The sequence below is a fragment of the Streptococcus sp. Z554 genome (assembly GCF_053010305.1).
Map to the genome: position 1 here is coordinate 1 of NZ_JBRKNV010000007.1, position 57,671 is coordinate 57,671.

Here is a 57,671-nt window from a genome sequence, read left to right on the forward strand (position 1 = left end):
CTCGGTAGCTCAGTTGGTAGAGCAATGGATTGAAGCTCCATGTGTCGGCGGTTCGATTCCGTCTCGCGCCATATTTTAAATCTTACGGAAGGGTAGCGAAGAGGCTAAACGCGGCGGACTGTAAATCCGCTCCTTCGGGTTCGGGGGTTCGAATCCCTCCCCTTCCATCCTATACGGGCATAGTTTAAAGGTAGAACTAAGGTCTCCAAAACCTTCAGTGTGGGTTCAATTCCTACTGCCCGTGTTAAATAGTATGGCGGGTGTGGTGAAGTGGTTAACACACCAGATTGTGGCTCTGGCATGCGTGGGTTCGATCCCCATCACTCGCCTATTTATATTTTTGGGGTATAGCCAAGCGGTAAGGCAAGGGACTTTGACTCCCTCATGCGTTGGTTCGAATCCAGCTACCCCAGTTACTATTTGCCGGCGTGGCGGAATTGGCAGACGCGCTGGACTCAAAATCCAGTGTCCGCAAGGACGTGCCGGTTCGACCCCGGCCGCCGGTATAGTAATAACGACAAGGTTTTCGAGCCTTGTCTTTTTATTTTTTCTTCCAATTTTTTCTTTCAGAGTTACTTAAAATTACTTTTTTTCATTTTATGAAGATTGATGTACAATTGTTTATGGTTTTACTTTATTTTTACGAAATATTGATTTATTTCTTGTTATTTTTAACTATAACAGGTCTATACCATTTACAAATTTCTAAGAAAGGTTTATAATGTAATTGACATAATAAATATTAGAAAAATTCATTTACGGAGGTTATCATTATGCCTAAATATATTAAAGCGGACCAATTTTTCTATCCTCATGGAGTTCGTCGTGGTGGTTACTTAGAAGTTGTCGATGGGAAGTTTGGTAAACATGTAGATCAAGTTTCTGATGGCGCTGAAGTTATTGACTATAGTGGGTATAGTATTGCACCTGGTCTTGTCGATACACACATCCATGGTTTCGGTGGAGTTGATGTCATGGACAACAATATTGAAGGAACTCTTCATACAATGAGTGAAGGTCTTCTTAGCACAGGTGTTACAAGCTTTTTACCGACTACTTTAACTTCTTCTTACGAACAATTACTCGCTGTTACTGAAAACATTGGAGCTCGTTACCAAGAAGCATCTGGAGCTAAGATTCGTGGTATCTATTTTGAAGGACCTTACTTTACTGAGGAATTTAAAGGTGCTCAAAATCCTGCTTACATGAAAGATCCTCGGATGGACGAATTTCGTGCTTGGCAGAAGGCTGCGAATGGCCTTCTTAATAAAATTGCATTGGCGCCTGAACGTGAAGGGGTTGAGGACTTTGTACGTACAATCACTGGCGAAGGTGTGACGGTGGCTCTTGGTCACTCAAATGCAACATTTGATCAGGCTAAAAAGGCTGTTGATGCTGGGGCTAGTGTATGGGTTCACGCTTATAATGGTATGCGTGGCTTGACGCATCGTGAGCTTGGTATGGTTGGTGCTATGTATGAGTTGCCACATACCTATGCTGAATTGATTTGTGATGGTCATCACGTTGATCCTAAGGCTTGTGATATCCTACTTAAACAAAAAGGAACTGAAAATATTGCCCTTATCACTGACTGTATGACAGCGGGAGGTTTGCAAGATGGAGACTACATGCTAGGTGAATTCCCGGTTGTGGTTGCAAATGGAACTGCTCGACTCAAATCTACTGGGAACTTGGCAGGTTCTATTCTCAAACTGAAAGACGGTTTAAAAAATGTTGTTGAATGGGGAATTGCAAATCCTCATGAAGCAGTCATGATGGCTAGTCTCAACCCAGCAAAATCTGTTCATATTGACGATGTCTGTGGACAAATCCGTGAAGGTTACGATGCTGACTTTATCGTTCTTGATAAAGATTTGGAATTGGTAGCAACATATCTTGACGGAGAAAAACGTTATCAAGCATAAAATCATAAAGCAGTGACTAATCTTAGTTGCTGCTTTTATTTTGATAATTTATAGATTGATTTAGTCGAAGAAAAATATTCTAAGGTTGTTGTTGAAAACGAGCAAATTTCTTTCATTGTTCTCAAAAATTCGCTATAATATACGGTACAAAGGAAATGAAGCTATGTATCGTGTTATAGAAATGTATGGGGATTTTGAACCTTGGTGGTTCATAGATGGATGGGAAGAAGACGTCATTAAGAGTAAGAAATTTGAGAATTACTATGACGCCTTGAAGTATTATAAATCTTGTTGGTTTGAGCTGGAAAAGAAAATTCCGCTTTACAAAAGTCGTGGGGACTTGATGACCATATTTTGGGATCCAGATGATAAACGTTGGTGCGAGGAATGTGATGAATTTCTGCAACAATATCATTCGCTGGCTTTACTAGAAGATGGCCAAGTCATCCCAGACGAAAAATTCAGACCGGGTTATGAAAAACAAACTGGTTTAGAAATCCATCGTACGTGTCGCATCAAAAAAGATAGAACAACTTTTTAATAAAGTTGTTCTTTTTTTGTATTTTCTTCGAATAATAAACTGAGGAGGGAATATGGTACAAGCACTTGCACAAGAATTGATTAGTCTCGCAAAAAGGAATGGAGCTCAGGATATTTATTTTGTTCCCAAGAATCAGATCTATGAGCTACATATGCGAATTGGAGATGAAAGACGTCTAATTGACACCTATGATTTTGAAAAGTTGGGCGCTGTCATTAGTCACTTTAAGTTTATTGCGGGGATGAACGTTGGCGAAAAGCGTCGTAGTCAGTTGGGTTCCTGTGATTATCAGCATGGAGGCAAGATTTCTTCACTACGTTTGTCAACTGTAGGAGATTATCGTGGTCATGAGAGTTTAGTTATTCGCCTGTTACACGATGAAGAACAAGAGCTACGTTTCTGGTTTCAAGATATTCATGAATTAGAAAAGGGTTTTAGACAAAGAGGTCTTTACCTTTTTGCAGGTCCTGTAGGAAGTGGTAAGACAACTCTGATGCATGAATTAGCTAAGTCATTGTTTAAGGGGCAACAGGTCATGTCCATTGAAGACCCGGTCGAGATAAAGCAAGAAGAGATGCTGCAATTACAACTCAATGAAGCTATTGGATTGAGTTATGAAAATCTGATAAAACTATCCCTTCGTCATCGACCAGATCTGTTGATTATTGGGGAAATTCGCGATAGTGAAACAGCCCGTGCAGTTGTACGAGCTAGCTTAACGGGCGCCACAGTATTCTCAACTATTCATGCCAAAAGTATACGTGGGGTTTATGAGCGTCTTTTAGAACTTGGTGTCAGCGAAGATGAACTGGCAGTTGTTTTACAAGGTGTTTGCTACCAGAGACTAATCGGGGGAGGAGGAATGATTGATTTTGCAAACCAAAATTATCAAGAACACCAAGCAAACAAGTGGAATGAGCAAATTGACCAACTTTTTAAAGATGGACATATCACTGCCCTTCAAGCTGAAACGGAGAAAATTAGCTACCAGTAAGCAGAAGAAAATTATCACTCTCTTTAACAATTTGTTCTCGAGTGGTTTTCACTTGGTAGAAATCATTTCCTTTCTAGATAGAAGCCTCTTGTTGGAAAAGGAATATGTATCGCAGATGCGCCTAGAGCTCTCGCAAGGGAAATCTTTTTCGGAAATGATGGGGAATTTAGGTTTTTCGAGTGCGATTGTCACACAACTTTCATTGGCTGAAGTTCATGGGAATCTCCATTTGAGTTTGGGGAAAATTGAAGAATATCTGGATAATCTAGCTAAAGTTAAGAAAAAGTTAATTGAAGTTGCAACCTATCCAGTCATTTTGTTAGCTTTCTTACTGCTTATTATGTTGGGCTTGCGGAATTATCTCTTGCCCCAACTGGATAGTAGTAACATAGCTACCTTAGTGATTAGTAACCTGCCACAGATTTTTCTTGGGTTTGCTCTAACATTAGGTCTCTTATCTTTAATAGGACTGATATTCTACAGGAAATCTAGGAAGATTCAAGTCTTTTCTTATCTGGCTAGGATCCCCTTTCTAGGTGTGTTCGTTCAGTATTATCTAACTGCCTATTATGCTCGGGAATGGGGCAATATGATTGGACAAGGTTTAGAGTTGTCACAGATTTTCCAGATGATGCAGGAACAAGGGAATCCTCTCTTTAAGGAAATTGGATATGATTTAGAACAAGCTTTGCAAAATGGGCATGAATTTTCTCAGGTTGTACAAAATTATCCTTTCTTTAGAAGAGAGTTAGGATTAATCATTGAATACGGAGAAGTCAAGTCCAAGTTGGGAAGCGAACTGGAAATCTATGCGGAAAAAACGTGGGAATCCTTCTTTACCCGAGTCAATCGTACCATGAATCTAGTACAACCCATGGTTTTTATTTTTGTAGCCCTACTAATCGTTTTATTGTACGCAGCTATGTTGCTGCCAATGTATCAAAATATGGAGGTAAATTTTTAGATGAAAAAAATGTTGATGAAATTAAAAGAAGTGAAGGCAAAAGCTTTCACACTGATTGAAATGTTAGTGGTCCTTCTGATCATTAGCGTCCTACTCTTGCTTTTTGTACCAAATCTGACTAAGCAAAAGGATGCAGTGAATGACAAGGGTAAAGCAGCTGTCGTCAAGGTGGTAGAAAGCCAAGCAGAACTCTATAGTCTGGATAAAAATGAAGATGCCAGTCTAAGCAAATTGCAGGCAGATGGACGTATCACTGCTGAGCAAGCAAAAGCCTACAAAGAATACCATGCAAAACAAAAGACAAGTCAAACAGTTGCGGATTAGGGCTTTTACCATGTTGGAAAGTTTATTGGTGTTAGGAATAGTTAGCCTGCTTGCCTTGGGTTTGTCAAGTTCAGTCCAGTCCACTTTTGCGGCGGTAGAGGAGCAGATTTTCTTTATGGAATTTGAAGAACTTTATCGGGAAACCCAGAAGCGAAGTCTGGCTAGTCAACAAAAGATGAACTTGATTTTAGAAGAGAGAAGCATTGGCAATGGCTATCAGAAATTAGCGATTCCTAAAGGAATTCAATTACAGTCTAATCAGTCAATCACCTTTGACAAGGCTGGTGGGAATTCATCTCTGGCGAGCGTGAGATTTCAAACAAGGAAAGAAGTGGTTCGCTACCAACTATATCTAGGAAATGGAAAGATTAAACGTATTCAAGAAGCAAAAAATTAAGGCGGTTATTCTACTGGAGGCAGTGATTTCACTAGCAATTTTTGCCAGTATTGCAACTCTCTTGCTGGGACAGATTCAAGAAAGTAGACGACAGGAAGCAAGACTCATAGAACAGGAGGAAGTTTTGCGAGTGGCTCGAATGGCATTGCAGACTGGGCAAAAGCAGTTGAGTGTCAACGGAGTTAGAGTTGATATCGTCTCAAGTGAGAAGGGGTTGGAGGTGTATCATGGAACTGAAAAAATACTGGCGATTCAAGACAAGTAGTGTCAGAGCTTTTACACTTTTAGAATCCCTGGTTGCCCTTCTTGTTATTAGTGGTAGCTTGCTCCTCTTTCAAGCTATGAGTCAACTCTTGGTTTCAGAGGTTCGCTATCAGCAGAAAAGTGAGCAGAAGGAGTGGCTCTTATTTGTGGATCAGCTGGAAGCGGAGTTGAATCGAGCGCAATTTGAAAAAGTGGAGAATGATAGACTTTACCTCAAACAGGAAGGTAAATCTATTTCCATGGGTAAATCAAGGACAAATGATTTCCGGAAAACAGATGCCAGTGGTCGAGGATACCAGCCTATGGTCTACGGTCTAAAATCTGCTCGTATTCAAGAAAAAGGGCAGGAGTTACATTTTTATTTTCAGTTTGAAAAAGGGCTAGAGAGGGAGTTTGTCTACCGTGTGGAAAAAGAAAAAAGTTAGAGCAGGAGTTCTCCTTTACGCCATTACTATTGCTGGAATTTTTAGTCTCTTGTTGCAGTTTTATCTAAATCGACAAGTGGCTCTTCATCAGAATTATGCCTTAAATAAAGAGAAGCTTGTGGCTTATGCGATGGCTAAGAGAACCTATGAAAAAGCTAGTTCTGATAGTGGTCAGCAGTCATTTGATCTAGGGAAGGCAAGTTATCGTAGTGACGAAAAGGGCTTTACAACGACTGTCGATACTGGAAAACATCAATTTGAATTTTACTTTCCATCTTTGAAGAAGATTGTCGAAAAGACGAAGAAGACAGAAAATAATTCCAAAGAAGGAAGTGAGGAGAAAAAAGAAGAACCGGTTAAAAAAGAGACGACGATGTCTTCCCAATTAGCCCCTGATAGGAATGATACAGAATAGTTTGGCCGAGGTTTTTACCTGAAATCATGCTATAATAGATACATATGGAGGACCAAAAATGGCAAGTGTAAAATTGTATCTAGTGCGTCATGGGAAAACAATGTTTAATACGATTGGGCGTGCTCAAGGTTGGAGTGATACTCCCTTAACAGCTGAAGGTGAACGAGGCATTCATGAATTGGGAATTGGTTTGCGTGAGTCTGGTTTAAAATTTGAGCGTGCTTATTCGAGTGACTCAGGACGTACCATCCAGACTATGGGCATTATTCTTGAGGAACTAGGCTTGACAGGACAAATTCCTTATCGTATGGATAAGCGAATCCGTGAGTGGTGCTTTGGTAGCTTTGATGGTGCTTATGATGGGGACCTATTTATGGGCATCATTCCTCGTATTTTTAATGTCGATCATGTGCATCGTTTGTCCTATGCGGAGCTAGCTGAAGGATTGGTAGAAGTGGATACAGCAGGCTGGGCTGAAGGCTGGGAAAAACTAAGTGGTCGTATTTGGGAAGGCTTTGAAGCCATTGCTAAGGAAATGGAAGCTAATGGGGGAGGGAATGCCCTGGTAGTCAGCCATGGAATGACTATTGGAACCATTGTTTATTTAATTAACGGAATGCATCCGCATGGTCTTGATAATGGAAGTGTGACGATCCTCGAGTATGAAGATGGTCAATTCTCGGTCCAGATTGTTGGGGATTGTAGTTACCGTGAAATTGGACGAGTTCAACTAGACGAGCAAGATGGTTCAGAGCAATAAAAATTCTGTACATAGTTAGAAAATTTTTTAATGGATTATTTAAAGGATTAATAGAATGCTAATGTCATGATTGCACAAGCTTCTGAGAGCTGAGTGTTTTGACAATGGCATTCTTTTTTGTTAGAATAGCATCAACATGAAAGCATAAGAAGGGACTGACAGAGCTGTCGTTCCCTTTTGTCTATCTTATAAGGGGGAAATATGCTGTTTCAGAAAATAAAAGCCTATAAATGGCAGGCGCTAGCGTCCTTGGTCATGACAGGTCTAATGGTGACAAGTTCACTTTTGCAACCACGTTATTTGCAGGAGGTTTTAGAGGCTCTGCTAACAGGTGATAATGAAGCTATTTATACTATCGGTTTTTGGTTGATTCTTGTTGCCTTAATTGGTTTGGTCGCAGGTGGGATCAATGTAGTGTTAGCAGCTTACATTGCTCAAGGAGTTTCGTCTGACTTACGGGAAGATGCCTTTCGTAAGATTCAAACTTTTTCATACGCCAATATTGAGAAGTTTAATGCAGGGAACCTCGTTGTGCGTATGACCAACGATATCAATCAAATTCAAAACGTCGTTATGATGACCTTCCAAATCCTCTTTCGACTACCGATTTTATTTATTGGTTCCTTTATATTAGCCGTTGTTACACTGCCTTCGCTGTGGTGGGTGCTGGTTCTTATGGTCGTTTTGATCGTCGCCATGACAGGTCTTATGATGGGAATGATGGGGCCTCGATTTGCAAAATTCCAGACCTTATTGGAGCGTATCAATGCCATTGCCAAAGAAAATTTACGTGGTGTGCGCGTGGTTAAGTCTTTTGTTCGAGAAAAAGACCAGTTTGCTAAGTTTACGCAGGTATCCGATGAATTACTGGGTGAAAACCTTTATATCGGCTACGCCTTTTCTATCGTTCAACCTGTAATGATGATGATTTCATACGGTGCTGTCTTTCTTTCAATCTGGCTTGTAGCAGGTATGGCAGAGTCAGATCCGTCAGTAGTTGGTTCCATTGCTTCCTTTGTAAACTACCTGAGTCAGATTATCTTTACCATCGTCATGGTTGGATTTTTGGGGAATTCAGTCACTCGTGCCATGATTTCCCTTCGTCGTATTCGTGAAATCCTTGATACAGAACCAGCTATGACTTTCAATGATGTGGAAGATGAAGAATTGGAAGGAAGTCTCAGTTTTGAAAATGTGACCTTTACCTATCCAAATGATGAAGAGCCTATCCTAAAAGATGTTTCCTTCGATATCGCAGCTGGTGAAATGGTTGGGGTTGTCGGAGCAACTGGTGCAGGGAAATCAACCTTGGCTCAGTTGATTCCACGATTATTTGATCCTCAGCAAGGTTCGATCAAGATTGGTGGAAAGGACATTCGGACAGTTAGTGAAGGGACGCTTCGTAAGACAGTTTCTATCGTCCTACAAAGAGCCATTCTCTTTAGTGGAACCATCGCAGATAATCTCAGACAAGGTAAGGGAGATGCGACAGTTTCAGAAATGGAACGCGCGGCTCGCATCGCCCAGGCCAGTGAATTTATTAGTCGTATGGACTTGGCCTTTGAAAGTCCGGTTGAGGAACGTGGGACTAACTTTTCTGGTGGACAAAAACAACGAATGTCTATTGCGCGTGGAATTGTTAGCAATCCTAAAATTTTGATTTTTGATGATTCGACTTCGGCACTTGATGCTAAGTCAGAACGCTTGGTACAAGAAGCTCTTAATAGGGACTTGAAGGGAACAACTACTATTATTATCGCTCAGAAAATTAGTTCTGTTGTTCATGCGGATAAAATCTTAGTGCTTGACCAAGGGCGTTTGATTGGTCAAGGCAAACACGCTGACTTGGTTGCAACAAACGCAGTTTATCGAGAAATTTACGAAACGCAAAAAGGAAAGGAGGAGTAGGATGAAGACATTTCGATTTTTTTGGAACTATTTTAAAGTTTATAAGATATCCTTTATCGTTGTCATTGCTATGATTATCATTGCAACGGTAACACAAGCCCTCTTTCCAGTATTTGCAGGTCAAACAGTAACAGAACTGGCTAATCTGGTTATAGCCTATCAAAATGGAAACCCAGATATGGTTTGGCAAAGTCTATTAGGACTCTTAATCAATCTTGCCTATGTTTTGATTGTGCTCGTGGTGTCGAGTCTTATCTATATGGTTTTGATGAGCCGTATTATTGCCGAATCAACAAATGAGATGCGTAAGGGACTTTTTGGCAAGCTTTCTCGCTTGACTGTTTCCTTCTTTGACCGCCATCAAGATGGTGATATCCTGTCACGTTTCACCAGTGATTTGGATAACATACTACAGGCTTTCAACGAAAGTCTGGTGTCTGTTATGACCAATATTGCACTTTATATTGGTTTGTTGATTGTCATGTTCGCAAAAAATGTGACCTTGGCTTTGATTACGATTGCTAGCACTCCGATAGCTGTCATCATGTTGATTGTCATTTTGAAATTGGCAAGAAAATATACCAATCTCCAACAGAAAGAAGTTGGGAAGCTCAATGCTTATATGGATGAGAGTATTTCGGGTCAGAAAGCCGTTATTGTTCAAGGCATTCAAGAAGATGTGATTGCAGGTTTTGTTGAGCAAAATGAACGGGTTCGAAAGGCCACTTTCAAGGGCAGAATGTTTTCAGGAATTCTCTTTCCTGTCATGAACGGAATGAGTTTGGTCAATACAGCTATTGTTATTTTTGTCGGTTCAGCTGTCTTACTGAATGATAAGAACATTGAGACAGCAACTGCTCTGGGTTTGATTGTCATGTTTACCCAGTTTTCTCAACAGTATTATCAACCCATAATCCAATTGGCAGCTAGTTGGGGAAGTTTGCAACTTGCTTTTACTGGTGCTGACCGCATTCAAGAAATGTTTGATGCCGAAGAAGAAGTTCGCCCTCAAAATGCTCCAGATTTCACAGAATTACGAGAGGGTGTGGAGATTCGAAACGTAGACTTCTCATACGTTTCAGGTAAACCAATTCTAAAAGATGTCAGCATTTCAGCTCCAAAAGGGAAGATGATTGCAGTGGTTGGGCCAACAGGATCAGGAAAAACGACCATCATGAACTTAATCAATCGTTTTTATGATGTGGATGCAGGAAGTATCAGTTTTGATGGTAGAGATATCCGAGAATTTGATTTGGATAGCTTGCGAAGCAAGGTGGGAATTGTCTTGCAGGATTCAGTTTTATTTAGCGGAACCATCCGAGACAATATTCGCTTTGGTGTCCCTGATGCTAGTCAAGAAATGGTAGAAGCGGCAGCTAAGGCTACACACATCCATGACTACATCGAAAGCCTGCCAGATAAGTATGATACTTTGATTAATGATGACCAGAGCGTCTTCTCAACTGGCCAAAAACAGTTGATTTCCATTGCTCGAACCCTGATGACAGATCCCCAGGTCTTGATTTTGGATGAGGCAACTTCTAACGTGGACACTGTAACCGAAAGTAAGATCCAGCATGCTATGGAGGCGATTGTAGCAGGAAGAACTAGTTTTGTGATTGCCCATCGCTTGAAAACCATTCTCAATGCCGATCAGATTATCGTTCTCAAAGATGGTCAAGTCATTGAGCAAGGAAATCACCACGAATTGCTGAAGCTTGGAGGCTTTTACTCCGAACTGTACCATAATCAATTTGTCTTTGAATAAGCAAAAAAGTTGTCCTAATTTTGGGCAACTTTTTCTGATAAAAAAAATTTATCACAGACTTAAAAAATACATATTAGACAGGTGAAGGGAAGGATGATAAGATAAGATTATCAATGGAAAAGGAAAGGAAATCAGTGATGGCAAGAACAGTTGTTGGAGTAGCGGCAAACCTATGTCCTGTGGACGCAGAAGGAAAAAATATTCATTCATCAGTCTCTTGTAAATTTGCTGAGAGTATTCGTCAGGTTGGCGGACTTCCTTTGGTCATTCCGGTTGGTGATGAGTCGGTGGTCCATGACTATGTAGAAATGATTGATAAGCTCATTTTGACTGGGGGACAAAATGTTCATCCTCAGTTTTATGGTGAGGAAAAAACAATTGATAGCGACGACTATAACCTAGCTCGTGATGAGTTTGAGCTTGCTCTCTTGAAAGAGGCTCTTCGTCAGAATAAGCCAATTTTAGCCATCTGCCGTGGCGTTCAGCTTGTCAACGTTGCTTTTGGTGGGACACTCAATCAGGATATTGAAGGTCATTGGCAAGGACTTCCTTTTGGAACGTCACATTCCATTGAGACAGTTGAAGGAAGCCTTGTGTCCAAATTATTTGGAAAAACTAGTCAGGTCAATTCAGTTCATCGTCAGAGTATCAAAGACTTGGCTCCAAATTTTCGCGTAACGGCAGTAGATCCTCGCGACCAAACGATTGAGGCCATCGAATCGATCGATGAACACCGTATTATTGGACTTCAGTGGCATCCAGAGTTTCTAGTCAATGAAGAAGATGGGAATTTAGAATTATTTGAGTATTTATTGAATGAATTATAACGACTAGAATCCTAGTCGTTTTTTTATTCGTAGGGTTTGATGCCTCAAGTTTTTTAATTTTGTAAGATTTTACGCAAACGTTTGAATTATGATAAAATTTGGGAAAATTCAGTATAAAAACTTGATAAAATCCCTGTAAAGCGATATCATAGAGAAGAAGAAATTTTGGAGGAATACTATGTCACATATTAAATTTGATTATTCAAAAGTTTTAGATAAATTTGTAGCTCCACACGAAGTGGAATACATGCAGGCACAAGTAACAGCTGCTGACGAATTGATCCGTAAAGGAACTGGTGCTGGTAGCGACTTCTTGGGATGGTTGGACCTTCCTGAAAACTACGACCGCGAAGAATTTGACCGCATCTTGAAAGCTGCTGAGCAAATCAAAGCAGACAGCGATGTCTTGGTGGTGATCGGTATCGGTGGATCATACCTTGGAGCGAAAGCTGCAATTGATTTCTTGAACCACCACTTTGCCAACTTGCAAACAAAAGAAGAGCGCAAAGCGCCACAAATCCTCTACGCAGGAAACTCAATCTCATCTACTTACCTTGCTGACTTGGTAGAGTACGTTTCAGATAAAGACTTCTCTGTAAACGTGATTTCTAAATCAGGTACAACAACTGAACCAGCCATCGCTTTCCGTGTCTTCAAAGAACTTTTGGTTAAGAAATACGGTCAAGAGGAAGCTAACAAACGTATCTACGCAACAACTGACCGCCAAAAAGGTGCTGTTAAGGTTGAAGCAGATGCTAACGGTTGGGAAACATTTGTGGTTCCAGATGATATCGGTGGACGCTTCTCAGTATTGACAGCAGTTGGATTGCTTCCAATCGCTGCGTCAGGTGCAGACATCAAAGCCCTTATGGAAGGTGCTAACGCAGCTCGTAAAGACTATACTTCAGATAAAATCTCTGAAAACGAAGCTTACCAATATGCAGCTGTTCGTAACATCCTTTACCGTAAAGGTTATGCAACTGAAATCTTGGTAAACTACGAGCCATCACTTCAATACTTCTCAGAATGGTGGAAACAATTGGCTGGTGAGTCAGAAGGGAAAGACCAAAAAGGAATCTACCCAACTTCAGCTAACTTCTCAACAGACTTGCACTCATTGGGTCAATTTATCCAAGAAGGAACTCGTATCATGTTTGAAACAGTTGTCCGTGTTGACAAACCTCGTAAGAATGTGATTATCCCTACTTTGGAAGAAAATCTTGACGGACTTGGATACCTTCAAGGAAAAGATGTTGACTTTGTAAACAAAAAAGCGACTGACGGTGTTCTTCTTGCCCACACTGACGGTGACGTACCAAACATGTACGTAACTCTTCCTGAGCAAGATGCCTTCACTCTTGGTTACACTATCTACTTCTTCGAATTGGCAATCGCCCTTTCAGGTTACTTGAATGCCATCAACCCATTTGACCAACCAGGTGTTGAAGCATACAAACGCAACATGTTTGCCCTTCTTGGTAAACCAGGATTTGAAGAATTGAGTAAAGAACTCAACGCTCGTCTATAATAGAATTAAAAAAGGGTGGTTTTACCACTCTTTTTGCTTTTTCTCGAAAAGAGAAATTGGACTCTGGCGAGACTTGTGATATAATATAGAGAGCAAAAAGGCAGAGGCCTAGAGACTTTATAGGAGAAGATATGTCAAAAGATATTCGTGTGCGTTATGCACCAAGTCCAACAGGACTACTACACATCGGTAATGCCCGTACAGCATTATTCAACTACTTGTATGCACGCCATCATGGTGGAACTTTTATTATCCGTATCGAAGATACTGACCGCAAACGTCATGTTGAAGATGGAGAGCGTTCACAGCTGGAAAATCTTCGTTGGTTGGGCATGGACTGGGATGAAAGCCCAGAGACTCATGAAAACTACCGCCAATCTGAGCGTTTGGAGCTCTATCAAAAATATATCGACCAACTCTTAGCTGAAGGAAAAGCCTACAAATCTTACGTTACAGAAGAAGAATTAGCAGCGGAACGTGAACGCCAAGAAGCTGCAGGTGAAACACCTCGTTACATCAACGAATACCTTGGTATGAGCGAGGGAGAAAAAGCAGCTTATATTGCAGAACGTGAAGCGGCAGGCATCATCCCGACGGTTCGTTTGGCAGTGAATGAGTCTGGTATCTACAAGTGGCATGATATGGTCAAAGGCGATATCGAGTTTGAAGGTGGCAATATCGGTGGAGATTGGGTTATCCAAAAGAAAGATGGCTACCCAACATACAACTTTGCCGTTGTCATCGATGACCACGATATGCAAATCTCTCACGTCATCCGTGGAGATGACCACATTGCCAACACTCCAAAACAACTCATGGTCTATGAAGCACTTGGATGGGAAGCACCAGAATTTGGTCACATGACCTTGATCATCAACTCTGAAACTGGTAAGAAGTTGTCTAAACGTGACACCAACACCCTTCAATTTATCGAAGATTACCGCAAGAAAGGTTACCTTCCAGAAGCAGTCTTTAACTTTATCGCCCTTCTTGGTTGGAACCCAGGTGGAGAAGACGAAATCTTTTCTCGCGAGGAACTCATTAAACTCTTTGATGAAAACCGTCTCAGCAAGTCTCCAGCGGCCTTCGATCAAAAGAAAATGGACTGGATGAGCAATGAGTACATTAAGAATGCGGATCTTGAGACTATCTTTGAAATGGCAAAACCATTCCTTGAAGAAGCAGGACGTTTGACAGACAAGGCTGAGAAATTGGTGGAGCTCTACAAACCACAAATGAAGTCAGTGGATGAAATCGTTCCATTGACAGACCTTTTCTTCTCAGACTTCCCAGAATTGACAGAAGCTGAGCGAGAAGTCATGGCTGGTGAAACGGTTCCGACTGTACTTGAAGCCTTCAAAGCCAAACTCGAAGCCATGTCAGACGATGAGTTTGTGGTAGAAAATATCTTCCCACAAATCAAAGCGGTCCAAAAGGAAACTGGTATCAAAGGGAAAAATCTCTTCATGCCAATCCGTATCGCCGTTTCAGGTGAAATGCATGGTCCTGAATTACCAGATACCATCTACTTGCTTGGACGTGAAAAATCAATCCAGCACATTGAGAAAATGTTGGCAGAAATTGCGAAATAGTAGATAAAAAGAACTCAAATATTGAGTTCTTTTTATATGTAGACTTGTTTGAAAATGCAAAGATTTTAGTGTATAATATGAATTGACAGGGCAAAGAAATAAGTTAGTGAGATGGTATTTTTACAACTAGACTCGGCTTAGTCTAACATTATTCCTAATGCTGGTCAGTCTACTTATTTTTTCTTTGCGTTTTGCTGAATAGAAGTAGAAATTCTTTTGTTCATGCAGTTACCATCCCTTACAATGACTTTGTTTTCGATCACCAGAGTTTCTCTACAAAGATTTTGGTCCAATTTGTCCAGCTTTTTAGAGAAGTATATCTACTCTTTCTTCTCCCAAAATAGAAAGAAATCGGATTTGTCCTGTTACCTTGCGTTAAGCAAGGTTTTTTGTGGAATAGTACTGGGAAATTTACGATTTCGTTTTGGAGTGGTATAATATTAACTATCCTGATGAATAGAGGAACTCAAATGAAAGAATTTAACAAATCAATAAAATTAGAGCATGTGGCTTATGATATCCGTGGTCCAGTTTTGGAAGAAGCCATGCGCATGCGAGCAAATGGTGAAAAGATTTTGCGTCTAAATACAGGAAACCCAGCTGAGTTTGGCTTTACAGCACCAGATGAGGTTATACACGACTTGATTATGAATGCCCGTGATAGTGAAGGTTATTCAGATTCAAAAGGGATTTTTTCGGCTCGTAAGGCGATTATGCAATATTGCCAACTGAAAAACTTCCCAAATGTAGGTATCGATGATATCTATCTTGGAAATGGGGTTAGTGAGTTGATTGTCATGTCCATGCAAGGTCTCTTGGATAACGGCGATGAAGTCTTGGTTCCTATGCCTGACTATCCACTTTGGACAGCGGCAGTCAGCTTGGCTGGGGGAAATGCCGTTCACTACGTCTGTGATGAAGAAGCGGAATGGTATCCAGACCTAGATGACATTAAGTCTAAGATTAGTTCAAATACTAAGGCCATTGTTTTGATCAATCCGAATAACCCAACGGGGGCTCTCTATCCTAAAGAACTCTTACTAGATATCATCGAGATTGCTCGTCAAAATGACTTGATTATCTTTGCGGATGAAATTTACGACCGTATGGTTATGGATGGGAATGTCCACACACCAGTCGCAAGTTTGGCTCCAGACCTTTTCTGTGTCAGCATGAATGGTCTGTCTAAATCTCACCGTATCGCTGGGTTCCGTGTTGGTTGGATGGTCTTGTCTGGACCTAAACATCATGTAAAGGGCTACATTGAAGGTCTCAACATGCTTTCAAACATGCGACTTTGTTCGAATGTGCTTGCTCAACAGGTTGTTCAAACTTCACTAGGTGGTCACCAGTCAGTGGATGAGTTGCTTCTTCCTGGTGGTCGTATCTATGAACAAAGAAACTTTATTTATAATGCCATTCAAGATATCCCTGGCTTATCAGCTGTTAAGCCAAAAGCGGGTCTTTATATCTTCCCTAAAATCGACCGCAATATGTATCGTATCGATGACGATGAACAATTTGTCCTCAATTTCTTGAAACAAGAAAAAGTGCTTTTGGTACATGGACGTGGCTTTAACTGGAAAGAACCAGATCACTTCCGAATCGTTTATCTACCACGTGTCGATGAGTTGGCCCAAATACAGGAAAAGATGACTCGCTTCTTGAAGCAGTATCGTAGATAAGGCTTTCATAGCAAAAAAGCTGGAAACATTTGTCAGAGCTATTGACAAATACGTAAGAATCAGATAGAATAGTAAAGTATGTTTAGTAACTGATCACTTTATAGCCGGCTAAACGAATACAAAATCTATGAGGAGGTATTCATCGTGAAACGTACTTATCAACCAAGTAAACTTCGTCGTGCGCGCAAACACGGATTCCGTAACCGTATGTCAACTAAAAACGGTCGTCGCGTATTGGCAGCTCGTCGTCGTAAAGGACGCAAAGTTTTGGCTGCATAATCCAAACAAATGAAACAAAGAAGTCAGTAGGAACTCGAGCCTACTGACTTTTCTGTTTATCTAAAAGAGAGAAACTTCTATGGCAATTGATGTAATCTGAAAACTGTAGAAGATGCATTGGAAAGATGATCAATAGAAAAAGCTCAAAATCAGGAGGGGATTTCTCTGATTTTGAGCTTTTCTTTATTCTTTCAAATGATAAGAGTAGCTAGCCACGATGACATCTTCGTGCCATCTGAGAGCATATTTTAATTTAAGGCTCATTTGATTGTGGAGGATATTTTGCCAAGGTTTGTTAGGGATAAATTGGGGTACTAGAACTGTAACCGTGTAGTTCTTTTTCTTGGCTTCTTGAGAAATCTTTCGAACATATCGAACTGTAGGTGTGATGATATCGCGATAGCTGGTATTAATGTTTTTTAGAGTGATATTTGGGAAGTAGTCGGCAAATTCTTGGAGGATTTCTTGGTCTTTTTCCTCAGTTTCCTTAGTGGAAATGTGCATGGCCAAAACTTCATCTCCGATGCTTTGAGCGTAATTAATCGCTCCGACGCTTACTCGAGTAACATTTCCTACTAAGACAAGAACGACATTGCCATCGTAGGTTTTCTTTTGAATTCCTTCATAAAGTCGAAGTTGTTTGGCCACTTTTTGGTAATGACTGTGGATGGACAGAAATAGGAAGGTCAATACCAGGATAATTGGGAAGAATGGCCAGATATCTCCAAGCCTGAAGAGGAGTAGAATAAGGACAATGGCGTAACAAATGATAGCGCCGAGGATGTTAGCAAAGGCAGATTTTAAGAAATGAGAGCCTTTTTCTTTTTTCCAGTGGCGAATCATCCCTGTTTGAGAAAGTGCAAAGGGGACGAAAACTCCGATAGTATAAAGAGGGATTAAGCGTTCTGTGTTTCCATTGAAAATAAGCAGAAGGATTATAGCACCAAAAGCTAAGGTTAAAATACCGTTTGAGTAACCAAGGCGGTCTCCCTTTTCCATAAAGAGATGGGGCATGTACTTGTTCTTAGCCATATTGTAAGCCAACATTGGAAAGGCAGAAAAACCAGTATTTGCAGCAACAGCTAGGATTAGGGCAGTTGAGAATTGGAAGAGATAATAAACAATCTGACCGAGAGCTGAATCCCCTAAAATCCCTTTAGCCATTTGTGAGAGGATTGTTTCTCCGTGTTGAGGTGTAATCCCCATCCAGTAGTTTAAGAAGGTAATCCCTGCAAATAGAAATCCAAGAATCAGAGACATGATGGTCAATGTTTGAGCTGCGTTTTTTTCTTTGGGGGTCTTGAAAAATGGAACGGCATTTGAGATAGCTTCAACTCCAGTTAGTGAGGCCGAACCGCTGGTAAAGGCTCTTAAAATTAGGACAATTGACAGACTTGGGACAGTTTGACCAATTGCAGAAGTTGCATGATAACTGAGAGAACCTGTCAATAGTTGGAAGAAACCAAACAATAAGAGGAAGACCGTACTAAAGATAAAGAGATAGACTGGGATCATCAGAGAGCTTGCGGATTCCTTTAGTCCTCGTAGATTTAAAAGCATGAGCAAACATACTAGAAAAATGGAGATGTGGAGGTTGTAAGGATGGAGGGCAGGAAGTGCAGCTGTGATAGCATCAGCTCCTGCTGCCACTGATACGGCTACTGTTAGCATATAGTCAACAAGCAGACTTCCCCCAGCAATCAAACCTAACTCAGGGGAGAGGTTTTCTCGAGTAACCATATAGGCACCTCCACCTTGAGGGTAGGCATGGATGATTTGTCTATAAGAAATGGTCAGGCTAGCTAATAGTAAGAGGACAAAAATGCCGATAGGCAGACTCCACCAGATAGCAAGCGGAGAAAGGCTGGCCAATACGAGAACGACCTGCTCAGGCCCGTACGCAATAGATGATAGAGCATCGCTTGATAGCATTGCGAGTGCCTGCGTTTTTCCAAGTAGTCCTCCCTCGCCTTCAGTTAAGGACTTAAGGGGACGACCAATAAAGGTATATTTTAGTTTTGTAAACATTTTCTTTCCTTTTCTGAAAATTTCAACAAGAGTTATTATACTGCTATGAAAAAAAGCCGTCAAGAAAAAATGAATGATTTCAAAACATTTTTTCCTATAAGGATGAGACTAGTTTTTTTGGTATAATAGAAGGTAGAAAAAACGAGGAAATATAAATGATTTTTGATACTCATACCCACTTGAATGTGGAAGAATTTTTGGGACGCGAAGAAGAAGAACTTGCCTTAGCGACTGAAATGGGCGTAACTCGGATGAATATTGTTGGCTTTGACAAACCGACCATTGAGCGTGCTCTTGAACTAGTGGACAAGTATGACCAACTCTATGCGACGATTGGCTGGCATCCAACGGAAGCAGGGACATATACAGAGGATGTTGAGTCTTACTTGCTAGAAAAACTAAAACATCCAAAAGTTGTTGCCTTGGGCGAGATTGGTTTGGACTACCACTGGATGACGGCATCTAAGGAAGTTCAAGAAAAGGTTTTTCGTCGTCAGATTCAGCTGTCTAAGGAACTGGACTTACCTTTTGTGGTTCACACCCGTGATGCGCTTGAAGATACTTATGAGATTATCAAGAGTGAAGGAGTTGGTCCTCGTGGCGGCATCATGCATTCCTTCTCAGGTTCTTTGGATTGGGCGGAGAAGTTTGTAGATCTTGGGATGACTATTTCCTTTTCTGGAGTGGTGACTTTCAAGAAGGCAACAGACATTCAGGAAGCAGCCAAAGAGTTACCTTTGGATAAGATTTTGGTAGAAACGGATGCACCTTATTTAGCCCCAGTACCCAAGCGTGGTCGTGAAAACAAGACAGCTTACACGCGCTATGTAGTAGACTTTATTGCGGACTTGCGTGGTATGACAACAGAAGATTTGGCAGTTGCGACAAGTACCAATGCAGAAGGCATCTTTGGATTGGAACGTAAATCATGAAAGAGAAAATATCCCAAGTTATCGTAGTCGAAGGACGTGATGATACGGCAAATCTAAAACGTTATTTTGATGTAGCGACTTATGAGACTCGTGGATCTGCTATCAATGAGCAGGACCTGGAGCGTATCCAACGTCTACATGAACGTCATGGAGTAATTGTTTTTACAGACCCTGATTTTAATGGGGAGCGGATTCGTCGGATGATTATGACGGCCATTCCGACAGTGCAACACGCCTTTCTCAAACGTGATGAAGCAGTTCCTAAGTCCAAGACCAAGGGACGTTCCTTAGGAATCGAGCATGCTAGTTATGAAGACTTGAAGACAGCTTTGGCACAAGTTACCGAGCAGTTTGAAGCAGAAAATGACTTTGATATTAGCCGTAGTGACTTGATTCGTCTGGGTTTCCTAGCGGGAGCGGATAGCCGAAAACGCAGAGAATATCTAGGAGAAAGCCTTCGCATCGGCTATTCCAATGGCAAACAACTTCTCAAGCGTTTAGAATTATTTGGAATCAGCTTGGCAGAAATTGAAGAGGCCATGAAATATTATGAGAATTGAGAAACTCCCCCAAAATAGCGAGGGAATATGATACAATAGAAGTAATCGTATACGGTTTAATCAGGCTTGGTTGCAAGCATTAGAAAAACGACTCCATAGAATTTGTGTTGAGTGGAGATAATGAGGAAAATTTATGGGAATCTTTGATTATTTGAAAAAGACTGAAGCGGAAGAAGAGTCTAAAAACAATGCATGTGTGGGAGTTTTGGACTTTCTCCCAATGAAGGAAACGAATCAATTGTTGATTGTTGGGAGTTTAGAAGGGACTCTCAAGGTTGGGGATCAGTTGCAGTTTTGCAATCCTGACCAAGGAATGGAAGCTCTTGGTACTGTAGAAGTCAAAAAGCTCAGTAGTCAAAACAAAGATGCAGACAGTCTAACGGATGAAGTTCTCGCACATCTAGTGGTTGATAGGGATCCTTCCTTGCCTAAACTTAAAAAGGGAAGTGTGCTCTATAGCTCAGGCATTGATGAAGAGCAAAGATTATCTAGCTACTCAGATGCTCTGTATCGTGCTTTTGTAGCCATCCAAGAGGGCCAGTTGACCAATGAAGACTATTTGGCAGCTAGCCTTGATGACAGTGTAGAGATTTTACGTCTCTTTTTATGGAAATGCCGTCAAAATCAGGAAACTGAAAGCGAAGAAAGCTACCAATCCAACACTCGCAAGTTAGAACGTCTAGCGGAAATCGTTAAAGATAAGCTTTTAGAAGCAGATTCAGTTTATGCAGTTTATTCGGAAAAAACAGGCGAACCTTACCTCTTTTCAACTACTTATGATAGAGGTGAGGAAGGTTATCTGTGTACTGATCCCATGATCATGCTTTTGACCCCATCTTGGTATCGCCAATTCAAGGAAACCATTGAAAGTCGACCAAACTCAGTCGTCAAACTGATTGAAAATACAGAAGATAAAAAAGGAATTGAAAATTTCCTTGGGACAGCCTTTTACTTAAATGGTGCCCTGGGAGTAATCTTTAATTCTAAGGAAGTCAGTATCAGTGCTTCAGCCTTGGTCCAAAAACCAGATTTCTCTGATTTGCCAGAAATACAAGTTCCTGTCATGAATCCCGACCTAATGAGATGGATGCTCTTGATGGGGCAGATGGAACAACCGACTACAGAAGAGCAAAAACTAGTTTATGGGCTTTACTACAAGTTCTTTTCTATGGCTATGCCTAAGGCAAAATTCTTGCTTCCATTAGATGCAACATCAGGATTTCCAGAGGATAATTCAGAAGGAAATTCCTTTGTTTTGGAAAAAGATGCAAACTTTAATATACCCGTTAGAGAAGGAAAAGATGGACGAAATTCTGTCCCAGTCTTTACCGATTGGAAGCGTCTGCGAATGGTCTTTGATGAAAAGTGGAATGGCATGATTGAAGAAGCTGGAGGCATGATTGAAGGATTTGACTATGCCATAAATCCAACGGAGTATTATGAAGCAGGTGCTTATGTTAGTCTAACAGCTTTTAAAGAAATGCAAGAGCTAAGTGAGAGACAAGAAGGAAGAGCTCAAGATTAGAAAGTTCTTTTGCATTAAAACTACAGAGTTTTTTAACTCTTGTTTGCAGCACTAAACTTCTTCAAAGATTTTGAAAGGAAACCATATGGCAAATAGAAGCTATATTTATTTAAAAAATGGGGATGAAGCACGTATTTTAGCGGAGGGCGTCTACACAATCCCTTATTTTTGGCAATTATTTTGGGATGAAGAAGATTTAAGAACTTCCATTTCTCTCTGGGAAACAGCAGAAAAACTCGAAGAAGATGAAGAACAAGCAGAAAAGTTTTACCAAGAGCAGAATGTAGATATCTTACTTCCGATTGAAAAATTCCAGCAGAATGCCCTCCAAAACCGCTCTTTTTTAGAAGAGAGTGCCCCGCAAGCCTTGCAACTCTATGATGACTTTGTTCGTTATATTCTTGCAAATGTCAAAGACGATGATGTGCTTGGCTTTGATGTTTTGGAGGTGGTTTTTATGGACCAAGTGTCTGTAGTCGCGGATAAACTGTTAAAAAATATCCGAGCTATTCAGGAAAATCAACCAAAAGATTTAGATTTTTGTCTAACGGATAAGAACTTAATTGGCCTTGCTATGGGTTTCCCTGATTATTATGCCTCAGAATTATTACCAGAAGACAATATTCTAGATTCGGTTGCCTATCAGGATGAATGGAAGAAAATGAACCCCCAAGAAGATAAAAAACAGCTTGATATGACTGGAGCCGATACAAAAGGGAACAAACATCGTGTTCTATTTGTATTTTGTATTTTGTTGGCAGGAATTATGTGGTTTCTATATATTATTTTTAGCTAATAATTAGAAAAGAGAATAAATGAGAATTGCAGATTATAGCGTGACCAAGGCAGTGCTGGAGCGTCACGGTTTTACCTTTAAAAAATCCTTTGGGCAAAATTTCCTGACGGATACCAATATCCTGCAAAAAATCGTGGATACGGCTGAAGTTGATGACCAGGTTAATGTTATCGAAATTGGTCCAGGGATTGGTGCCTTGACTGAATTTTTGGCGGAGCGTGCAGCAGAAGTCATGGCTTTTGAGATTGACCACCGTTTGGTACCGATTTTGGCAGATACCCTGCGTGATTTTGACAATGTGACCGTAGTCAACGAGGATATTCTCAAGGTCGATTTGGCGCAGCATATCCAGAATTTCAAAAATCCTGATTTGCCAATCAAGGTAGTAGCCAACTTGCCTTACTACATTACGACGCCTATTCTCATGCATTTAATCGAGAGTGGCATTCCTTTTAGCGAGTTTGTGGTCATGATGCAAAAAGAGGTGGCGGATCGTATCTCTGCTCAACCAAATACCAAGGCCTACGGTAGCTTGTCCATTGCTGTGCAGTATTACATGACGGCTAAGGTTGCCTTTATCGTACCTCGGACGGTTTTTGTGCCAGCGCCAAACGTGGACTCAGCTATCCTAAAAATGGTACGTCGTCCAGAGCCAGCGGTTGTGGTAGAAGATGAGAACTTCTTCTTTAAGGTTTCTAAGGCCAGCTTCACTCACCGCCGCAAGACCTTGTGGAACAACTTGACAGGTTACTTTGGGAAGTCTGAGGAAGTTAAGGATAAATTGACCAAGGCTTTGGATCAGGCTGGACTGGCACCAAGTGTACGTGGTGAAGCTCTCAGCTTGGCAGAATTTGCTAGCCTAGCAGATGCACTTAAAGGACAAGGACTCTAAGATGCAGGGACAAATCATTAAAGCCTTGGCTGGCTTCTACTATGTGGAGAGTGATGACCAGGTTTATCAAACACGCGCGCGTGGGAATTTTCGTAAAAAAGGCCACACACCCTACGTTGGGGATTGGGTAGAATTTTCTGCGGAAGAGAACTCAGAAGGTTATATTTTAGAAATTCAGGAACGAAAAAATAGTCTGGTTCGTCCGCCTATTGTCAATATTGACCAAGCCGTTGTCATTATGTCAGTTAAAGAACCTGACTTTAATAGCAACTTGTTGGATCGGTTCTTGGTTCTCTTGGAACATAAGGGCATCCATCCCATCGTTTATATTTCTAAAATGGACCTCTTGTCGGATCGAGGAGAGTTGGATTTTTACGAGCAAACCTATCGTGCTATTGGTTACGACTTTGTGACCGGTAAGGAAGAGCTCTTGCCACTATTGACAAAGAAGGTGACAGTCTTTATGGGGCAGACAGGTGTTGGTAAGTCAACCCTTCTTAATAAAATCGCACCTGACCTCAATCTAGAGACGGGAGAAATCTCTGATAGTCTAGGTCGTGGTCGTCATACCACTCGAGCTGTTAGTTTTTACAATCTCAATGGTGGGAAAATCGCAGACACGCCAGGATTTTCATCTCTGGATTATGAAGTGGCAACAGCAGAAGACCTCAATCAGGCCTTTCCAGAAATTGCCTCTGTTAGCCGAGATTGTAAGTTCCGTACTTGTACGCATACTCATGAGCCATCTTGCGCAGTCAAACCAGCAGTCGAAGAGGGTATCATTGCGACCTTCCGTTTTGATAACTACTTGCAATTCCTAAGTGAAATTGAGAATCGCAGAGAAACTTATAAAAAAGTCAGCAAAAAAATTCCAAAATAAGGAGAAACCAATGTCTCAATACAAGATTGCTCCGTCAATTCTGGCAGCAGATTATGCCAACTTTGAACGTGAAATCAAACGCCTAGAAGCAACTGGTGCAGAATACGCCCATATCGATATCATGGATGGTCACTTTGTGCCACAAATCAGCTTTGGTGCAGGTGTGGTCGAAAGTCTTCGCCCCCATAGTAAGATGGTCTTTGATTGTCACTTGATGGTCTCTAATCCAGAGCATCATTTAGAAGACTTTGCGCGTGCAGGTGCAGATATCATCAGTATTCATGTAGAGGCAACACCTCATATTCATGGCGCTCTCCAAAAGATTCGTTCTCTAGGTGTCAAGCCATCGGTTGTGATCAATCCTGGAACACCAGTTGAGGCTATCAAGCATGTCCTTCATCTAGTTGATCAAGTTTTGGTCATGACGGTGAATCCTGGATTTGGTGGGCAAGCCTTTCTACCTGAAACCATGGATAAGATTCGTGAGCTAGTTCTCCTTCGTGAGGAAAAAGGCTTGAACTTTGAGATTGAAGTGGATGGCGGGATTGATGACAAAACGATTGCTCAAGCCAAAGAAGCTGGTGCTACAGTCTTTGTAGCAGGATCCTATGTCTTTAAAGGAGATGTCGATGAACGAGTGCAAGCTCTCCGAAAACAACTGGACTAAGGTTGCAGTTTTTGCTGGTGGAGACCGAGGACATTATCGGACAGATTTTGATTGTTTTGTTGGTGTGGATCGAGGATCGCTCTGGGTGTTGGAGGAAAAACTTCCTCTTGCTCTAGCCGTTGGGGATTTTGATTCTGTTACTGTAGAAGAGCGTGAAGTAATTAAAAAACAAACTCAGTACTTTATTCAAGCCCAGCCAGAAAAAGATGATACCGATCTAGAACTAGCACTTTTAACGATTTTCGAAAAGAACCCTCAAGCACAGGTGACCATTTTTGGTGCCCTAGGTGGTCGCATCGATCATATGCTGGCCAATGTCTTTCTACCCAGCAATCCCAAATTGGCCCCCTATATGCGCCAAATAGAGATTGAGGATGGGCAAAACTTGATTAGCTATTGTCCAGAAGGTACCAGTCAACTAAAACCACGTTCGGACTATAATTATCTTGCTTTTATGCCTGTAAGGGATAGTCAGTTGACTATTATCGGAGCCAAGTATGAACTGACGGAGGCAAATTTTTTCTTTAAGAAAGTTTACGCTTCTAACGAATATATAGATAGGGAAGTTTCGGTGACTTGCCCAGATGGCTATGTGGTTGTACTGCATAGCAAGGACAGGAGATAGGATGGAGATTATATTACTACTGTTATTAATAGCCAACCTAGCCGGCCTCTTTCTTATTTGGCAAAGGCAGGACAAGCAGGAGAAATATCTGACCAAAAGTTTAGAAGACCAGGCAGATAACCTTTCAGACCAGTTAGATTATCGATTTGAGCAAGCGCGACAAGCAAGTCAGCTTGACCAAAAAAATCTAGAAGTGGCTGTTAGCGACCGTTTGCAGGAGGTGCGAATCGAATTGCACCAAGGTCTGACTCAGGTTCGACAGGAGATGAATGAAAATCTCCTCCAAACCAGAGATAAGACTGACCAAAGACTACAAGCCTTGCAGGAGTCAAATGAGCAACGCTTGGAACAAATGCGTCAAACGGTCGAGGAAAAGCTAGAAAAGACCTTACAGACACGCTTGCAAGCGTCTTTTGAGACAGTCTCCAAACAACTGGAATCTGTCAATCGTGGCCTTGGAGAAATGCAGACGGTTGCCCGTGATGTCGGTGCCCTTAATAAGGTCTTATCTGGCACAAAAACTCGAGGAATTCTAGGAGAATTACAACTGGGGCAAATCATAGAGGATATCATGACACCTGCCCAGTATGAACGAGAATTTGCAACGGTTGAAAATTCGAGTGAACGTGTGGAATACGCCATCAAGTTGCCTGGGCAAGGCGACCAAGAATATGTCTATTTGCCGATTGACTCTAAGTTTCCACTGGCGGATTATTACCGCTTAGAAGAAGCTTATGAAGCAGGTGACAAGGATGAAATCGAACGTTGTCGTAAATCTCTCCTAGCAAGTGTTAAGCGCTTTGCTAAGGATATCAAGAGCAAGTATCTGGCGCCACCTCGGACGACAAATTTTGGAGTCTTGTTTGTTCCAACAGAAGGTCTTTACTCAGAAATTGTTCGTAATCCTGTCTTCTTTGATGATTTGAGACGGGAGGAGCAGATTATCGTTGCAGGGCCAAGTACCTTGTCCGCGCTTCTTAACTCCCTATCAGTTGGCTTTAAGACTCTAAACATTCAAAAGAGTGCTGATCATATCAGTAAAACCCTTGCTAGTGTCAAAACCGAATTTGGCAAGTTTGGTGGTATTTTGGTTAAAGCGCAAAAACACCTCCAACATGCCTCTGGCAATATTGATGAATTACTAAACCGTCGTACTACAGCTATCGAGCGGACGCTCCGTCACATTGAGTTATCAGAAGGTGAGCCAGAGCTTGATCTACTCCAGTTCCAAGAAAATGAGGAAGAATATGAAGATTAGTCACATGAAAAAAGATGAGCTTTTTGAAGGCTTTTACCTGATCAAGTCAGCTGACTTAAGACAGACACGTGCTGGGAAAAACTACCTAGCCTTTACCTTCCAAGATGATAGTGGGGAAATCGAAGGGAAACTCTGGGATGCCCAACCTCACAATGTTGAGGCCTTTACTGCAGGGAAAGTTGTCCACATGCAGGGGCGTCGTGAAGTTTACAACAATACTCCACAGGTAAATCAAATCACCCTTCGCTTACCTCAGCCTGGTGAACCCAATGACCCAGCAGACTTCAAGGTAAAATCCCCAGTAGATGTAAAGGAAATCCGCGAGTATATGGCACAGATGATTTTCAAGATTGAAAATCCTATCTGGCAACGTATCGTTCGGAGTCTTTACACCAAATATGATAAGGAATTCTACTCCTATCCAGCAGCAAAAACCAACCACCATGCCTTTGAGACAGGACTTGCTTATCATACTGCCACTATGGTTCGTTTAGCTGAAGCAATCGCAGATGTGTATCCACAGCTGAATAAGAGCTTGCTCTACGCTGGCATTATGTTGCATGACCTAGCCAAGGTTATTGAGTTGACTGGTCCCGATCAGACAGAGTACACAGTAAGAGGCAATCTTATCGGCCATATCGCTTTGATTGATAGCGAAATTACTAAAGCTACAATGGAACTTGGCATCGATGACACTCGAGAAGAAGTCGTTCTCCTACGTCATGTTATCCTCAGTCACCATGGATTACTCGAGTATGGTAGTCCTGTTCGTCCTCGTGTGATGGAAGCTGAAATCATTCATATGATTGATAATTTAGATGCTAGCATGATGATGATGTCGACAGCTCTGGCCCTTGTTGATGAGGGAGAAATGACCAATAAAGTCTTTGCTATGGACAATCGTTCTTTCTACAAGCCAAAATTAGACTAGAAACTAAAAAAATGAGCTTTATTTAGGTAATAAAGTTCGTTTTTTTGCTTTAGTGTGATATAATGAGAAAAAGACTAATAAAAAAGAATGGTGAATAACTAATGAAATTAAGAAGAAGTGATCGGATGGTTGTTATTTCCAATTACTTGATTAACAATCCATACAAATTAACCAGTCTCAATACCTTTGCGGAAAAGTATGAATCTGCTAAATCTTCTATTTCAGAAGATATTGTCATTATTAAACGTGCCTTCGAAGAGATTGAAATCGGCCATATTCAAACAGTGACAGGTGCTGGTGGCGGTGTTATTTTCACACCATCTATCTCTACCCTTGAGTCTAAAACAATCATCGAAGAACTTCGCAACAAATTGTCAGAGAGTGACCGTATTCTTCCAGGTGGTTACATTTATTTGTCTGACCTATTAAGTACTCCGGCTATTTTAAAAAACATTGGACGTATTATTGCCAAGAGCTTTATGGATCAAAAGATTGATGCTGTGATGACTGTTGCGACCAAAGGAGTTCCGCTTGCAAATGCAGTTGCAAATGTTCTCAATGTACCTTTTGTCATTGTCCGTCGTGACTTGAAAATTACAGAAGGTTCAACTGTGAGTGTTAACTATGTTTCAGGTTCTAGCGACCGTATTGAAAAAATGTTCCTTTCAAAACGGAGTCTTAAAGCAGGAAGTCGTGTCTTGATTGTTGATGATTTCTTGAAAGGCGGAGGAACGATTAACGGTATGATTAGCCTTTTGACAGAGTTTGATTCTGAGTTAGCTGGTGTAGCTGTCTTTGCTGACAATGCGCAGGAAGATCGTGAACAGCAATTTGACTATAAATCACTCTTAAAAGTTACCAATATTGATGTGAAGAACCAACAAATTGCTGTTGAAGTTGGAAATATCTTTGAAACAGAAAAATAAGAATTGATTTGAAATACAAAGGTTGGAACTTTCGTCCCAGCCTTTCTTTGATAATGGATATGAAGGAGTCCTATGAAAACACCATTTATTAAACGTGAAGCCTTAGAAAAGATCGCTGAAGAGTTTCCAACACCCTTCCATCTCTACGATGAAAAAGGCATCCGCGAGAAAGCACGCGCAGTAAACAAGGCCTTTTCTTGGAATAAGGGTTTTAAAGAATACTTCGCTGTAAAAGCGACCCCAACTCCAGCTATCTTGAAGATTCTGCAAGAAGAAGGATGTGGAGTGGATTGTTCTAGTTATGTAGAGCTCTTGATGAGTCACAAACTAGGATTTTCTGGTTCCGATATGATGTTCTCATCCAACAATACCCCAGACCAAGAGTACGCCTATGCTCGTGAACTGGGGGCTACAATCAACTTGGATGCCTTTGAAGATATTGAACATTTGGAGCGTGCAGCTGGGATTCCCGAGATTATCTCTTGCCGTTACAATCCAGGTGGAGTGTTTGAACTAGGAACGGATATTATGGATAATCCTGGGGAAGCTAAGTTCGGGATGACCAAGGAACAGCTCTTTGAAGCCTTTGCTATCTTGAAAGAAAAGGGAGCGAAAACCTTTGGGATTCATTCCTTCCTAGCTTCCAATACTGTTACTCATCTCTATTATCCAGAATTAGCCCGTCAGCTCTTTGACTTGGCCGTAGAAATCAAGGATAAATTGGGGATTTCACTAGATTTTATCAATCTTTCTGGAGGGATCGGAGTCAACTACCGTCCAGACCAGGAGCCAAATGATATTGCTGTGATTGGTGAGGGAGTTCGTCAGGTTTATGAAGAAGTCCTCACACCAGCAGGTCTTGGTCAGGTGAAGATTTTTACAGAACTAGGGCGCTTTATGTTGGCACCCCATGGAGTTCTAGTTACAAGAGTAACTCATAAAAAGAAAACCTACCGAACTTATCTCGGAGTAGATGCATCAGCTGTCAATCTTATGAGACCAGCTATGTATGGGGCCTATCACCACATCACAAATATGATGAATCCTGATGGTCAGACGGAAGTCGTTGATGTTGTTGGTTCACTCTGTGAAAACAACGACAAGTTTGCCGTTAATCGTGAATTACCTCAAACAGAAATTGGCGATCTATTCGTGATTCATGATACAGGTGCCCATGGTTTTTCTATGGGCTACCAGTACAATGCCAAACTTCGTTCAGCAGAGGTTCTCTACACAGAGGACGGAGGTACGCGACTAATCCGCAGAGCAGAGCGACCAGAGGACTATTTTGCAACTCTCTATGGATTTGACTTTGACAAAGACTAGAAGAATTTATGAAAATCATGAAAGTTGAAAGTGAAAAACAGATTGTTTTCTAAAAAATAGACAAAATCTATTGTTTTTCCTTTCAAGCGTGATATAATAAAATTATGAAACGGTTTCAAGGAAGGTGGCGTTATGTCTGAAGAAACAATTGACTATGGACAAGTGACAGGAATGGTGCATTCGACAGAGAGTTTTGGGGCGGTAGATGGTCCTGGGATTCGTTTTATTGTCTTTTTGCAAGGTTGCCAGATGCGTTGTCAGTATTGCCATAACCCTGATACATGGGCTATGGAAAGCAATAAATCTCGTGAAAGAACAGTAGATGATGTCTTAGAAGAAGCACTTCGTTTCCGTGGTTTCTGGGGTGATAAGGGTGGAATTACTGTCAGTGGAGGAGAAGCTCTCTTGCAGATTGATTTCCTAATTGCTCTCTTTACAAAAGCGAAAGAAAAAGGTATTCATTGTACTCTAGACACCTGTGCTCTACCTTTCCGTAACAAGCCTCGCTACCTCGAAAAATTTGATAAACTGATGGCTGTGACTGATTTGGTTCTTCTTGATATTAAAGAAATTAATGATGCTCAACATAGAATTGTAACTAGTCAAACCAACAAAAACATCTTGGCATGTGCGCAGTACTTGTCAGATATTGGGAAACCGGTTTGGATTCGTCACGTGTTAGTGCCAGGATTGACAGACCGCGATGAAGATTTGATTGAACTCGGTAAGTTCGTAAAAACTCTTAAGAATGTGGATAAGTTTGAGATTTTGCCTTACCACACTATGGGTGAGTTCAAGTGGCGTGAACTTGGAATTCCTTATTCGCTTGAAGGGGTGAAACCTCCGACAGCAGAACGTGTGAAAAACGCTAAGGAATTGATGGATACAGAAAGTTATCAAGATTACATGAAACGTGTTCATGGATAAAAAGAAGCCTGATGGAAACATCGGGCTTTTCTGATATGAAAAAGAGAGTGGGACAGAAATCGTTCATTCGTTAGAATTCGATTTCGTCGTCCCACCTCCGCACAGTTGAGTAGGGCTGTAAAAGATGATGAAATCAGCCTAGTAGAGCCCACTCAACCACTGCGTCTTGCTCGACAATCCAAAGACAATTTAGAGGCTAGGACTTTTGTCCCAGCCTCCTTTTATTCTTATCTAGAATGTTGTTTTCCAGAATTGCGTTTTTTGTTTTTTTTCTTGTTAGAAGTTGAGATAACTGCTGCGGATTCAGGAGTTACATCTTTACGAGCACCTGAAATTTTGTTCGCTTTTGGTGGGTTCTTTGCAAATTCTTCGCGTACTCTTTTACGAAGTTTTGGTCGGATAATGTAGTTGACGATAAATTGTTGAAGGATCATCATGAAACCACCGACAACCCAGTAAAGCGTAACGCTGGCTGGTGAGAAGATAGAGAACATGACAATCATCATTGGACTCATGTAAATCATCTTCTTAAGTTGTTCTCTTTGAGTCTCGTCTTCAACTCCGTGTAGAGAAAGGAGTGATTGGACGTAGTAGAGAATACCTGCGCAGGCGATAAGAATCCAACTTGGAGAACCAAGTGCAATGCCTAAGAAGCTAGCTTCAGAAACACCTTCTGTATGTTGAGCAGCAAAGTAAATCGCTGAGAAGAAAGGCATTTGGATGAGGAGAGGGAAGCATCCTACTCCGCCAAACATGCTGATACCGTGTTCTTTTTGAGCAGCAAAGAGAGCTTGTTGGGCTTCCAGTTTTTCTTCTTGAGTTGTTGCCTCTTTCAGACGAGTCTGATGTGGCTCAAGAACATGCTTAAGGGCGTTCATCTTTTCAGAATGAAGTGTTGCCTTCCATGATTGGTAGATACCAAGCGGCAAAATAATCAAGCGGACGATAATGGTTACGATAATAATAGCAACCCCGAAGCCTAGCCCTTTATCAGTAGCGAAGTACTTGATAGCTTCAGCCATAGGTGCCCCTATAGTATTCCAAATAAATCCTGTTGGTTGTCCGGTTGCTTTATCAACCTGGACACAGCCTGTTAAGACTAATAGCATAGCCACTCCCATGATAGAGAGGGCGATTCGTTTAATTGATTTCACTGTTTTAATTCCTTCTTAAAAAATTATACCTTTCTATTCTACTGTTTTTTTTGAAAATATACAATAGTTCTAGAGACCTAATTTGCGACTTTGAAGTCTGAATAGGATGGGAAGTTACTCATTTGCACATCTAGGTAGGTTACTTTTGAGAAGGGAGTTGGACCTTTTCGGATTTCTTGGATAAACTTAGCCATGATGGCTGAAGACTCTGCTTGGGCAAGAATTTCAACAGTTCCATCATCGTTGTTCCATACACGACCAGTGATGCCACCTAGTTGGAGGGCAAGGGTATAGACACCCCATCGGAAACCAACTCCTTGGACACGACCTTGGGCAATCATTTTCACCTTTTGCATACCAAACCTCCTTGATTGTGTTATAATATTTCTATGACTATTATAACCTCAAAAGCCAATTCTGTGGTAAAAAATGCCAAGAAATTACATCAAAAAAAATATCGAAAGTCTTCTTATTTAATTGAAGGATGGCATTTGTTTGAAGAGGCTGTTCAAGCAGGTGCAAAGATTGAGAGAATTTTTACCCTTGCAGAGTATGAGGAAAAACTCATTGACTATCCTCAGACTGTCTTTGTGACCGAAGAAATCTTGTTTAATTTGGCAGATTCTCAAACGCCTCAGAGCATTGTTGCTATTGTTCAAAAGGAAGAGGAGCGGTTGCCGGATTTGAGCCAAGGGAAGTATCTCTTTTTAGAAGATGTGCAAGATCCGGGAAATGTTGGCACAATGATCCGAACGGCAGATGCAGCAGGATTTTCGGGAGTCATTGTCTCAAGCAAGTCGGCGGATATATATAGCTTGAAAACCCTCCGTTCGATGCAGGGCAGTCATTTCCATTTACCGATTTATCGGATGCCTGTTGAACCCTTTGTAGAAGAGGCTAAAAAGAGCAATTTACCAATTCTGGCAACTACCTTATCACAAAACTCTAAAGATTATCGTGAGCTTTCTCGACTGGAGAATTTTGCCTTAGTCATGGGAAATGAAGGTCAAGGCATTAGTCCATTCATGGCAGACCAAGCAGACCAACTGGTTCATATCAGCATGAAGGGGCAGGCGGAAAGTCTTAATGTTGCCATCGCGGCAGGTATACTCATGTTTTATTTGAGTTAAATTGTTTTATTTTTGTTATAATCAGTAAAAAGATTTCATAAGGAGAAAAAATATGAATCAAACAATTATTCAAGAACGTTCAGGTTTGAATCAATTTTATGCAAAAGTCTATGCTTTTGTTGGGATTGGAATTGCTCTATCTGCTCTTGTTTCAGCCTTAATGTTAACAACCTTCCAAGATCTTCTTGTACAGTTAATGTTCAATGCACGTGTATGGTTAATCGTGACAGGAATTGTTGAAGTGGCTCTAGTGATTTTTGCAAGTGGTTTAGCAGCAAAGAATAGTCCAGCAACTCTTCCGATATTCCTACTATATTCAGTGGTCAATGGCTTTTCACTAAGCTTCATTGTGTCGCTTTATCTTCCTGGGACAGTTTTGACAGCCTTTATTTCCAGTGCAGCTCTCTTCTTTGTTATGGCTATCGTAGGAGTAGTCATCAAAAAGGATTTGAGTGGGATCGGTCGTGCTTTGATTGCAGCCTTATTTGGTTTGATACTAGCCATGGTTGTCAATATTTTCTTAAATAGTGACCTGATGGACTATATCATTAGTATCATTATGGTTCTTGTCTTCTCAGGGTTGATTGCTTGGGATAATCAAAAAATTCGTTATGTTTACGAAGAGTCAGACGGTCAGGTAGCTACAGGTTGGGCAATTTCTTTAGCGCTTAGCCTCTACCTCGACTTCATCAACCTCTTCCTTAGCTTCTTGCGAATCTTTGGAAGAGACAATTAATACTTTTAGAGCTCAAATGAGCTCTTTTTTAATTTTTACTTTCATTTTTAATGACAAAAAGGTATAATCTTTTTATTATTCAAAAGGAGCAACGTATGAAGAAAAGTTTTATCCATCAGCAAGAAGAGATTTCCTTTGTAAAAAATACCTTTACTCAATATTTGAAAGATAAGTTAGAAGTAGTCGAAGTACAGGGACCAATCTTGAGCAAGGTTGGGGACGGGATGCAGGATAACCTTTCAGGTATTGAACACCCGGTATCTGTTAAAGTTCTGCAAATCCCAAATGAAACCTATGAGGTGGTGCATTCGCTTGCTAAGTGGAAACGCCATACCTTGGCACGTTTTGGTTTTGGTGAAGGAGAAGGCCTCTTCGTTCACATGAAGGCTCTTCGTCCGGATGAAGATTCACTAGATGCGACTCACTCAGTCTATGTGGACCAGTGGGACTGGGAAAAAGTTATTCCAAATGGGCAACGCAATCTAGCCTATCTCAAGGAAACAGTTGAAAAGATTTACAAGGCTATTCGTTTAACAGAGTTGGCAGTTGAAGCTCGCTATGATATTGAGTCAATCTTGCCAAAGCAAATTACCTTTATCCATACTGAAGAATTGGTAGAACGCTACCCAGATCTGACTCCAAAAGAGCGTGAAAATGCTATTTGTAAAGAGTTTGGTGCGGTCTTCTTGATTGGTATCGGTGGTGTATTGTCAGATGGAAAACCTCATGATGGACGTGCACCTGACTATGATGACTGGACAACAGAAACTGAAAATGGCTATCATGGCTTGAATGGAGATATCCTTGTTTGGAATGATAACTTGGGAGCGGCCTTTGAGTTATCTTCAATGGGAATCCGTGTTGACGAAGACACCCTTCGCCGTCAAGTTGCGATTACAGGTGATGAAGATCGCTTATCCCTAGAATGGCATAAAGCACTTTTAAATGGGCTCTTCCCATTGACAATTGGTGGAGGTATCGGACAGTCGCGTATGGCAATGTTCTTGCTTCGGAAGAAGCACATCGGTGAAGTTCAAACCAGTGTTTGGCCACAAGAAGTCAGAGATACTTACGAAAATATTCTTTAAACAATCGAACCGAGAGGTTCGATTTTCTTATTTCATCAGAATTTGGTATAATATACCTTATGAAAATCGTATCAGGAATCTACGGAGGGCGTCCTTTAAAGACCTTGGACGGGAAAACGACGAGACCGACATCGGACAAAGTCCGAGGAGCTATCTTCAATATGATCGGCCCCTACTTTGAAGGAGGGCGTGTGCTAGATCTCTATGCTGGGAGTGGTGGCCTATCCATTGAGGCAGTTTCAAGAGGGATGTCGAGCGCTGTCCTAGTTGAGAAGGATCGCCGAGCTCAGAATATTGTGGCAGAAAATATCAGGATGACCAAGGAAACTTCTAAGTTTCAATTATTGAAAATGGAATCCAGTCGTGCATTGGAGCAAGTGGATGGTGTCTTTGACCTCATCTTTTTGGACCCTCCCTATGCAAAGGAACAAATCGTATCCGACATTGAAAAAATGGCGGAGAGAAATCTTTTTTCAGATGATGTCATGGTGGTTTGTGAAACCGATAAATCAGTAGAGCTTCCAGAAGAAATTGCCTGTTTGGGCATCTGGAAGGAAAAAATATATGGGATTAGTAAGGTGACGGTTTATGTCAGATAAAATTGGCCTATTTACAGGTTCTTTTGATCCAATGACCAATGGACACTTGGACCTTATCGAGCGTGCAAGTAAGCTCTTTGATCAATTGTATGTGGGAATTTTTTATAATCCACACAAAAATGGGTTTTTACCGATAGAAAGTCGGTTAAAGACTGTTGAAAAAGCAGTGGCACATCTAAAAAATGTTCATGTCATATCCACTCATGATGAATTAGTCGTAGATGTTGCTAGAAAACTGGGTGTAGAGGTTTTGGTGCGTGGTTTGCGTAACGCTGCGGATCTTCAGTATGAAGCCAGTTTTGATTTTTACAACCATCAATTAGCAGGAGAAATTGAGACAGTCTATCTCCATGCGCGACCAGAGCATATTTACATCAGCTCTTCAGCTGTGAGAGAACTATTGAAATTTGGTCAAGATATCAGCGAGTATGTACCAAATGCTGTCTTAGAGGAGTTAAACAATGAAGAAAAAAACTAGATGGCCCATATATCTAATCATCGGGCTTATTGTCACTTTTATCGCTTTTACGGTGCCTCTGCCTTACTACATTGAGGTGCCAGGGACTTCAGAGGATATTCGAAAGGTTTTACAGGTCAATAACCAACCGGACCAAGAAGAAGGCTCTTACCAATTTGTGACGGTTGGAGTTAAACACGCCAGAATGGTGGACTTGGTTTATGCTTGGTTAACACCTTTTACAGATATTCGTAGCGCCAAAGAAATGACTGGTGGCTCTTCAGATGCAGAATTTATGCGAATCAACCAGTTTTACATGGAAACTTCGCAAAATATGGCCAAATATCAAGGTCTGAAGGCAGCGGGTAAGGAGATAGAACTCAAATACCTGGGAGTCTATGTTTTGACCGTAACAGATAACTCAACCTTCAAGGGGATTCTCAATATTGCTGATACTGTAACAGCTGTGAACGATAAGACTTTTGAAAGTTCCAAGGAGATGGTCGATTACGTCAACTCTCAAACGCTAGGTGACAAGGTCAAGGTTACTTACCAAGAAGACGGAAAAGTCAAAACTGCTGAAGGAAAAATCATTACTCTGGAAAATGGGAAAAACGGTATCGGGATCGGTTTGATTGACCGCACAGAAGTGTCAAGCGATGTGCCAATCAAGTTTTCAACAGCTGGTATTGGTGGTCCGAGTGCTGGAATGATGTTTAGTTTATCCATCTATACTCAAATTGCAGACCCTACTCTTCGAAATGGACGCATCATTGCTGGTACAGGAAGTATCGATAGAGATGGGAATGTCGGTGATATTGGTGGAATTGACAAAAAAGTTGTTGCTGCAGCTAAAAAGGGAGCTACTGTATTCTTTGCTCCTAACAATCCAGTAACTGAAGAAGCTAAAAAAGCAGATCCCAATGCTAAAAGTAATTATGACACGGCTGTAGAAGCTGCTGAAATGATTAAAACTGATATGAAGATTGTTCCAGTTAAAACGCTTCAAGATGCAATTGACTACTTGAAAAACAACCCCTAAAATACGGTGTAAGTCCATAGACTAGCGTAGAAAAAAAGAAGATGGTATAATAGGCAGATGATTCAATTGTTTTTTACCCTCAGTAGCCATATGTTTTTTGTCTACCTGGTTTTTCAACTCTTGAAAGATTTGGTTAAATGGGATCAAATTTTGAAGGTGACTAAGGACAATGCGAGGAAGGTACGACTTTTGGTCGTATTGTGTAGTATCGGTTTGGGATATCTGATTAGTTCTTTTTTCCTAAATCTCTACCAATTATGGCAAGAAGCAGTACGGACATTATTCTAAACTCGAAAGTAAAGGAAAATAGTTATGGATAAAATTGTAGTTCGAGGTAGCGATAATCGCCTGGTCGGAAGTGTTACCATCGAGGGTGCGAAAAATGCAGTTTTACCCCTACTTGCGGCAACGATTTTAGCAAGTGAAGGAAAAACAGTTTTAAAAAATGTTCCTATCTTATCAGATGTCTTTACCATGAACCAGGTGGTTCGTGGTTTAAATGCCAAAGTAGACTTTGATCAAGAAGCACATATTGTCGAAGTTGATGCAACTGGAGACATCACTGAAGAAGCACCTTATAAGTATGTCAGCAAGATGCGTGCTTCAATTGTAGTCTTGGGTCCAATCCTAGCTAGAGTTGGTCATGCTAAAGTTTCGATGCCAGGTGGCTGTACAATTGGTAGTCGTCCGATTGACCTTCACCTTAAAGGTTTGGAGGCAATGGGGGCTCAGATTACTCAAACGGCAGGTTATATCGAAGCTAAGGCGGACCGTTTACACGGAGCTCACATCTATATGGACTTTCCTAGTGTTGGAGCAACCCAAAACTTAATGATGGCTGCGACGCTTGCTGATGGAGTCACTGTTATTGAAAATGCTGCGCGTGAGCCTGAGATTGTAGACCTAGCTGTCCTCTTAAATAAAATGGGAGCTAAAGTCAAAGGCGCAGGAACAGAAACAGTGACAATCACTGGTGTTGAAAAATTACATGGTGCAACACATAATGTTGTACAAGACCGTATTGAAGCAGGTACCTTTATGGTGGCGGCAGCCATGACAGGTGGGGATGTCTTAATTCAAGATGCTATCTGGGAACACAATCGCCCCTTGATTGCTAAATTGCAAGAAATGGGTGTTGAAGTTATTGATGAGGACGAAGGTATTCGTATCCGTTCTCAACGAGACAAACTAAAAGCAGTTCATGTCAAGACGCTTCCGCATCCAGGGTTTCCTACGGACATGCAGGCGCAGTTTACTGCTCTTATGACGGTTGCCCAAGGTGAGTCAACAATGATTGAGACAGTCTTTGAAAATCGTTTCCAACATCTAGAGGAAATGCGTCGAATGGGCTTGCACTCCGAAATCATCCGTGATACAGCTCGTATCGTTGGAGGTCAACCTCTCCAAGGGGCAGAAGTTCTGTCTACAGACCTTCGTGCAAGTGCGGCCTTGATATTGACAGGCTTAGTGGCCGAGGGTGAGACAGTTGTTGGAAAACTGGTCCATTTGGATAGAGGCTATTATCGTTTCCATGAAAAATTAGCTCAGTTAGGAGCTAATATTGAACGGGTAAGTGTGGAAGCTGATGAAGATGAATAAACAAGTATCTTATGTACTACGTAGATTTTTACTAGTTATTATTGTCCTACTTCTAGGGGTCTTAGCACTTGGGATTGGCTTGATGATTGGTTACGGTATTTTAGGCAAGGGTCAAGATCCATGGGCAATTTTAGCACCAGAAAAATGGCATGAGTTAATTGCGAAATTTACAGGAAAATGAGAGTGGGACAGAAATCGGTAATTCGTTAGAATTCGATTTCGTTATCCCACCTCCGCACAGTTGAGTAGGGCTGTAAAAGCTGATGAAATCAGCGTAGTAGAGCCCACTCAGGCACTGCGTCTTGATCGAGAATCCAAAGACAATTGAGAGGCTAGGACTTTTGTCCCAGCTTCTTTTCTAGGAAGTTGAAATGAAGGAGAAAACATGAATAAAAAAACCAGACAGGCCCTCATAGGTCTTCTGATTTTCCTACTTTTGTCGGCAGGAAGTTACTACATAAGCGAAATGCAGGCTTCAAATGCCACACCACAAACACAGGTACAGCAGAAGTCAGGGTCACCTGATACTCCAAGTCAAAAATTGGCCGAGAGTATACTGACTGATTCGGTAAAAAAACAAATAAAGGGGACTCTTGAGTGGAATGGAGCAGGAGCCTTTATTGTCAATGGGAATAAGACTAATCTGGATGCAAAGGTTTCAAGTAAACCTTATGCTGATAATAAAACGAAAACTGTGGGTGGGGAGACGATCCCAACTGTAGCCAATGCCCTTATGTCAAAAGCAACCAGACAGTACAAAGATCGGGAAGAAACGGGGAATGGTTCGACTTCTTGGACTCCAGCAGGATGGCATCAGGTCAAAAATCTAAAAGGAACTTACAATCACGCAGTAGATAGAGGACATTTATTAGGCTATGCCTTGATTGGTGGTTTAGATGGCTTTGATGCATCTACTAGCAATCCTAAAAATATCGCTGTACAAACAGCTTGGGCCAACCAAGCACGCGCAGAAGATTCAACAGGACAAAACTACTACGAAAGTTTAGTTCGAAAAGCCTTGGATCAAAATAAGCGCGTACGTTACCGTGTCACATTGCACTACGCTACAGAAGAAGATTTGGTTCCTTCTGCATCTCAGATTGAAGCCAAATCATCTGATGGTGAATTAGAGTTTAATGTCGTAGTCCCTAACGTTCAAAAGGGAATTCGATTAGACTACCGGACAGGTAAAGTAACCGTTACAAATGACTAATAAATAGGTGGTCCCTTATCTTTTTAGATAGGGGATTTGCTACTAAAATCGTAATTTAATGTGTAGAAAATAAAAAATATGGTATAATAGTCACAATTATATTTTTTAGGAGAAGGAAAATGGAAGACCCGAGCAGTCAGAATTTGTTACTGCAATTTGTATTATTAGTTGTTTTGACCTTTTTAAATGCTTTTTTCTCAGCAACTGAGATGGCTATGGTTTCTCTTAGTCGCTCACGCGTTGAACAAAAGGCTGAAGAGGGTGATAAGCGCTATATCCGTTTACTAAAGGTACTTGAAAACCCCAATCACTTTTTATCAACCATTCAAGTTGGTATTACTTTAATTACAATTTTGTCAGGGGCTAGGTTAGCAGATTCTCTTGGAGAATTGATTGCTTCTTGGATAGGAAATAGCGAGACTGCGTATGCAGTGGCTTCTTTCTTATCACTTGCTTTTTTGACCTATATTTCTATCGTTTTTGGTGAACTTTATCCCAAACGTATTGCTCTTAATCTAAAAGATGCCTTGGCAATCCGAACAGTACCATTTATTATCGCTCTCGGTAAGATCGTGAGTCCCTTCGTTTGGATGCTATCCGCATCAACCAATCTCTTAAGTCGTTTGACTCCGATGACATTTGACGATGCAGATGAAAAGATGACTCGGGATGAGATTGAGTATATGCTGACGAAGAGCGAAGAAACCTTGGATGCTGATGAAATCGAGATGTTACAGGGGATTTTCTCACTAGACGAGCTTATGGCGCGTGAAGTCATGGTTCCTCGAACAGATGCCTTCATGGTGGATATCCAAGATGACACTCAAACGATTATCGAAAGTATCTTAAAACAAAACTTTTCTCGCATTCCTGTCTATGATAATGACAAGGATAACGTGATTGGTTTGATTCATACCAAGAGTCTGCTTAAAGCAGGGTTTACTGATGGTTTTGACAATATCGTATTGAGAAAGATTTTACAGGAACCACTCTTTGTACCTGAAACTATTTTTGTGGACGATTTGTTAAAAGAACTAAGAAATTCACAAAGACAGATGGCAATTCTTCTTGATGAATATGGAGGAATGGCTGGTTTGGTCACTCTCGAGGATTTGCTTGAAGAGATTGTTGGTGAAATTGATGATGAAACCGACCGAGCTGAAGTCTATGTCCATACCATTGGTGAGGACACCCATATTGTCCAAGGGACAATGACTTTAAATGACTTCAATGACTACTTTGATGTAGAACTTGAAAGTGACGATGTGGATACCATCGCTGGTTACTATTTGACTGGTGTGGGAACCATTCCAACATCAGAGAAACTCAGCTATGAGTTAGATAGTGGCAACAAGCATATCACATTGACAAATGACAAGGTGAAAAACGGCCGTGTCACCAAGCTTAAAGTTCAAATCCAAGAACTTGAATCAGAAGAAGAAGCCGAATAAAACAAAAGCTTTATCAGAGAAAACTGATAAAGCTTTTTTGGGCATTAAAACTAAAAGACTCCATCAGGAGTCTTTCTTTATTATAGAGGCGGTAGACGGATTTGAACCGACGATCAAGCTTTTGCAGAGCCGTGCCTTACCACTTGGCTATACCGCCTTAACTTTTATTATTATACCTTGAAAATTGTTTCTCGTCAATAGTTTTCTTTTCTGAAAACATAAGATTCAAATGTTTAAAAAAACATGCGACAAAATATTCTGAAAATTCGTTTACTTTTTGAAAAAACTGTGGTATAATCTTCAATATCTACAATTTAAAACGAGGAGTTTATAAATATGAAAAAAAGTCGGATTTTTGCAGTAGCAGGCGTTGCCCTACTTGCTACAGGTGTTCTTGCGGCTTGTGGTTCTTCAAAGTCATCTAATGATGCAGAGGCTCCAAAAGCTTACGGTTATACATATACCGCTGATCCAGAAACTTTGGATTATCTTATCTCAGGTAAACAAAGTACAAAAGTGGCTACTTCAAATGGTATTGATGGCCTATTTACAAATGATAAATATGGGAACCTTACACCAGCAGTTGCAGAAGACTGGTCTGTATCAAAAGATGGTTTAACTTATACTTACAAGATTCGTAAGGGAGTAAAATGGTTCACATCTGATGGTGAAGAGTACGCAGAAGTAACTGCTAAAGACTTCGTAAATGGTTTGAAACACGCAGCTGATAAGAAATCAGCAGCAATGTATCTAGCAGAAGACTCAGTTAAAGGCCTAGCTGACTATGTAGCTGGGAACAATAAAGATTTTGCATCAGTTGGTGTCAAAGCAGTCGATGACTACACTCTTGAGTATACTTTGAATAAACCTGAGCCATATTGGAATACGAAAATGGCTTACTCAATCTTCTGGCCTTTAAATGAAGAATTTGAAAAATCAAAAGGTGAAGACTTTGGTAAAGCAACTGATCCAACTTCATTGCTTTATAATGGTCCATTCTTGCTTAGAGGTTTGACTGCTAAGTCATCTATCGAATTTGTGAAGAATGAAAACTATTGGGATAAAGATAATGTTCATTTGGATACTGTAACTCTTGCTTACTACGATGGTTCAGACCAAGAGTCACTTGAACGTAACTTTACAAGTGGAGCTTACAGCTATGCTCGCCTTTTCCCAACCAGCTCAAACTTCTCAAAAGTAGAAGAAACATACAAAGATAATATCTACTACAATCCACAAGGTCCTGGTATCGCTGGTTTGGGTATCAATATTGACCGTCAAAGTTACAAGTACACTTCAAAAACTACTGATGAAGAAAAGACTTCTACTAAGAAAGCCCTTCTTAACAAAGATTTCCGTCAAGCTTTGAACTTTGCCTTTGACCGTACTGCATACTCTGCTCAACTTAATGGTGAAAAGGGAGCTCCTCTTGCTGTTCGTAACCTCTTTGTAAAACCAGAGTTTGTGTCTGCTAACGGTAAATCATTTGGTGATATGGTAACTGAAAAAGTTGCTACTTATGGTGATGAGTGGAAAAATGTAAACCTTGCTGATGGTCAAGATGGACTCTTCAATGCTGAAAAAGCTAAAGCAGAACTTGCGAAAGCCAAAACTGCTCTAGAAGCAGAAGGTGTGAAATTCCCTATCCATATTGATATTCCAGTAGACCAAACATCTAAAGGTTACATTGCTCGTATCCAGTCATTCAAGCAATCAGTTGAAACTACACTTGGAACTGAAAATGTAGTGATTGATATCCAACAAATCACTACAGACGAACTACACAATATCACATACTACGCAGCTAACGCAGCTGCAGAGGATTGGGACCTTTCAGGTGCAGTTGGATGGAACCCTGACTATGAAGACCCATCAACTTATCTAGATATCTTGAAAACAACTAATAGCGAAACAACTAAGTCTTATATGGGATATGACAACCCATCTAGCCCAGCAGTTGCTCAAGTTGGTTTGAAAGAATATGATAAATTAGTTGACGAAGCTGGAAATGAAACAAGCGACCTTGCAACTCGTTATGAAAAATACGCAGCAGCTCAAGCTTGGTTGACAGATAGCTCACTCTTCCTTCCTGCTATGTCTTCAAGTGGTGCAGCACCAATTATTTCTCGTGTTGTTCCATTCTCAGCGTCTTATACTCAATCTGGTGATAAAGGTTCAGATGTTTACTTCAAGTACCTCAAGTTACAATCAAATACTGTAACAACTAAAGAATATCAAGAAGCTCGTGAGAAATGGCTTAAAGAAAAAGCTGAATCAAACGAAAAAGCTCAAAAAGAATTAGCGAGCCACGTTAAATAAATAATGCTCATCAGAACTTTCTCTCCAAAAGGAGAAGGTTCTTTTGGGATTTTAAAGGAAATAATATGAAAAAATATGTTTTTATGCGTATCTTGCGGTCGTTAGTTTCGATCTTTTTAGTAACGACCTTGATTTACACAATCATCTATACGATGGTTCCACGGAAGTTGATCTTCAAACAAGATACTAACTACAATAAAATTGCAACAACAGCTGATAAACGTGATAACTATGAAAATACCGTTTTTGAGCGTATGGGGTATATCGAATATTATGATACGAAAGAGTTGCAGGAAAAAGCTAGTAGCATTGACCCTTCTGTAACCGTTGATGCAAACGATACAAATAAAGCTATCTATGAAAAATATATCCAACAACTTGGTAACGGTTGGACTTTAGGTCAGTTCACTGAGAGTGGTCAATTCTATGCGACTCGTGAAATCCCTATTTTCGAGCGTGTGTTCAAATTCTATGCAAACTTGCTTGATATTGACCATACAAATAAGATTCAAGACCCAGAAAATCCTAATTTAGAGCGTTATTTGCGATTTGAAAATGATCCAGCGATTGGATGGTCTTTGGTAGGTTCAGGGACTAAACATAAATACCTCTTGTACTTCAACAGTCAATTCCCATTTGTTCACCAAAACTTTGTGAATTTGAACTTAGGAGATTCTTACCCAACTTATGCCAATACTCCTGTGCTTCAAGTTATCACACAAGGGCAAGGACAAACCAAGACTTCTGAAGTTCAATTCCCAACAGGCAAGAAAACTTCATCAGTCAATATCTACTCAAGAACTTATAAATCTCCAAGCCAAGCCGATGCACGAGAAGTAGCGAACTACGGTAAAGATGATCCATATACTGCAACTGAAAGTAACTATCAGTATCCATCTATGATTACCAGTTCTGCTATTACAGGTTTGATTGGTCTTGCTATTTCATACGCGATTGCAATTCCACTTGGTTCTGCAATGGCTCGTTACAAAAATACTTGGATTGATAGTTTCTCAACAGGAATTTTGACTTTCTTGCTTGCCCTTCCAACCATTGCCTTGGTTTATATCATTCGTTTGATTGGTTCATCTATCGGATTTCCTGATTCATTCCCAATTTTGGGTGCTGGAGATTGGCGTTCTTATGTCCTTCCTGCAGTGATTTTGGGCTTGTTGGGTGCACCTGGTATGGCAATTTGGATTCGTCGTTACATGATTGACTTACAATCTCAAGACTTCGTTCGTTTTGCACGTGCAAAAGGTCTATCTGAGAAAGAAATTTCAAATAAACACATCTTTAAGAACGCCATGGTACCACTCGTCTCAGGTATTCCAGGTTCTATTATTGGTGTTATCGGTGGAGCAACTCTTACAGAAACAGTCTTCGCTTTCCCTGGTATGGGTAAAATGCTGATTGACTCTGTAAAAGCATCAAACAACAATATGGTTGTTGGTCTTGTCTTTATCTTTACATGTATTTCTATCTTCTCATTATTTGTAGGGGATATTTGGATGACTATGATTGACCCACGTATTAAACTGACAGAGAAAGGAGGCAAATAATGTCTACAATTAGTAATGATAAATTTCAATTTGTAAAACGTGATGATTATGCCTCTGAAGCAATTGATACTCCTGCCTATTCATACTGGGGTTCTGTCTTTAGACAGTTTTTGAAGAAAAAATCAACAGTCATCATGCTCGGTATCTTGATTGCCATCGTTTTGATGAGTTTCATCTATCCAATGTTCTCAGACTTTGACTTTAACGATGTCAGCAAAGTAAACGATTTTAGCGCTCGTTACATTAAGCCAAATGCGGAACATTGGTTCGGTACAGATAGTAACGGGAAATCTCTCTTTGACGGGGTATGGTTTGGTGCTCGTAACTCTATCTTGATTTCTGTAATTGCGACCTTTATCAACCTTGTTATCGGTGTGATTGTAGGTGGAATCTGGGGTATTTCAAAATCAGTAGACCGCATCATGATGGAAGTTTACAACGTTATCAATAACATACCATCTCTTTTGATTGTCATTGTTTTGACTTACTCTATCGGTGCAGGTTTCTGGAATTTGATTTTTGCCATGAGTGTAACTACATGGATTGGTATTGCTTATTCAATCCGTATTCAAATCATGCGTTACCGTGATTTGGAGTATAACCTTGCTTCTCGTACGCTTGGGACACCAACATTTAAGATTGTAGTGAAAAACATTATGCCTCAGTTGGTATCTGTTATCGTGACGACTTTGACACAAATGCTTCCGGCATTTATCTCATACGAAGCTTTCCTTTCATTCTTTGGGCTTGGTCTACCAATTACGGTTCCTAGTTTGGGACGATTGATTTCAGATTATTCTCAGAACGTAACGACAAATGCTTACCTCTTCTGGATTCCATTGACAACTTTGGTCTTGGTGTCCTTATCACTATTCATTGTTGGACAAAACCTAGCCGATGCTAGTGATCCACGTACACATAGATAGGAGTAGAAATGACTAATAATAAAAATGTAATTTTATCTGCTCAAGATATTGTCGTGGAATTTGATGTTCGTGACAAAGTTTTGACAGCTATTCGCGGAGTTTCTCTTGAGTTGATTGAAGGAGAAGTTCTTGCCTTGGTTGGAGAATCTGGTTCGGGTAAATCAGTTTTGACAAAAACTTTTACAGGAATGTTAGAAGAAAACGGGCGTATCGCTCAGGGGAGCATCGATTACCGTGGACAAGACCTAACAGCACTTTCGTCTCACAAAGATTGGGAACAAATTCGTGGTGCGAAGATTGCAACTATCTTCCAAGATCCTATGACTAGTTTGGACCCAATCAAAACAATCGGAAGCCAAATTACTGAGGTTATTATTAAACACCAAGGGAAAACAGCTAAAGAAGCAAAAGAAATGGCTATCGACTACATGAATAAGGTTGGTATTCCTGATGCTGAAAAGCGTTTTGAGGAGTATCCATTCCAATATTCTGGAGGGATGCGTCAACGTATCGTTATCGCTATTGCTCTTGCGTGTCGCCCAGATGTTTTGATCTGTGATGAGCCAACAACTGCCCTTGATGTGACGATTCAGGCTCAGATTATTGACTTGTTGAAGTCTCTACAAAATGAATACCACTTTACAACAATCTTTATCACACACGACCTTGGTGTGGTAGCAAGTATTGCTGATAAAGTTGCGGTTATGTATGCTGGTGAAATCGTTGAGTATGGTACAGTTGAAGAAATCTTCTACGATCCACGTCACCCATACACATGGAGCCTCTTATCAAGTTTGCCACAGTTGGCTGACGATAAAGGAGAATTGTATTCAATTCCGGGAACACCTCCATCACTTTATACAGAATTGAAGGGAGATGCATTTGCTCTTCGTTCAGATTATGCGATGAAGATTGATTTCGAAGAAAAAGCACCTCAATTTGCTGTGTCAGATACTCACTGGGCAAAAACATGGTTGCTTGATGAACGAGCTCCAAAAGTTGAAAAACCAGCAGTAATTTCAAATTTACATGACAAGATTCGTGAGAGAATGGGTCTTGTTCATCTAGAAAACTAGGAGGAAGGAAATGTCTGAAAAATTAGTAGAAATTAAAGACTTAGAGATTTCCTTCGGTGAAGGAAGCAAAAAGTTTGTAGCCGTTAAAAATGCTAACTTCTTTATCAACAAAGGTGAAACTTTCTCTCTAGTTGGTGAGTCAGGTAGTGGTAAAACAACGATTGGTCGTGCAATCATCGGTTTGAATAATACCAGTAAAGGTGATATCATCTTTGATGGTCAAAAAATTAATGGTAAAAAATCACGAGCTCAAGAAGCTGAAGTAATCCGTCGTATTCAAATGATTTTCCAAGACCCTGCTGCTAGTTTGAATGAGCGTGCAACGGTTGACTATATCATTTCTGAAGGTCTTTATAATTTTCATCTATTTAAGGATGAGGAAGAAAGACAAGAAAAAGTTAAAAAGATCATTAGTGAAGTTGGACTTTTGGCTGAACATTTGACACGTTATCCTCATGAGTTTTCAGGTGGACAACGTCAACGTATTGGTATCGCTCGTGCCTTGGTTATGCAACCTGACTTTGTTATCGCAGATGAGCCGATTTCAGCCTTGGACGTTTCAGTTCGTGCCCAAGTTTTGAACTTGCTCAAGAAATTCCAGAAGGAATTGGGCTTGACCTATCTCTTTATCGCCCACGATTTGTCAGTAGTTCGTTTCATCTCTGATCGTATCGCGGTAATTTATAAGGGGGTTATTGTTGAAGTGGCTGAAACTGAAGAATTGTTTAACAATCCAGTTCATCCATATACACAAGCACTCCTTTCAGCTGTACCAATCCCAGACCCAATCTTGGAACGTAAAAAAGTTTTGAAAGTCTATGATCCAGATCAACATGACTACGAAACTGACAAACCTTCCATGGTAGAAATTCGTCCAGGTCATTATGTTTGGGCTAACCAAGCAGAATTGGAACGCTATAAAAAAGAAATGAAGTAATCAATAAAGTTTCATCATCTTGCTAGAGCTATTCTAGAAAGGTTATGAAACTTTTTTATTTTGCAGATAAAAACTTGATAATCTATATAAATTTGATATACTAAACACAATAAGAACTAATCTGTTAGAAATGATATCAACTACGGGAGAATCACATGGACAACCAACCAAATTTTTTTACAGGAATGGCTAGAACGATTGGGATATGCCTCTGGGCAAAAGGAATGGAAGTTTTAACTGAAAAAAAGGAATCCGAGCCAGAAGTGTTAGAGTTGACTAGATTTATTCTAGCTTTAAAACTAAGTTCTTCCTTACCAGGGATTCTTGGGCTTCCTAGAAAGGAAGATAAAAAATGAAATTTATTTGGGATATTTTATTTTATATCCTAGTCAAGCCACTGATTATGATTGTAGAATTCATTTGGTATCATATTTGTTTATTTTTTTATGAACTCCTTTTGAATTTGTTATATTCGATTTTTAACTGGATTTATAACTGGCTTTTTAGTTTATTTTAAAAGACTCTGAAATGAATCAAAAGGATGAGTAAATTACTCATCCTTTTTCTATTTATCTAAATCTTTATAGATTTATTGGAATCACTCTTTTTTACCTTTAAGCAAGAAGGCTGCAGTTAAAGCTAGACTGAGACTTGCCATGAAGAGGAGTGGGCTAGACTCTTCTCCTGTAGCAGGAAGTTGCTGATCATATTTAGCAGTTTCGACATCGAAATCATTTCTATTAGCTAAAGGACTTGCTGGCTCTGCTTGAGTTGAACTTGCTTGTTCAAGTTCGGTTTCGGACTTGTAGACGATAGCATAACTAGTCAAATCAAGGGTGAGAAACTCAAGCATTCCATCACGAATCTCGAAATCTTGTGCTTTCAAGTCTTTTTCTGAACTGAAGCGATAGAATTCTTGGACTGGGCCAGAAATTGGTAATCGAACGAGGACAGCACCTTTTGGTTGGATAGGCTGACCATTTTCATTCTTGAGTTGAATCGCGTAGGCATCATATTTCTTGCCCAAGAGTTCTTGCTTCTCTACTTTTTGGATTTCAAGATAGCTTGCTTCACCTAGCTCATTTGCTCCGCTGATGACTTTTACTCCTGTAGCCTGGTCTTTTAAGGCTTTGAGTTTAAACTCAGGAAGCGAAATGCTTGGAGCCGCCTGGTCACTCGCAGTTCCGATAGGTCCAGTGTACTCAGGAATATCTACAATAGGAGCCACCTGGTCACTCGCAGTTCCGATAGGTCCAGTGTACTCAGGAATATCTACAATAGGAGCCACCTGGTCACTCGCAGTGCCGATAGGCCCAGTGTATTCAGGGATATCTACGACAGGAGCCGCTTGATCGCTCGCAGTGCCGATAGGCCCAGTGTATTCAGGGACATCTATGATAGGAGCTTCCTGTTCCCCTGCAGTACCGATAGGTCCAGTGTATTCAGGGATATCTACGACAGGAGCGGCCTGGTCGCTCGCAGTGCCGATAGGTTCAGTGTACTCAGGGACATCCACGATAGGAGCTTCTTGTTCCCCCGCAGTGCCGATAGGCTCAGTGTATTCAGGGATATCCACGACAGGAGCTTCTTGTTCCCCCGCAGTGCCGATAGGCTTAGTGTATTCAGGGATATCCACAATAGGAGCCGCCTGGTCGCTCGCAGTACCGATAGGCTCAGTGTATTCAGGGATATCCACGATAGGAGCTTCTTGTTCTCCTGCAGTACCGATAGGCTCAGTGTATTCAGGAATATTCACGATAGGAGCTTCCTGTTCCCCTGCAGTACCGATAGGCTCAGTGTATTCAGGGACATCCACGATAGGAGCTTCTTGTTCCCCTGCAGTACCGATAGGCTCAGTGTATTCAGGGACATCCACGATAGGAGCTTCTTGTTCCCCTGCAGTCCCAATTGGGTCAGTATATTCAGGTATGGTCACTACTGGAGCGGGCTCATCACCTTTACTTGTAACGACTTTTTCTTCCTCAGGTGCATGTTCACCCTTTGGAAAGACAGTTACAATCGTACTGCTTCTTGTTTCTCCTAGGATAGCATAAGCTTCTATTGCATTGCCAGCTTTGCCGTCCGTAGTTTCAGGGATGTCGATTTCTACTTTGTTATCCTTGATGGTTAGGACAGTTTGCTCACCAGAAGTGACAAGATGATCGTCATCGACTTTTCTGAGTAAGAGAGGGTCTTTGACGCCAGGGAATGTCACAGCTACAGCATCCCAATTACCAGTTGGTAAAGTAAGGGTAACTGTCTTATCTTCCGCCTTAACAGGTTCGAGGATTGGTGTATCTAACGATACTGATGGAGCCTTTAGAATATCGAATGAATCAAGAGAGATTTTCTTTCGACCTTCTGGAGAATCTGGATCCACTTTCAAAGTTAGGACATGGTCACCATCTGCTAGATTAGTGAATTCTCCAATCAACGCTCCTTTTTCAGTAGTTCCGGCAGTGTAAAAGTCAAGGCTTGGCATTTCTTTTCCATCGAGCGTCACAAGTGCCTTGCCAAGGGCAGATGTTTTCAGTCCATAGATACGGATACCTGTACCAGAGAATGGAATTCTTGCAGTTGCTTCAGAAGCGAGACTCTCATCTGCATTAATATCTGCATATTTCTCTGTAGAAGCATAGAGTTCCGCATCAGTCCAGTCTTTAAATGCTGAACCGTATTGGATACGAGAATCACGATCATCTATTTTCTCAACGGTTTCTCCTTGTCCTGGGAAGACCTTGAAGTAGTCTAAGGAAATTTTTGAGCGTTCACTTCCTCGTCCCTTATGTTCTCGTTTAACAGTGATGGTCATGAGGTGAGGGCCTGAAGAAAGATTTGTATAACGACCGATTAGGACACCCTTTTCAGTAGCACCAGCTGTATAGAAATCAAGCTCTCCAACAGATTTGCCATCAATTGTAACATCAGCGAGTCCTAATTGAGAAGATTTGAGTCCGTAGATTTCAATACCAGGGCCATTGAAAGGAATGGTTGCTGTTGCATCCTTATCGGAATAATTTCCATTTGAGATATCGGCGTATTTTTCAGTTCCGCCAAATAGTTCTGAGTCAGACCAATCTCCAAAGGCAGCTCCGTACTGGATGCGAGAATCACGATCGTCCATTAGCTCATTAAAGGCAGAGATTGAAGCCGTATCAGAAATAGGTGTTGAACGGTCTCCTAAAATAGCCTGAACAGTGTATGTATAAGCGTGGCTTGAATCAATAGAACGGTCGATAAAACGAGTTTGATTGGTTGTAAACTCACGTACTGTAGAGGTTTGACTATTTTCATCCCTACTTTCTCGATGGATGACATAATGAGTCGCCCCTTCGACAGCATTGAAATTGAGTTCTGCAGTCGTTGAATCTTTTCGTTGTGCAGTTAGACGGGTGATACGGCCAGGGAAGTTTTCAAAGGTGATGACATCGCCCTTTTGAGTCGCAAGCTGGATGCGATTGTCTTTGATGCGGCTTGCTTGCACTTCCTTACCGTTAACCTTGACGAGGCTAGCTTCGATATTTGGATAGTCTACGACTAAATCCCCACCAACATTAGAAATGAAAGATAGCGTTTCAAGATTCTTTTCTTTCCATTTCATGCTGACTTCAAAGTTTCCACGAGCGACTAAACCTGAAACTTGTCCGTCTTTCCATGCATCTGGAAGGGCTGGTAATGGAGCGATGTAGCCTGTGTGGGATTGAAGGAGCATTTCTGCCATCCCGCTGGTAGCACCAAAGTTACCATCGATTTGGAAAGGCGCGTGTGTATCCCAGAGGTTTTCAAGAGTTGAAGATTTGAGTTGTTCTGCCAACAAACGGTGGGCACGATTTCCATCAAGCAGGCGAGCCCAGAGGTTGATTTTATTGGCCTTAGACCAACCTGTTCCACCATCTCCACGGTGGTTTAAGGTTGCGCGTGCTGCCTCTAGGTATTCAGGCTGATCCTTGCCAAATAAAGTACCTGGGAAGAGACCAACTAGATGAGAAACGTGACGATGGTGGTTTTCAATGCCTTCGTTGGTGAATTGAGGACTGTCTTCTTCGTACCATTCCTTGATTCGATCATCTTGGTTGATATGAAGTGGTTTGAGTTTGTCAAATTTAGCCTTCACTTCGGTAACCAAGTCTTGGTCGACATTGAGATGATTGGCGGCTTCCATATAGTCGTGGAATAGTTGCCAAACCAGAGATTGGTCGAAGGTATTTCCAATCGTGATGGTTCCATGCTCTGGTGAATAGGATGGAGAAGATACCCAACGGTCACTAGATTTGTCGTAGTGCAAGAAGGAATTCCAGAACTTGGTTGTTTCCTTGAGCATTGGATAAATCTTTTCTTTGAGATAGGTCTCGTCCTTGGTGAACTTGTAGTAGTCATAGACGTTTTGCATCATCCAAGCATTGGCTGCAGGAGACCAACCCCAATAATAATCCCAACCTGGAGTTGTCCAGCCAAATGGTGTTGCTTGAGTATGAACCAGCCATCCGTTTTCTTGGCCTTCTTTGGATTCGATCCCTGCATATTCCTTAGCAGCGATACGGCCATAGTAGCGCATGTCATCAATATAATTGATCATTGGCTTAGCCGTTTCCGCAAGATTGTTCATGTAGGCAGGCCAATAGTTCATTTGTAGATTGACATTGAGATGGTAATCTGAGTTCCAAGGTGGATTGTCTACCGCATTCCAAACTCCTTGCAAGTTGGCAGGAAGGGCATCCGTCCGATCACGAGAAGAACTGATGAGGAGATAACGTCCGTATTGGAAGAAGAGCTCTTCTAATTTTTGCCCTTTTTCTGGATTGTAGGTATGTAGAGCTTCTTTGGTAGTTTGGCTAGATTTGTTACCCCCAAGATTTAGTTGAACACGGTTGAAAAGACTTTGATAGTCCTTGATGTGGTCATTTTTTAGAGTTTCATAATCTTTTGCCTTGGCAGCCTCAACGATAGACTTAACAGTTTTCTCTAGGTCAATATCCTTGCGATAGTTGGTTTTTGGATTTTGAGCAAAGTTGGTCTTGGCACTGAGTAAAAGGGTCGCATAGCTGGCCCCAGTGACGGTCAAATAGCCATCTTGAGCAGTGACTTGTCCGTCCGTCTTGATTCCAAGATAGGAAGCAAATTTCAGACCATTGTCTTTAACAGTTCCCTTGAGCAAAATACCATGTGAATCGGTAGTGACTGCCCCTTGTTTATAATTTGAATATTCCCAGGAGTAATCGCCATTCGCAAGTAAATCTTCTGTCAAGCTATTCCAAAGGGTAAAATCAAGGGTCTTATCCCCTTTTTTACTCAAGTGAGTCACGGTAACATCGTCAGGATAGCTAGAGAAGGTTTCGCGTTTAAAGTTTGTCCCGTCCTGGGTATAAGAAGTAGTCGAGATAGCTTCAGAAATATCTAAGCCACGATGATAGTCGGTAACATTTTCCAAGCCTTTCTTTTGGTTGTTAAAGACCATAAAGATATCACCAAAAGATAAGTAACGACCATACTGAGCATTGTTTGGTCCTACGAGGTTACGCTCAGCTAATTGTTTGGCTTTTTGGCGGTTTCCTTCTTCCAATGCTTTCCGAATTTCTGCTAAGACCTTATAACGGTCCTGATAGTTTCCTCCGTTGTAGTCAGTACTATCTGGTTGTGGACCTCCAGACCAAAGCGTTTTTTCGTTGTATTGGATTCTTTCTTCACCGATGAGTCCAAAAACTTTTGCCCCCATTTCTCCATTTCCGACTGGAAGGGCTTGTTTTTCCCAACCGTCATAAGAAGGAGCAGTTGGTTGGTCATAATGAAGTTGATAGTTTTCTTGCTTAGTCATAGGAAGTTCTGGCTTTTCACTCTCCTTATTTTCAGAAGGTTCAGCTACGGCGTTAGCCTCTGATTGACTCTCGGTCTGAGGTGTTTCTTTTTCTGCCTTCATCTCTTTAACAGCTAATTCAGTAGAAGATGGTTTTTCTGTGCTGGGCTGATTTTCTTTGTTCTCTTGAGTTGGCTCCTCTACTTTCGTATCTACTTGAACCGTAGTTTCGCTGACACTTGCTTGATTTTCTTTCACTTCGATGCCATCTGCAGCGACATTCTGTGTTGCAAGAAAAACAGCTCCCAGTAAAACAGAAGCAGTACCAACGGTCAATTTTCGGATGCTATACTTACAGGATTTTTCCCAATAGCTCTTCTCCATAAAAACTCCTTTCTCAAATCTGTAAGCGCATACATTTTCGTGTAAAAAAAATAAGCCTTGCAGAAAGATGTTTCCTTTGTTTTGTATAATCTTAATATAGCAAATAAATCGGTCTAATGCAAGGGTTTTTAGGAAAAACAGTGTTATTTTACCAAATTTTAGTTCTTTTTTTAATTCTACTGAAATAAAAAAGTTGAGAGATAAAAAAGAATCTGAGTAATTACCGATCCTTTTGAAAGCGTAAATCAAACTAGTCAGGCGTGGGACTTTATGGTATAATATAGAAGATTCAAAAAGAAACAGGAGAAATATTATGGACCTTATTTTAGCAATTGTATTGATTGTTTTAGCTTTCCTTGGTGGAGCACTTGGAGGAATGTACTTGGTACGTAAGCAAATCGAAAAAGAATTTGCGGACAACCCCCGTTTAAATGCCGAAGCAGTTCGTACTCTGTTGAGTGCAAATGGTCAAAAGCCAAGCGAAGCTAAGGTACAACAAGTGTACCACCAAATCATTCGCCAACAAAAAGCAGCCCTTGCTAACAATAAAAAGAAATAAATAGGAAAAGTCTGGGATGAAAATTCCAGACTTCTCACTATGTTCAACTGATCTTTAGAGCTAAGACTTTTTCCTTGCATTCTATTGATATTTGATTATGATTAAGATGGGGGCAACTGATGACTTATCAGTCTGTCCTAAATTTCAGTAAGAAATGTAATGATAATGAACTATCAATCAGAAAAATAAGACTAGAAAGAAGACTGTATGGATAATCGACCGATTGGTTTATTGGATTCGGGTGTTGGAGGCTTGACTGTCGTACGTGAGCTGATGCGCCAGCTTCCTCATGAAGAAATCGTCTATATTGGAGATTCAGCACGGGCACCCTATGGTCCTCGTCCTGCTGAGCAAATTCGTGAATATACTTGGCAACTGGTCAACTTTCTTTTGACCAAGGATGTCAAGATGATTGTCATTGCCTGTAATACTGCGACTGCGGTCGTCTGGGAAGAAATTAAGTCCAAGTTGGATATTCCTGTACTGGGTGTCATCTTGCCTGGGGCTTCAGCGGCTATCAAATCTAGCCAAGGTGGGAAAATTGGTGTGATTGGAACACCGATGACAGTACAATCAGATATCTATCGACAAAAAATCCATGATCTAGATCCGGATTTACAAGTTGAAAGTTTGGCTTGTCCCAAATTTGCTCCTTTGGTTGAGTCAGGTGCACTTTCAACCAGTGTGACCAAGAAAGTAGTCTATGAAACCCTACGTCCTCTGGTCGGAAGGGTGGATAGCCTGATTTTAGGTTGTACTCATTATCCGCTTCTTCGCCCTATCATCCAAAATGTCATGGGACCGGATGTAAAACTGATCGATAGTGGCGCAGAGTGCGTGCGGGATATCTCTGTCTTACTTAATTATTTTGAAATCAATCGTAGCCGTGATGCAGACCCGCTGCAACACCGTTTCTATACGACTGCAAATAGCCATAGTTTTGCTCAGATTGGTGCTGAATGGCTGGAAAAAGAGATTCATGTGGAGCATGTAACATTATGACAAACAAAATTTATGAATACAAGGATGACCAGGACTGGTATGTAGGCTCCTACAGTGTTTTAGGAGGCATCCGGACCTTAACTGATGATGAGTTAGACTTTCCTCTTATTGAAATGGCTAAAATCTTTCGAGATGAGGAGCGAGGCTTTCCGCTTTCAGTCACTGTTTTACGATATGGTTCTCTTTATCGCTTACTCTCATTTGTGGTAGATATACTCAACCAGGAGGCAGGACGCGATTTAGAAGTCATTCAACGTCAGGGAGCTCTGCTTTTGGTTGAAAATGGGAAACTCTTGCATGTAGAATTGCCCAAAGAAGGAGTGGATGTAGAAGCCTTCTTTCAGACAAACAAGGTCAGAGAAACCTTGCTCATAGCGACTCGTAACGAGGGGAAGACCAAGGAGTTTCGTGCTATCTTTGACAAACTTGGATATGATGTGGAGAACCTTAATGATTATCCAGACCTACCTGAAGTAGCTGAAACAGGGATGACCTTTGAAGAAAATGCCCGTCTGAAGGCAGAAAACATCTCCAAATTGACTGGTAAGATGGTTTTGGCAGACGACTCTGGACTTAAAGTCGATGTCCTCGGTGGATTACCAGGGGTATGGTCAGCTAGATTTGCAGGAGTAGGGGCAAGTGACCAAGAAAACAATGCCAAACTCTTGCACGAATTAGCCATGGTCTTTGAACTCAAGGACCGTTCCGCTCAATTCCACACAACTTTAGTCGTAGCTAGTCCCGGTAAGGAAAGCTTGGTTGTCGAAGCTGACTGGCCAGGTTATATTAACTTTGAACCTAAGGGTGAAAATGGTTTTGGATATGATCCGCTCTTCTTAGTAGGAGAAACAGGTAAAACTTCAGCAGAGTTAACCTTAGAAGAAAAAAATAGTCAATCTCACCGTGCCTTAGCCGTTAAGAAACTTTTGGAGGTATTTCCATCATGGCAAAGCAAACCATCATTGTAATGAGTGATTCTCATGGAGACAGCTTGATTGTAGAGGAAATCCGCGACCGCTATCTCGGGAAAGTTGATGCTATTTTTCACAATGGCGACTCGGAGCTTCGTCCGGAAAGTCCGCTTTGGGAGGGAATTCATGTTGTCAGAGGGAATATGGACTTTTATATCGACTATCCTGAGCGTTTGGTGATTCAACTGGGCCCTACCAAAATCATCCAGACTCACGGACACTTGTTTGATATTAACTTCAATTTCCAAAGACTAGATTTCTGGGCTCAAGAGGAAGATGCTGATATCTGTCTCTATGGTCACTTGCATGTACCAAGTGCTTGGATGGAGGGAAAGACTCTCTTTTTGAATCCAGGTTCTATCAGTCAACCACGGGGAACCATTAGAGAATGCCTCTATGCGCGTGTAGAGATTGATGACAAGAGTTTCAAAGTGGACTTTTTGACACGTGACCATGAGGTATTTCCTGGCTTGTCCAAGGAGTTCGCTCGATGATTGTCAAAGAGTTTGAACAGTTTTTACTGGAGCAAGAGGAAACCTTTTTAACTTCTGCTGAAAATTTGGCGGTACTCATTGATAGCCACAATGCAGATCATGCCATTCTCCTCCTAAGCCAGATGACCTATACTAGAGTGCCAGTAGTAACTGATAAGAAAGAATTTGTCGGGACCATTGGGCTTAGAGACATCCTTGCCTACCAGATGGAGCAGGGATTGAGCCAGGAAGCCATGGCAGATACGGATATCGTATACATGACGAAAAAGGATGTAGCAGTGGTTAATCCAGACTATACATTGACGGATGTTT

At 41.0% G+C, this 57,671-nt stretch carries 56 protein-coding genes and 7 tRNA genes (1 of these 63 running past the window's edge); 58 read left to right on the top strand and 5 right to left on the bottom strand.

What is annotated here, in order from left to right; genetic code table 11:
- The first annotated feature begins 2 nt into the window (after positions 1–2).
- From ACVC7R_RS06755 to rpmH, 23 genes are all read left to right on the top strand, one after another.
- Positions 3–71 (top strand) — tRNA-Phe (locus ACVC7R_RS06755).
- 15 nt (positions 72–86) lie between these two features.
- Positions 87–167: transfer RNA gene (locus tag ACVC7R_RS06760), tRNA-Tyr, on the top strand.
- A gap of 6 nt (positions 168–173) precedes the next feature.
- Positions 174–244 (top strand) — tRNA-Trp (locus ACVC7R_RS06765).
- Between the two features lie 12 nt (positions 245–256).
- Positions 257–329: transfer RNA gene (locus ACVC7R_RS06770), tRNA-His, on the top strand.
- A 12-nt stretch (positions 330–341) separates the two neighbouring features.
- Positions 342–413 (top strand) — tRNA-Gln (locus ACVC7R_RS06775).
- Between the two features lie 9 nt (positions 414–422).
- Positions 423–506 (top strand) — tRNA-Leu (locus ACVC7R_RS06780).
- A 267-nt stretch (positions 507–773) separates the two neighbouring features.
- The gene (gene nagA, locus ACVC7R_RS06785; RefSeq protein WP_447264050.1) at positions 774–1,925 is read left to right on the top strand and encodes an N-acetylglucosamine-6-phosphate deacetylase; all 1,152 of its coding nucleotides are present in this window, start codon (positions 774–776) and stop codon (positions 1,923–1,925) included.
- Between the two features lie 163 nt (positions 1,926–2,088).
- Entirely contained in the window at positions 2,089–2,466 is a 378-nt protein-coding gene (locus ACVC7R_RS06790) for a DUF1033 family protein (protein ID WP_447264051.1), read from the top strand.
- A 52-nt stretch (positions 2,467–2,518) separates the two neighbouring features.
- A complete protein-coding gene (gene comGA / locus ACVC7R_RS06795; RefSeq protein ID WP_447264052.1) occupies positions 2,519–3,460 on the top strand; it encodes a competence type IV pilus ATPase ComGA in 942 nt (313 codons plus the stop codon).
- Positions 3,408–4,424: a competence type IV pilus assembly protein ComGB gene (comGB, locus tag ACVC7R_RS06800; protein ID WP_447264053.1), complete on the top strand. Its 1,017-nt coding sequence runs from the start codon at positions 3,408–3,410 to the stop codon at positions 4,422–4,424. The genes comGA and comGB overlap by 53 nt, the downstream gene beginning before the upstream one ends.
- Entirely contained in the window at positions 4,425–4,748 is a 324-nt protein-coding gene (gene comGC / locus ACVC7R_RS06805) for a competence type IV pilus major pilin ComGC (RefSeq protein ID WP_447264054.1), read from the top strand.
- On the top strand, positions 4,711–5,145 hold the full coding sequence (comGD, locus tag ACVC7R_RS06810) for a competence type IV pilus minor pilin ComGD (protein WP_447264055.1): 435 nt from the start codon (positions 4,711–4,713) through the stop codon (positions 5,143–5,145). Before comGC ends, comGD begins: the two co-directional genes overlap by 38 nt.
- Positions 5,108–5,410: a competence type IV pilus minor pilin ComGE gene (gene comGE, locus ACVC7R_RS06815; RefSeq protein ID WP_447264056.1), complete on the top strand. Its 303-nt coding sequence runs from the start codon at positions 5,108–5,110 to the stop codon at positions 5,408–5,410. The genes comGD and comGE overlap by 38 nt, the downstream gene beginning before the upstream one ends.
- Positions 5,373–5,834 carry a competence type IV pilus minor pilin ComGF gene (gene comGF / locus ACVC7R_RS06820; RefSeq protein WP_447264057.1) on the top strand — a complete coding sequence of 154 codons (462 nt, stop codon included), beginning with the start codon at positions 5,373–5,375 and terminating at the stop codon, positions 5,832–5,834. The genes comGE and comGF overlap by 38 nt, the downstream gene beginning before the upstream one ends.
- On the top strand, positions 5,812–6,249 hold the full coding sequence (comGG, locus tag ACVC7R_RS06825) for a competence type IV pilus minor pilin ComGG (protein WP_447264058.1): 438 nt from the start codon (positions 5,812–5,814) through the stop codon (positions 6,247–6,249). The genes comGF and comGG overlap by 23 nt, the downstream gene beginning before the upstream one ends.
- 58 nt (positions 6,250–6,307) lie before the next feature.
- On the top strand, positions 6,308–7,009 hold the full coding sequence (locus tag ACVC7R_RS06830) for a histidine phosphatase family protein (protein ID WP_447264059.1): 702 nt from the start codon (positions 6,308–6,310) through the stop codon (positions 7,007–7,009).
- Positions 7,010–7,210: 201 nt separating this feature from the next.
- Positions 7,211–8,917, top strand: a complete 1,707-nt coding sequence (locus ACVC7R_RS06835) for an ABC transporter ATP-binding protein (RefSeq protein ID WP_447264060.1) — start codon at positions 7,211–7,213, stop codon at positions 8,915–8,917.
- Position 8,918: 1 nt separating this feature from the next.
- Positions 8,919–10,685, top strand: a complete 1,767-nt coding sequence (locus ACVC7R_RS06840; RefSeq protein WP_447264061.1) for an ABC transporter ATP-binding protein — start codon at positions 8,919–8,921, stop codon at positions 10,683–10,685.
- Between the two features lie 137 nt (positions 10,686–10,822).
- Positions 10,823–11,512: a gamma-glutamyl-gamma-aminobutyrate hydrolase family protein gene (locus ACVC7R_RS06845; protein ID WP_447264062.1), complete on the top strand. Its 690-nt coding sequence runs from the start codon at positions 10,823–10,825 to the stop codon at positions 11,510–11,512.
- A 178-nt stretch (positions 11,513–11,690) separates the two neighbouring features.
- Positions 11,691–13,040 carry a glucose-6-phosphate isomerase gene (locus ACVC7R_RS06850; protein WP_447264063.1) on the top strand — a complete coding sequence of 450 codons (1,350 nt, stop codon included), beginning with the start codon at positions 11,691–11,693 and terminating at the stop codon, positions 13,038–13,040.
- A 131-nt stretch (positions 13,041–13,171) separates the two neighbouring features.
- A complete protein-coding gene (gene gltX, locus ACVC7R_RS06855) occupies positions 13,172–14,632 on the top strand; it encodes a glutamate--tRNA ligase (RefSeq protein WP_447264064.1) in 1,461 nt (486 codons plus the stop codon).
- Between the two features lie 470 nt (positions 14,633–15,102).
- The gene (locus ACVC7R_RS06860; RefSeq protein WP_049494525.1) at positions 15,103–16,317 is read left to right on the top strand and encodes a pyridoxal phosphate-dependent aminotransferase; all 1,215 of its coding nucleotides are present in this window, start codon (positions 15,103–15,105) and stop codon (positions 16,315–16,317) included.
- A gap of 144 nt (positions 16,318–16,461) precedes the next feature.
- Positions 16,462–16,596 carry a 50S ribosomal protein L34 gene (gene rpmH, locus ACVC7R_RS06865; protein WP_000831905.1) on the top strand — a complete coding sequence of 45 codons (135 nt, stop codon included), beginning with the start codon at positions 16,462–16,464 and terminating at the stop codon, positions 16,594–16,596.
- Positions 16,597–16,779: 183 nt separating this feature from the next.
- Here the strand turns inward: rpmH and ACVC7R_RS06870 are convergent, their stop codons facing one another.
- Positions 16,780–18,624 carry an APC family permease gene (locus ACVC7R_RS06870; RefSeq protein WP_447264065.1) on the bottom strand — a complete coding sequence of 615 codons (1,845 nt, stop codon included), beginning with the start codon at positions 18,622–18,624 and terminating at the stop codon, positions 16,780–16,782.
- Between the two features lie 155 nt (positions 18,625–18,779).
- Here ACVC7R_RS06870 and ACVC7R_RS06875 point away from each other — a divergent pair, with 155 nt between their 5' ends.
- The 13 genes from ACVC7R_RS06875 (at position 18,780) to pflA (ending at position 30,869) form a co-directional block, all read left to right on the top strand.
- Entirely contained in the window at positions 18,780–19,556 is a 777-nt protein-coding gene (locus tag ACVC7R_RS06875) for a TatD family hydrolase (protein WP_447264066.1), read from the top strand.
- Complete coding sequence (gene rnmV / locus ACVC7R_RS06880; RefSeq protein WP_447264067.1) at positions 19,553–20,116, top strand: ribonuclease M5; 564 nt, start codon at positions 19,553–19,555, stop codon at positions 20,114–20,116. Before ACVC7R_RS06875 ends, rnmV begins: the two co-directional genes overlap by 4 nt.
- A 133-nt stretch (positions 20,117–20,249) precedes the next feature.
- Positions 20,250–21,641, top strand: a complete 1,392-nt coding sequence (locus ACVC7R_RS06885; protein ID WP_447264068.1) for an SseB family protein — start codon at positions 20,250–20,252, stop codon at positions 21,639–21,641.
- An 85-nt stretch (positions 21,642–21,726) separates the two neighbouring features.
- Positions 21,727–22,437, top strand: a complete 711-nt coding sequence (locus ACVC7R_RS06890) for a dimethyladenosine transferase (protein ID WP_447264069.1) — start codon at positions 21,727–21,729, stop codon at positions 22,435–22,437.
- A gap of 19 nt (positions 22,438–22,456) precedes the next feature.
- Positions 22,457–23,329, top strand: a complete 873-nt coding sequence (gene rsmA / locus ACVC7R_RS06895) for a 16S rRNA (adenine(1518)-N(6)/adenine(1519)-N(6))-dimethyltransferase RsmA (RefSeq protein ID WP_447264070.1) — start codon at positions 22,457–22,459, stop codon at positions 23,327–23,329.
- Between the two features lies 1 nt (position 23,330).
- The gene (gene rsgA / locus ACVC7R_RS06900; RefSeq protein WP_447264137.1) at positions 23,331–24,209 is read left to right on the top strand and encodes a ribosome small subunit-dependent GTPase A; all 879 of its coding nucleotides are present in this window, start codon (positions 23,331–23,333) and stop codon (positions 24,207–24,209) included.
- 10 nt (positions 24,210–24,219) lie between these two features.
- Positions 24,220–24,876, top strand: coding sequence for a ribulose-phosphate 3-epimerase (gene rpe / locus ACVC7R_RS06905; RefSeq protein ID WP_447264071.1), 657 nt, complete (start codon positions 24,220–24,222; stop codon positions 24,874–24,876).
- A complete protein-coding gene (locus ACVC7R_RS06910) occupies positions 24,839–25,501 on the top strand; it encodes a thiamine diphosphokinase (RefSeq protein WP_447264072.1) in 663 nt (220 codons plus the stop codon). The genes rpe and ACVC7R_RS06910 overlap by 38 nt, the downstream gene beginning before the upstream one ends.
- A gap of 1 nt (position 25,502) precedes the next feature.
- On the top strand, positions 25,503–26,759 hold the full coding sequence (gene rmuC, locus ACVC7R_RS06915; protein WP_447264073.1) for a DNA recombination protein RmuC: 1,257 nt from the start codon (positions 25,503–25,505) through the stop codon (positions 26,757–26,759).
- Positions 26,749–27,690: a 3'-5' exoribonuclease YhaM family protein gene (locus ACVC7R_RS06920; protein WP_447264074.1), complete on the top strand. Its 942-nt coding sequence runs from the start codon at positions 26,749–26,751 to the stop codon at positions 27,688–27,690. Before rmuC ends, ACVC7R_RS06920 begins: the two co-directional genes overlap by 11 nt.
- Positions 27,691–27,791: 101 nt before the next feature.
- On the top strand, positions 27,792–28,616 hold the full coding sequence (gene purR, locus ACVC7R_RS06925; protein ID WP_447264075.1) for a pur operon repressor: 825 nt from the start codon (positions 27,792–27,794) through the stop codon (positions 28,614–28,616).
- Between the two features lie 72 nt (positions 28,617–28,688).
- On the top strand, positions 28,689–29,942 hold the full coding sequence (locus ACVC7R_RS06930; RefSeq protein WP_447264076.1) for a diaminopimelate decarboxylase: 1,254 nt from the start codon (positions 28,689–28,691) through the stop codon (positions 29,940–29,942).
- A gap of 132 nt (positions 29,943–30,074) precedes the next feature.
- On the top strand, positions 30,075–30,869 hold the full coding sequence (gene pflA, locus ACVC7R_RS06935) for a pyruvate formate-lyase-activating protein (protein ID WP_447264077.1): 795 nt from the start codon (positions 30,075–30,077) through the stop codon (positions 30,867–30,869).
- A 227-nt stretch (positions 30,870–31,096) separates the two neighbouring features.
- Here the strand turns inward: pflA and yidC are convergent, their stop codons facing one another.
- Both yidC and ACVC7R_RS06945 read right to left on the bottom strand, forming a co-directional pair.
- Complete coding sequence (yidC, locus tag ACVC7R_RS06940) at positions 31,097–32,023, bottom strand: membrane protein insertase YidC (protein ID WP_447264078.1); 927 nt, start codon at positions 32,021–32,023, stop codon at positions 31,097–31,099.
- A gap of 77 nt (positions 32,024–32,100) precedes the next feature.
- Positions 32,101–32,379, bottom strand: coding sequence for an acylphosphatase (locus ACVC7R_RS06945; protein ID WP_447264079.1), 279 nt, complete (start codon positions 32,377–32,379; stop codon positions 32,101–32,103).
- 33 nt (positions 32,380–32,412) lie between these two features.
- Here ACVC7R_RS06945 and ACVC7R_RS06950 point away from each other — a divergent pair, with 33 nt between their 5' ends.
- The 11 genes from ACVC7R_RS06950 (at position 32,413) to ACVC7R_RS07000 (ending at position 41,338) form a co-directional block, all read left to right on the top strand.
- Positions 32,413–33,153: a TrmH family RNA methyltransferase gene (locus ACVC7R_RS06950; protein WP_447264080.1), complete on the top strand. Its 741-nt coding sequence runs from the start codon at positions 32,413–32,415 to the stop codon at positions 33,151–33,153.
- Positions 33,154–33,205: 52 nt separating this feature from the next.
- Positions 33,206–33,889, top strand: a complete 684-nt coding sequence (locus ACVC7R_RS06955; RefSeq protein WP_447264081.1) for a Bax inhibitor-1/YccA family protein — start codon at positions 33,206–33,208, stop codon at positions 33,887–33,889.
- Positions 33,890–33,984: 95 nt separating this feature from the next.
- Positions 33,985–34,977, top strand: a complete 993-nt coding sequence (asnA, locus tag ACVC7R_RS06960) for an aspartate--ammonia ligase (RefSeq protein WP_447264082.1) — start codon at positions 33,985–33,987, stop codon at positions 34,975–34,977.
- A gap of 59 nt (positions 34,978–35,036) precedes the next feature.
- Positions 35,037–35,576 (top strand): 16S rRNA (guanine(966)-N(2))-methyltransferase RsmD, encoded by a 540-nt coding sequence (gene rsmD / locus ACVC7R_RS06965; RefSeq protein WP_447264083.1) that lies wholly within the window; start codon positions 35,037–35,039, stop codon positions 35,574–35,576.
- Positions 35,566–36,054, top strand: a complete 489-nt coding sequence (gene coaD, locus ACVC7R_RS06970; RefSeq protein ID WP_447264084.1) for a pantetheine-phosphate adenylyltransferase — start codon at positions 35,566–35,568, stop codon at positions 36,052–36,054. Before rsmD ends, coaD begins: the two co-directional genes overlap by 11 nt.
- Positions 36,038–37,075, top strand: coding sequence for a SepM family pheromone-processing serine protease (locus tag ACVC7R_RS06975; RefSeq protein ID WP_447264085.1), 1,038 nt, complete (start codon positions 36,038–36,040; stop codon positions 37,073–37,075). Before coaD ends, ACVC7R_RS06975 begins: the two co-directional genes overlap by 17 nt.
- Before the next feature lie 57 nt (positions 37,076–37,132).
- Positions 37,133–37,363: a DUF1146 family protein gene (locus tag ACVC7R_RS06980; protein ID WP_033587493.1), complete on the top strand. Its 231-nt coding sequence runs from the start codon at positions 37,133–37,135 to the stop codon at positions 37,361–37,363.
- A gap of 24 nt (positions 37,364–37,387) precedes the next feature.
- The gene (gene murA, locus ACVC7R_RS06985) at positions 37,388–38,674 is read left to right on the top strand and encodes a UDP-N-acetylglucosamine 1-carboxyvinyltransferase (RefSeq protein ID WP_447264086.1); all 1,287 of its coding nucleotides are present in this window, start codon (positions 37,388–37,390) and stop codon (positions 38,672–38,674) included.
- Positions 38,661–38,855 carry a DNA-directed RNA polymerase subunit beta gene (locus tag ACVC7R_RS06990; RefSeq protein ID WP_029689830.1) on the top strand — a complete coding sequence of 65 codons (195 nt, stop codon included), beginning with the start codon at positions 38,661–38,663 and terminating at the stop codon, positions 38,853–38,855. The genes murA and ACVC7R_RS06990 overlap by 14 nt, the downstream gene beginning before the upstream one ends.
- A gap of 204 nt (positions 38,856–39,059) precedes the next feature.
- Positions 39,060–39,887 carry a DNA/RNA non-specific endonuclease gene (locus tag ACVC7R_RS06995; protein WP_447264087.1) on the top strand — a complete coding sequence of 276 codons (828 nt, stop codon included), beginning with the start codon at positions 39,060–39,062 and terminating at the stop codon, positions 39,885–39,887.
- A 119-nt stretch (positions 39,888–40,006) separates the two neighbouring features.
- A complete protein-coding gene (locus ACVC7R_RS07000) occupies positions 40,007–41,338 on the top strand; it encodes a hemolysin family protein (protein WP_447264088.1) in 1,332 nt (443 codons plus the stop codon).
- Positions 41,339–41,424: 86 nt separating this feature from the next.
- On the opposite strand, the gene ACVC7R_RS07005 is transcribed toward ACVC7R_RS07000, so the two are convergent.
- Positions 41,425–41,495, bottom strand: a tRNA-Cys gene (locus ACVC7R_RS07005).
- A gap of 179 nt (positions 41,496–41,674) precedes the next feature.
- On the opposite strand from ACVC7R_RS07005, the gene ACVC7R_RS07010 reads away from it, so the two are divergent.
- From ACVC7R_RS07010 to ACVC7R_RS07035, 6 genes are all read left to right on the top strand, one after another.
- Positions 41,675–43,657, top strand: coding sequence for an ABC transporter substrate-binding protein (locus tag ACVC7R_RS07010; RefSeq protein ID WP_447264089.1), 1,983 nt, complete (start codon positions 41,675–41,677; stop codon positions 43,655–43,657).
- Positions 43,658–43,722: 65 nt separating this feature from the next.
- The gene (locus ACVC7R_RS07015; RefSeq protein ID WP_447264090.1) at positions 43,723–45,219 is read left to right on the top strand and encodes an ABC transporter permease; all 1,497 of its coding nucleotides are present in this window, start codon (positions 43,723–43,725) and stop codon (positions 45,217–45,219) included.
- Entirely contained in the window at positions 45,219–46,145 is a 927-nt protein-coding gene (gene oppC, locus ACVC7R_RS07020) for an oligopeptide ABC transporter permease OppC (RefSeq protein ID WP_447264091.1), read from the top strand. Before ACVC7R_RS07015 ends, oppC begins: the two co-directional genes overlap by 1 nt.
- A gap of 8 nt (positions 46,146–46,153) precedes the next feature.
- Positions 46,154–47,221 carry an ABC transporter ATP-binding protein gene (locus ACVC7R_RS07025; protein WP_447264092.1) on the top strand — a complete coding sequence of 356 codons (1,068 nt, stop codon included), beginning with the start codon at positions 46,154–46,156 and terminating at the stop codon, positions 47,219–47,221.
- A 10-nt stretch (positions 47,222–47,231) separates the two neighbouring features.
- Positions 47,232–48,158 (top strand): ATP-binding cassette domain-containing protein, encoded by a 927-nt coding sequence (locus tag ACVC7R_RS07030; RefSeq protein ID WP_447264093.1) that lies wholly within the window; start codon positions 47,232–47,234, stop codon positions 48,156–48,158.
- Positions 48,159–48,313: 155 nt separating this feature from the next.
- A complete protein-coding gene (locus ACVC7R_RS07035; protein WP_373075087.1) occupies positions 48,314–48,514 on the top strand; it encodes a mechanosensitive ion channel protein MscL in 201 nt (66 codons plus the stop codon).
- A 242-nt stretch (positions 48,515–48,756) separates the two neighbouring features.
- Here the strand turns inward: ACVC7R_RS07035 and ACVC7R_RS07040 are convergent, their stop codons facing one another.
- On the bottom strand, positions 48,757–54,333 hold the full coding sequence (locus tag ACVC7R_RS07040) for an SIALI-17 repeat-containing surface protein (protein ID WP_447264094.1): 5,577 nt from the start codon (positions 54,331–54,333) through the stop codon (positions 48,757–48,759).
- 313 nt (positions 54,334–54,646) lie between these two features.
- Here ACVC7R_RS07040 and ACVC7R_RS07045 point away from each other — a divergent pair, with 313 nt between their 5' ends.
- From ACVC7R_RS07045 to cbpB, 5 genes are all read left to right on the top strand, one after another.
- Positions 54,647–54,892 carry a YneF family protein gene (locus ACVC7R_RS07045; RefSeq protein WP_004251708.1) on the top strand — a complete coding sequence of 82 codons (246 nt, stop codon included), beginning with the start codon at positions 54,647–54,649 and terminating at the stop codon, positions 54,890–54,892.
- A 207-nt stretch (positions 54,893–55,099) separates the two neighbouring features.
- Positions 55,100–55,894, top strand: a complete 795-nt coding sequence (gene racE, locus ACVC7R_RS07050) for a glutamate racemase (RefSeq protein ID WP_447264095.1) — start codon at positions 55,100–55,102, stop codon at positions 55,892–55,894.
- On the top strand, positions 55,891–56,862 hold the full coding sequence (locus tag ACVC7R_RS07055; protein WP_447264096.1) for a nucleoside-triphosphate diphosphatase: 972 nt from the start codon (positions 55,891–55,893) through the stop codon (positions 56,860–56,862). The genes racE and ACVC7R_RS07055 overlap by 4 nt, the downstream gene beginning before the upstream one ends.
- A complete protein-coding gene (locus ACVC7R_RS07060; protein WP_447264097.1) occupies positions 56,838–57,359 on the top strand; it encodes a metallophosphoesterase in 522 nt (173 codons plus the stop codon). The genes ACVC7R_RS07055 and ACVC7R_RS07060 overlap by 25 nt, the downstream gene beginning before the upstream one ends.
- Positions 57,356–57,671: the 5' portion of a cyclic-di-AMP-binding protein CbpB gene (gene cbpB / locus ACVC7R_RS07065; RefSeq protein ID WP_447264098.1), read on the top strand. It continues 146 nt past the right edge of the window; only the first 316 of its 462 coding nucleotides appear in the window; it begins with the start codon at positions 57,356–57,358; its stop codon lies beyond the right edge, outside the window. Before ACVC7R_RS07060 ends, cbpB begins: the two co-directional genes overlap by 4 nt.

Coding starts and splice junctions, on each gene's coding strand:
- ACVC7R_RS07010 (WP_447264089.1), top strand. CDS start 41,675: ATGAAAAAAAGTCGGATTTTTGCAGTAGCAGGCGTTGCCCTACTTGCT.
- ACVC7R_RS07015 (WP_447264090.1), top strand. CDS start 43,723: ATGAAAAAATATGTTTTTATGCGTATCTTGCGGTCGTTAGTTTCGATC.
- ACVC7R_RS06890 (WP_447264069.1), top strand. CDS start 21,727: ATGGCAAATAGAAGCTATATTTATTTAAAAAATGGGGATGAAGCACGT.
- pflA (WP_447264077.1), top strand. CDS start 30,075: ATGTCTGAAGAAACAATTGACTATGGACAAGTGACAGGAATGGTGCAT.
- oppC (WP_447264091.1), top strand. CDS start 45,219: ATGTCTACAATTAGTAATGATAAATTTCAATTTGTAAAACGTGATGAT.
- comGD (WP_447264055.1), top strand. CDS start 4,711: ATGCAAAACAAAAGACAAGTCAAACAGTTGCGGATTAGGGCTTTTACC.
- rsmD (WP_447264083.1), top strand. CDS start 35,037: ATGAAAATCGTATCAGGAATCTACGGAGGGCGTCCTTTAAAGACCTTG.
- ACVC7R_RS07055 (WP_447264096.1), top strand. CDS start 55,891: ATGACAAACAAAATTTATGAATACAAGGATGACCAGGACTGGTATGTA.
- ACVC7R_RS06840 (WP_447264061.1), top strand. CDS start 8,919: ATGAAGACATTTCGATTTTTTTGGAACTATTTTAAAGTTTATAAGATA.
- ACVC7R_RS06860 (WP_049494525.1), top strand. CDS start 15,103: ATGAAAGAATTTAACAAATCAATAAAATTAGAGCATGTGGCTTATGAT.
- ACVC7R_RS07040 (WP_447264094.1), bottom strand. CDS start 54,333: ATGGAGAAGAGCTATTGGGAAAAATCCTGTAAGTATAGCATCCGAAAA.
- ACVC7R_RS07045 (WP_004251708.1), top strand. CDS start 54,647: ATGGACCTTATTTTAGCAATTGTATTGATTGTTTTAGCTTTCCTTGGT.
- ACVC7R_RS06945 (WP_447264079.1), bottom strand. CDS start 32,379: ATGCAAAAGGTGAAAATGATTGCCCAAGGTCGTGTCCAAGGAGTTGGT.
- ACVC7R_RS06920 (WP_447264074.1), top strand. CDS start 26,749: ATGAAGATTAGTCACATGAAAAAAGATGAGCTTTTTGAAGGCTTTTAC.
- rnmV (WP_447264067.1), top strand. CDS start 19,553: ATGAAAGAGAAAATATCCCAAGTTATCGTAGTCGAAGGACGTGATGAT.
- purR (WP_447264075.1), top strand. CDS start 27,792: ATGAAATTAAGAAGAAGTGATCGGATGGTTGTTATTTCCAATTACTTG.
- ACVC7R_RS06830 (WP_447264059.1), top strand. CDS start 6,308: ATGGCAAGTGTAAAATTGTATCTAGTGCGTCATGGGAAAACAATGTTT.
- comGE (WP_447264056.1), top strand. CDS start 5,108: ATGGAAAGATTAAACGTATTCAAGAAGCAAAAAATTAAGGCGGTTATT.
- ACVC7R_RS07060 (WP_447264097.1), top strand. CDS start 56,838: ATGGCAAAGCAAACCATCATTGTAATGAGTGATTCTCATGGAGACAGC.
- comGC (WP_447264054.1), top strand. CDS start 4,425: ATGAAAAAAATGTTGATGAAATTAAAAGAAGTGAAGGCAAAAGCTTTC.
- ACVC7R_RS06930 (WP_447264076.1), top strand. CDS start 28,689: ATGAAAACACCATTTATTAAACGTGAAGCCTTAGAAAAGATCGCTGAA.
- ACVC7R_RS06995 (WP_447264087.1), top strand. CDS start 39,060: ATGAATAAAAAAACCAGACAGGCCCTCATAGGTCTTCTGATTTTCCTA.
- racE (WP_447264095.1), top strand. CDS start 55,100: ATGGATAATCGACCGATTGGTTTATTGGATTCGGGTGTTGGAGGCTTG.
- ACVC7R_RS06950 (WP_447264080.1), top strand. CDS start 32,413: ATGACTATTATAACCTCAAAAGCCAATTCTGTGGTAAAAAATGCCAAG.
- murA (WP_447264086.1), top strand. CDS start 37,388: ATGGATAAAATTGTAGTTCGAGGTAGCGATAATCGCCTGGTCGGAAGT.
- ACVC7R_RS06875 (WP_447264066.1), top strand. CDS start 18,780: ATGATTTTTGATACTCATACCCACTTGAATGTGGAAGAATTTTTGGGA.
- ACVC7R_RS06990 (WP_029689830.1), top strand. CDS start 38,661: ATGAAGATGAATAAACAAGTATCTTATGTACTACGTAGATTTTTACTA.
- ACVC7R_RS06850 (WP_447264063.1), top strand. CDS start 11,691: ATGTCACATATTAAATTTGATTATTCAAAAGTTTTAGATAAATTTGTA.
- ACVC7R_RS07030 (WP_447264093.1), top strand. CDS start 47,232: ATGTCTGAAAAATTAGTAGAAATTAAAGACTTAGAGATTTCCTTCGGT.
- ACVC7R_RS06845 (WP_447264062.1), top strand. CDS start 10,823: ATGGCAAGAACAGTTGTTGGAGTAGCGGCAAACCTATGTCCTGTGGAC.
- coaD (WP_447264084.1), top strand. CDS start 35,566: ATGTCAGATAAAATTGGCCTATTTACAGGTTCTTTTGATCCAATGACC.
- rmuC (WP_447264073.1), top strand. CDS start 25,503: ATGGAGATTATATTACTACTGTTATTAATAGCCAACCTAGCCGGCCTC.
- ACVC7R_RS07035 (WP_373075087.1), top strand. CDS start 48,314: ATGGACAACCAACCAAATTTTTTTACAGGAATGGCTAGAACGATTGGG.
- nagA (WP_447264050.1), top strand. CDS start 774: ATGCCTAAATATATTAAAGCGGACCAATTTTTCTATCCTCATGGAGTT.
- ACVC7R_RS06835 (WP_447264060.1), top strand. CDS start 7,211: ATGCTGTTTCAGAAAATAAAAGCCTATAAATGGCAGGCGCTAGCGTCC.
- ACVC7R_RS06975 (WP_447264085.1), top strand. CDS start 36,038: ATGAAGAAAAAAACTAGATGGCCCATATATCTAATCATCGGGCTTATT.
- ACVC7R_RS07025 (WP_447264092.1), top strand. CDS start 46,154: ATGACTAATAATAAAAATGTAATTTTATCTGCTCAAGATATTGTCGTG.
- comGA (WP_447264052.1), top strand. CDS start 2,519: ATGGTACAAGCACTTGCACAAGAATTGATTAGTCTCGCAAAAAGGAAT.
- gltX (WP_447264064.1), top strand. CDS start 13,172: ATGTCAAAAGATATTCGTGTGCGTTATGCACCAAGTCCAACAGGACTA.
- rsgA (WP_447264137.1), top strand. CDS start 23,331: ATGCAGGGACAAATCATTAAAGCCTTGGCTGGCTTCTACTATGTGGAG.
- rsmA (WP_447264070.1), top strand. CDS start 22,457: ATGAGAATTGCAGATTATAGCGTGACCAAGGCAGTGCTGGAGCGTCAC.
- asnA (WP_447264082.1), top strand. CDS start 33,985: ATGAAGAAAAGTTTTATCCATCAGCAAGAAGAGATTTCCTTTGTAAAA.
- ACVC7R_RS06790 (WP_447264051.1), top strand. CDS start 2,089: ATGTATCGTGTTATAGAAATGTATGGGGATTTTGAACCTTGGTGGTTC.
- rpe (WP_447264071.1), top strand. CDS start 24,220: ATGTCTCAATACAAGATTGCTCCGTCAATTCTGGCAGCAGATTATGCC.
- ACVC7R_RS06870 (WP_447264065.1), bottom strand. CDS start 18,624: ATGTTTACAAAACTAAAATATACCTTTATTGGTCGTCCCCTTAAGTCC.
- comGB (WP_447264053.1), top strand. CDS start 3,408: ATGGACATATCACTGCCCTTCAAGCTGAAACGGAGAAAATTAGCTACC.
- ACVC7R_RS07000 (WP_447264088.1), top strand. CDS start 40,007: ATGGAAGACCCGAGCAGTCAGAATTTGTTACTGCAATTTGTATTATTA.
- ACVC7R_RS06910 (WP_447264072.1), top strand. CDS start 24,839: ATGAACGAGTGCAAGCTCTCCGAAAACAACTGGACTAAGGTTGCAGTT.
- ACVC7R_RS06980 (WP_033587493.1), top strand. CDS start 37,133: ATGATTCAATTGTTTTTTACCCTCAGTAGCCATATGTTTTTTGTCTAC.
- ACVC7R_RS06955 (WP_447264081.1), top strand. CDS start 33,206: ATGAATCAAACAATTATTCAAGAACGTTCAGGTTTGAATCAATTTTAT.
- ACVC7R_RS06885 (WP_447264068.1), top strand. CDS start 20,250: ATGGGAATCTTTGATTATTTGAAAAAGACTGAAGCGGAAGAAGAGTCT.
- comGF (WP_447264057.1), top strand. CDS start 5,373: ATGGAACTGAAAAAATACTGGCGATTCAAGACAAGTAGTGTCAGAGCT.